The following is a 40610-nucleotide window of genomic DNA, read 5'->3' as shown; positions in this document are numbered from 1 at the left end:
CGCGGCTTCCTCCAGGTCTGTGTCCGCAGATGCCTGAATCACGGTACTCATCAGGTGTATCTCCTTGATCAGGAGTTACACCGAAAACCGTACAGTCCCCCTCTCGGTGAACATCCCGCTCACCGATGAAGAACGCGCCGCAGTCGACGACGGCCAGGCTGCCTTGGACCGGCTACTCGACCGCCTAGCCGAGGTTCCAACTCCTACCGGACCCACACCCCGCCAGCTCAGTATTCCGGCCGGCGCGGCACTACTGCCGATCATCACGATCCAATGAGGATGCAACCAGCAGGCAGTCAGTGCCACAGTTCAGTCCCATGACCCTGCTGGACCTTCTCATCGAGTTCGGCCGCACCGGGCAGGTCGGTCCACTCCACTGCGGCATGCCCCTGGACCAGGCCGAGGAACTCCTCGGCCCCGGCCGCCCCCACCCCGCCATCCAGCTGAAGGGCCCCGACCTCGACGGGTATCCCTACTCCTGGGCCAGCTTGGACCTGGTCGTCACCCAGCGGTCCGTCAGCGGCATCTGGATCCGGCTCCGGCCTGGCGCCTCCACACACCTACCCGCGGCCGTCCTCCCGGACTCCCAAACCCACTCAGCCACCGTCCTCCGAGAAGACTTCATCTCCGCGTTGGACGCGACCGGCTGCCCGCACGAGCTCGACCAGAACCTGACGTTCGGGACCCAATCCAGTATCCGCACCCACCCCGCCGACGTCTGCGCGGTGTTCTTCCCACCACACAAGGACGAGCACGTTTCCAACCGTGAAGGCCTCTATCTCGGCGTGATCCACAAGCACATCGCTTGACAACTTTGATTCCACATAATGATCTTGTTGACGGTGCCCTCGACCGCGCCGCTGCTGTAGGGCAGTGTCAACCCGGCGGTGACCGCGGCATGGTCGCGACGTAGGCCCGTGGCGAAAGCGGCCAGATGGGGTGAGCTTCCTGCCGCGGTCGCGGCGATCCAGTCGTCGAGCAGGTGACCGTCGCGGTTGGTCATCATCGCGGCGAAGCCGCGGACATGTCCTGCGACGGCTTCGAGTTCGGGACAGCGTGCCAGGATCTGTTTCACCTGCACCTGACCCTCTGCGTCCAGACGATCGGGATGGGTCATGATCCAGCCGGTGATGTGGCGGGGGCTGGGCACCGGGCAGGGTTCGGGCTGTACTCGTCGGTGTCCGCGCAGTGGAGTCAGCCAGCCCTGAACCGCGCGCAGGCCGCCTTCCCAGCCCTGGGCTTGGAGTTCTTGGTGAAGCTGGACGGCGTTGGTGCAGCCCTCGTTCCAGCGTCGGGTCAGGTAGGGCTTGAACGCGTCCAGTCTGCTGGAGCGGTTGAGGGTCGGGGCCAGCAACTCCTCCACGCTGGTGGCGTTGGCGAATTTGCGGGCGGTACGGAAGGCCAGGCCGAGCTCACGGCTGATCGCGTTCAGCGATGCTCCGCCGTCCCGAAGCTCCTGCACTTTGGCGTATCGCTCCTGGATTCGCGCCACCAGCGGCCGCTCATTGCCGTGGGCGTCCAGCGTCTTGGGACGCTCGACGGGTTCAGCCCCGTTGTCGGTTTCACCGTCGACCCCGGGGCCTGCTTCGAAGGCTTCCTGCAAGCAGGATCGGTGAGCGCGGATCGTTTTCTCCAGTGCTTGGGCAAGGTTCCGCCACAGGTGGAAGCGATCGGCGACGTGGATGGCCTCGGAAGCCCCTTGCTGGGCGCCGTCGGCGTAGGCGCCAGCCCGGTCCCGGCAGATCACTTCCACTCCGGGATGGTCTGTCAGCCAGGCGGCCAGGTCACCGGCGGTGCGGCTGTCCAGCAGATCGACCGGGCGGTGGGTGCCCATGTCCACCAAGACGGTGCCGTAGGAATTGCCCCGGCATTTGGCGAAGTCGTCGACACCCAGCAGCGCGATCTTTCCGGCGACCGGGTCGGGCAACGCCCGCAGCATCCGCAGCAGCGTGGAACGGCTCGCCCGCATCCCGGCCAAGGCCGCCATACGGGCCCCGGCCAGCGCGACCGCGATCGCGGTGAGCAGAGCGTGCAACGCGCCGGTGCGACGGGCGTGCCGCCGCGTCAATCCGTCGGTCTGCTCAGCGAAGATCTTCCGTTCACAGGACGGCTGGCCGCAGAAGAACCGGCGCACCTCCAGCTCGACCAGAACCGGCCGTCCAGCTGGCCGAATAGACGGTGCCCTGGTGGCACAGAGCCGACCACAGATCGTTCCAGTCGGCGCTCGGGTCCGTCTCAATCTGATCCAGCAGAGCAGGGATGTCCTCTGCAGAGCCATAGGCGTGGCTGAGTTGCGACCAATCCGTCATGCAGGAATCCAACCAGGTCGATGTGACAACCGGCCCTTCCCGCCCCGGAGCGGATGACGTGACATCGTCCCCCTGCATCCGAGCACCGATATCCGGCCGGCGGCAAGCATCCACGTCGCCTACATCTGAACACTATGACGATCACTCAGACAGGACGTCCAGCGCGCTCTGAGCTCACTCTGAGTCACTCATCATCGAAAGTGGGCCAGAGCCGATTGTTGTCAGTGGGCCGCGCGGACTTGATGTTTGAATGAATCATGACCGCGAGATATGACGGCCAAGCCGAGTGGTACGACGACTACATCGGGCTCGGTGCCGCCGCCAACATCGCTGACATAGCCGATCTTCTAGGCCCCGGTGAAGGCCTGTGTCTGGACGTCGGCTGCGGCACCGGCCTCTACCTCGATGCCATCCGATCCACTGGTCGAACCGTCGTGGGCCTCGACCGCTCGGCCGACCAGTTGCGCCTCGCCCGCCGCAGGGACGGCGCCCCGCTCCTTCAGGGCGACGCGACGACGCTCCCGTTTGCCGCGGACACCTTTGGCACCGTCACCGCGCTCTGGGTCTCCACCGATATCGGCGACTTCGCCGGGCTGATCAAGGAGGCGGCCCGAGTGCTGCTTCCGGGCGGGCTACTGCTGTTCTACGGGGTGCATCCCTGTTTCAACGGGCCGCACATCGAGCTCCGTACCGACGGAGCGGTGGTCATCCACCCCACCTACCGGCTCAAGGGCTGGCACAAGCGCTCGCCGTGGTGGCGCGAAGGCGGGGTCCGAGACCGGGTCGGCATGAGCCACGTGCCGCTGCCCGACCTGATCAACGCGTTCATCGACGCGGGGCTGAGCATCGATCGGCTCTCCGAGCCACGCGAGCACCCCGTCCCATCGGTGCTGGCGGTAAGGGCGTTCCACCGAAACTGACGTGATCGCCCTCAGTGGGTGGCCGACCCCCCACCGGCTCACCCGCAAGTCGTGACCTGCGAAAACGCTCTCGTGAGACGCATCCGAACGGAAAGTCACGGTAAGCCGCTCAACTCTGCTCTGCTAACGGGACTTTTCGAGCGTGGCAGGCCCAACCGGGCCGTAGGTCAAGAATCACAGTTCCGATGCTCGTCATGCCCCATTACCGTGGCCGTCGTCTGGCAACGAGCATCCGCCGGCGACTGGATCGCCTACGCCGCAGACCTCATCCGCCGCACCACCAATAGAGAACACCGAAGGGAAGTCATGACCGATATCGCCTGGCTGGGACCCGCCATTGACGTCCGGCCCGTGCTCGCCGAACAGCAGGACGCGTTCATCGACCTGCTGCGCCAACTCGACGCCGAGGAGTGGAACCAGCCAACGATCTGCCCCGGCTGGAACGTCAAAGATGTCGCCACGCGCGTGCTCGGCGACCACATCGGGCGCCTGTCCACCCACCGCGACGGCTTCCATGTCCTGCATCCACGAGACGGCGAAGCCTTCCCCGGCTTCCTTGATCGGATCAACGAGGAGTGGGTGATCGCTACCCGCAACATCAGCCCGCCCATGCTCATCGAACTGCTGTCGACCTTCGGCAACCAGATCGTGCAGTTCTGGCAGACCATCGACCTGGACATCCTCGGCGGCCCGGTGCGCTGGGCAGGCCCCGACCCGCATCCCTACTGGCTGGACGTTGCCCGCGAATACACCGAGTACTGGACCCACCAGCAGCAGATCTGCAATGCCACCGGACGCATAGGACTTACCGCCCCGTACTATCTTGGCCCCGTCATTGACACCTTCTTGCGGGCACTACCTCACACACTGCACGACATCACCGCCGCACCAGGCACCGCTGTCCAGGTGATCGTGACTGGACCCGGCGGTGGCACCTGGACCTGCGTCCGCAGCCCTGAACGCTGGAGGCTGCAACACCAACCACACCCCTCGGCCCGCCGCACGGCTCGAACTCGACACCGACACCACCTGGAGGCTGTGCAGCCGCGGCATCACCCCCGAGCAGGCGGCCGAACACGCCCGCATCGACGGCGACCAACACCTCGCGACAGCAGCCCTCCACATCGTTTCGATCATCTGGTCGCCCCCAAACCGCAAGGCATTCGGAGCGTTCTGATATCCGATGCCGCCAGAGCGCGCCTCAGCCACCGAGGTCGCCGACCTCGTCAACCGGGCCCTCGACTACTGATAGTGAGGCGGAGCCGGTACGGGGAGGTTCCACCAAAGAATCTTGAACTCGGGTCTCACGATGGGGCCTTCTCAGCCACCTAATTCTGTGAAGGGCGGAACAGGAGGGCTAGATGGCGTTGAAGCGATCGGAGGCGCGGTGGATCGAGAACAGGCATCCGGGCACGTCGGACCCGCACCCGGACCAGACCCACGGGCTGACTTCCAGACCTTCATGAAGGACCACTACCGGTACTTCTTCAAAGCACTGATGGCCATCGGCGCGACCGAGGAGCAAGCACACGAAACGATCGGGGAGGTCACCGCGGACATGATGCAGAAGCAGTCGTGGGACAGATTGAAGAACCCCAAGGCGTGGATCCGCAAGGCCGTACGGCACACCTACTACAGCAGCCGACAACGGGAACGAGAGCGGCCCAACCGGGAGATCAAGGGCTGCTTCGTCACACCCGACTCCTACATCGACCACGGCCTGAACGTCTGGGAGGACGAGCAGTGGGTGAAGCAGATGCTCGACGCACTGCCAGAGACACAACGCGCCGTCGCCGCACTCATCTTCGATGACCACAAGCACAGCGAGATCGCCGAACTGCTCGGTAGAAGTCCCGATGCCATCCGCCAGAACCTGGCACATGCCCGCAAGCGGCTGAAAGCGAATCTGGGCAAGGACTACCGGATCGACCCGGCCTCGCGTCCAGCGCCAGCTCCCCAGGAGGAGGACACTCTGTGAACACCGACGACTCTCAGCAGGAGGAAACGGTAGGCCAAGCCTTCGCCGACTACCTCAACCTGGTGGACGAAGTGGTCGCCAAGATCAGCGACGCCGACATCGAGGCCAGGATCAGCCGTGCGATGGGCCACGGTGCACAAAACAGCACGCCAGTCTCCGAGCCCCATACAGGTCCGGCTCAGAGGGACTTCTCGGACACCAGTGGCCCCGGCGCATTCGGTGAGTCGGGGGTGCGGGGGGAACTTGTCGGGCCGTGGACCGACACCGTGCTGGCCGCCGGTACCGCCCTCCCGCGTCGTGCCGGGGTGCTTCTTGCCCGAAGCCGTACCGCGGACAGAGTTGTGGGGGACTCGGGATCGCGGATAGTTCCCAGCGGCGACCTAAGGATGATGAGTGACGGTGGCCGCCAGGAGGTCCGGGCCGTGATCGCGGAGTGGCGAGAGCAACTGAGCGCGTGCCCGGCAGGGGCGTTCGGTGCGGAAGGCACGGCGATGGTCCTGGGGATGGTGGCCACACTGGCGGAGACTTTGATCGCAGATCGGGACGAGCGCGCCGCCTTGGACCTGGTCCGGGCTGCTTCCCCGCATCTGAGGTCCCTGGGCCATCGCCACCCGGCCGCGTTCGAGGTGCGGCGTGTCCGGGCCGAGGCCCTGTCCGAGCTTGGCTGGCGCCGGCAGGCCGAGGCGATGCTGCGTGAGCTGAGCGAGGACGAACAGAGGGTGTTCGGCTCCACCGCCCCTCGGACGGCGCTGCTGTTGCTCTGGGCGCTGGTCGGCCAGGGCCGGTTGCGGGAGGCCGAGGACGGGTTCCGCTCGTTGGAGGATCGTCTGACCCGGTCACCGGGCGCCGACACGCGAATGCTGCTGCATGTGCAGTGCAGAAGCACCTGGCTGCGTGGACGGCTGGGACGGGTGGATGAATCGGTGAGCGACTATGCCCTCATCATCTCCAACCGAATCGATGAGCTGGGCGAAGACCACACCGACACCCTTGACGCGCGGCACTCCCAAGGGAAGATCCTCGTCGTCGCCGGACAAGGGGCACAGGCACTCCCCCTCCTGCGGGACCTGGCGGATGACCGCGCGCGTGTCCAGGGAGACCGTCACCCCGACACGCTGGAGACCCTCAAGTACCACAGCCTGGCCAAGGTACTGGTCGCGCCGGGTGACGACCGCGTCGTCGACCGTGTGATCCGTGACCTTGTCGAGATCGACCGCATCCAGCGAAAACGACATGGCCGGCGCCACCCCATGCGGCAAGACACAGCCGCACCACTCCGCACCCTTCTCCGCGACGAACCGATCTCCGGCCTGTGGCACGTCCCGATCGCGGACGAAGAACAGCGCCGGACCGTCCCGTGGTCGCGCTCCAGTGGTACGTCCCGCAACACCCGGTCGACTCCCGAACAGATAGCGAGGTAAGACAATGAAGCTTGGACTGCTCACGGCCGCGCTCGGCCAGATGTCCCTGGAACAGATTGCTGCCTGGGCGCCGCAGGTCGGATACCAGGCGCTGGAGGTGGCGGCCTGGCCGGTCGGCAGCGAACACGTCCACCAGGCTGCCCACCTAGACGTGGTCGGCCTCACCGCCGACGAGGTCGCCCGCGTAAGCGAGCTGATGGACGGCCACGGCCTGACCATCTCCGCGGTGACCTACTGCGGCAACAACCTGCACTGCGATCGGGCCGAACGTGACCGCGTCCACCGGCACCTGCGGGCCTGCGTCGACGCGGCAGCGGCCCTGGGCGTCCGGCATGTCACCACCTTCATCGGACGCGATGTCACCCTGCCGGTGGCCGACAACCTCAAGCAGGCCGAGCAGTACCTGCCCCCACTGGCTCGGTACGCGGCCGACCGCGGCGTGAGGCTGCTCGCCGAGAACTGCCCGATGGAAGGCTGGCACCCCGACGGATACCCCGCCAACCTCGCCTACTCGCCCGAACTGTGGGACTGGATGGCCGACCTCGGCTTCGGCCTCACTTACGACCCCTCCCACCTGCCCTGGCTCGGCATCGACCCGCTCGACGCACTCGAACACGCCCTGCACGCCGGTATCGTCGGCCACGTCCAGGCCAAGGACATCCAGATTGACGAGCGGGCACGCACTCGCTACGGAGTCTTCGGCAAGACAGCCGGACGTACCTCACCCACCGATGTCGGATGGTGGCGCTACCGCGTTCCCGGCCGCGGACAGCTCGACTGGAACCAGATCATCGACGCACTCTACGCAGCCGGATATGACGGCGACGTCGCCGTCGAACACGAAGACCCCGTATGGGGCGGCACACTCGACAAGACCCTGCAAGGCATGCAGATCGCCGCGCACACCCTGCGACCCTTGATCGTCACCGAGCCGGGCCTGAGGAACCGGCAGACAGCCACTGGCGCTGAAAAGGATCGTGATCTCGGAGGCGATCAGCCTTCGGCTGACGCCGGCTCGGTGATGTCGGCGTCACCGTGATCGCGGAGCACGCACGGGACGCTGGCGGGGATGAGTGCCGGCCTTTCTTCTCGCCGGTGGTGACGAGCCGTGGGGGCGAGAGTCACGCAAGCTCAGTAGTGCCGGTGAGCATTTCCCTGTGTGTGCTGCGGTGGCTAAGCGCCGCGCTGACGCCCTGCGCATCGACCTGCTGCACGAGCCTTTCGTGGTTTCAGAGGGGTTTGTCGGATTTTGCCGATGTTCGGAAAGGAAGGATGAATGACGGCCATGCGGCCCGCCGGCGACGCCGAGCCTCCTGCCCAGGAGCCGCCCGGCGTCTTGGAGTCCTCCCCCTGGATCGGGGAGGTGGCGCGGATGGTCCGGGATGTTGTTGACAGCACTCCCCGGACCATCCGCATGTGCATCCTGATCGCGGTTGCAGCCGCGTCATGGGCCTACTTCAGGTAGCCCCGATGCACCGGTAACACGAGGCCCCAGGCTAAGTCCCTGCCGAAACCCCGATGCCCGATTTAGCAAGATCGCGGGCATTCGATGGTGGAAGACAGAGATTGCCCTGGGGCCTTCGCCGTCCGTATCACCCTCTCGATGGTGGACGTCTCGCGGCGCGATGCGGACGACGGCCCGCAGAGCCTTCTCCCGTGTTCGAAGAGACTCAAAGTGTCGACGCCCAGGAATCGGCAGAGCGGCTCCCAGCCCTCGAACACCAGGAAGCGATCCGCGGGCAGGCTCTTCTGGACAACGGCCACGTGACGGTGGAACGCCGCTACCGTGATCTCTTCGTCGGGCATGCCCCGCTGGAAGTTCCAGGTGTCGCCGAAGGTGGACTCTCCGAGTGGTGGCAAGGACCGAATCCCAGCCTTTTCAGCGCGGCCTTCATCGATCTGGTTCCGGTACGCGGGAATCCCGCGCCGATCACGTGTAACACGTCAGCCTCCTGCTGTTGCGGCCGCGGCGTTCACCTTTCGGCAGACGTGGACCGCGGCCTTGGCGTAGGTGTCGGACCAGCAGGGCAGCCGCACTTGTTGACGTAGAGCTGTCTGCCTGTACAAGATCACGAGAAGTGGCCACCGCGCGATGATCGAGGTGTGCACGGTCATCAGAGCCTCGATCGCGCGCCTGTATTCGCTGCGGTCAGCCGCTCGGCTCGGCGCGACGGGAGCGGGCCAGAGCCAGCCCGCCGAGGACCGCACCGACCAGTCCAAGCACCAGGGCCAAGACCGCCCCGAATACTCCGTTGCCGGTGCCGAGACCACCGTCGGCGACAGCCAGTTTCACCGCGCCGTTGAGCCCGCCGATCAGCCCCACCACCACAGCCACGATGGCTACCCCCCTCCCTCCGTTGCCGATACGACGGACGGAGCGCAGCGCCAGCCAGCCGATGACCACGCCGCCCAGCGCCACTAGTGCGGCCACACTGGCCCAGATGCGGGCAGGGGTCCCGAGGAAAGTGTCGACACCTTGGCCCGTGCATTCTGCCGCCGACGTACAGACTGGCGAGGCCGCCTGTGCGGCAAGCACTAACAGGACGGACATTGAGGACCCTTTCGGTCGGATGACGGGCGCCCGCAGTGTGTGCAGCGCGGTGACTCGGCCTATGCCGGTCGAGGTCCCGGTGACGAGCGCGAGCCCCTGGCAGGGGTTTCACGGAATTGATCATCGCGCCGTCGGGGCGGCCGCGCCTCCGACAGCGGACGGCAGCGTCTACGCAGTTCTGCGTAGACGACTCGTGCCTCGGTACGCTCGACGTCGTAGGCGGTCGCGCGTCCGGGCGGAGTGTTCCTGCGGTCTGCGACCGTAGGATCGCAGCATGGAACACCGCGTGGTGTCGTTGCGCCTGCCTGTGCCGGCGCAGGACGTGTTACTCGCGCTCTTCATCACCGTGATGCAGGTTCAGGGCACGATGGTTCGTAACGTCGGCGAGGTGGTACAGCGTCCCCTTACCGACCTCGGAAACCTGGGATATGTCCTGCTGATCGTGAGTGGCGTGGTCATTGCCGTCCGCCGCCGATGGCCGGTACCGGTGTTCGTCGCCGCCGCGCTCGCCAGCTTGGTGTACTACACCCTTGACTTCCCGGACGGACCCGGCTGGCTCGGGCTCTTCGTCGCCCTGTACACCCTCGCCGCCTACGGTGACGGACGCCGGTCGCTGGTGATCGCCGGCGTGGGTACCACGGTGCTTGCCATCGGCTGGCTGATCGCCGCGGACGACATCGAGCCACGCGCCGCCATCGGCTGGGTGTTCTTCCGGATCGGCGCGTCGGTCATGAGCGCAGCCCTCGGCGAGTCCGTCCGGTCCCGGCAGGTCATCGCGGCCGAAGCGCAGGAGCGCGCCGAGTTGGCTGAACGGACTCGCGAGGAGGAAGCGCGGGCGCGTGTGGACGCCGAACGGCTCCGGATCGCGCGCGAGGTCCACGACACCGTCGCGCACGCCATAGCGATCATCAACGTCCAGTCCGGTGTCACCGCACACGTGCTCGACAAGCGGCCGGAAGTGGCGCGCGAGGCGCTGCGTGCCATCGAGCAGACCAGTTCCCGGGCACTGCGGGAGATGCGGGCCATCCTCGGGGTTCTCCGTGACGACGGCGGTGACGACGACGGGCGGGGGCCTTACCCCGGGCTGGGGCAGATCGACGAACTGGCTGCCAAAGCACGCAAGGCGGGACTGGACATCAAGCTGGAGGAGACCTCGCCCGTGGCCCCGTTGCCCAGCGCGGTGGGAAGTGCCGCTTACCGAATCGTTCAGGAATCGATCACCAACGTGGTCCGCCACGTCGGTCCGACTCGGGTGACGGTAGCGCTGAACCCCGGGATCGAGGCCTTGGAGATCCGCGTGACCGATGAGGGCCGCCGTACCGCCCCAGTTCATGACTCTGCGGACCCGTACCTACCGGCCCCGCATCCGATCAGCGGTGGCAGCTCGGCCAAGCCCGGCTGCGGAATCGTCGGCATGCGCGAGCGCTGTCAACTGCTGGGCGGAGAACTCGACGCCGGGCCGATTTCAGGCGGCGGGTTCGAAGTCAGGGCACGACTGCCCCTCGCGCCGACCGGGTCGCGCCTATGAACACGGCAGCCGCCTCACTGCTGACCAACGCTCCGATCAAGGTGCTGCTCGCCGACGACGAGGGGCTCGTGCGATCCGGGTTCAAGGTCCTGCTCGACCTTGAGGACGACATCACTGTGGTGGGGGAAGCCGCCAACGGCGCCGAAGCCGTCGAACGGGCCCGCGCCACCCGCCCCGACGTCGTCCTCATGGACATCCGCATGCCTAAGGTGGACGGGATTCAAGCCACCGCCCAGATCGCCGAAACGCGCGGGTTGGAGCAGGTCCGCGTCCTCATCCTCACCACCTACGACACCGACGAGTACGTCTTCGACGCATTGCAAGCCGGCGCCAGCGGCTTCCTGCTCAAAGACGCCGGACCGGCCGAGCTCCTGCAGGCCATCCGGGTGATCGCCGCTGGAGACGCGTTGCTCGCGCCGCGCATCACCCGGCGCCTCATCGGCCAGTTCACCGCGCAACGAACAGCTGCCCGGGCTGCGGAAGAGCGGCTCGCGGTGCTGACCCAGCGCGAGCGCGAAGTGCTGGCCCTGGTGGGGCAGGGCCTGAGCAACCACGAGATCGGCGCCGAGTTGTTTCTCAGCCCGGCTACCGCGCGCACCCATGTCAGCCGTGCGATGGCGAAACTGGGTGCGCGTGACCGTGCGCAACTGGTCGTCGTCGCCTACCGAACAGGATTGGTCAGCCCTGCGATGTAAGGCACGGGCCACGCCGGCCGGCGACTGGGACGCCGCCCGCGAAGTCCAGCTGGAACCGCCCGAAACCGGCGTGTGCTCGGCCGATGCAGGTCGAGGTCGATCTGCATCAGCCGCGCTCGGCGGACCTGGCCGCCCTCATGCCCGGGGCCACCAGACGCGGACGCACCGCGTCACGATCCACCGCGCGACCGGTGCGATCCTCGCGCACAGCCTGTACGACGGCGAGACGTACGACGCCCGCCTGGAGCCCCATGGCTGGTCCCTGCCCGGGGCCGGGCAAGCCTGGTCTCCCGTCGAGCTGTTCGACTGGGACCCGCGCACCCTGGTCTCCCGTACGGCGGAGCCCATCCGGCGGATCGAGGAGTTCCAGCCGGTCGAGATCACCACCAGCCCGTCGGGCAAGGCCATCATCGACTTCGGCCAGAACATCGTGGGCTGGGTGCGGCTCACCGCGACCGGCGAGCCTGGTCAGACCGTGACGGTACGGCACGCTGAGATCCTCACCGGTGGCGAGTTGGATGTGCGCTCTCTGCGCACCGCGCAGGCCACCGGCCGCTACATACACGCGGGCGGCACCGCCACCTGGGAGCCGCGTTTCACCTTCCACGGCTTCCGCTACGCCGAGATCGACGGCCCCTTCGACGAGGTCAAGGCGGTCGTCGTGCACAGCGACATGGCCAGGACCGGCTGGTTCGAGTGCTCCGACGAGCTGATCAACCGCCTGCACGCCAACACCATCTGGCCAATGCGCGGCAACTTCGTCGGCCTGCCCACCGACTGCCCGCAGCGTGACGAGCGCATGGGCTGGACCGGCGACATCAACGCTTTCGGCCCGGCCGCCGCCTTCCTCTACGACGTCCGCGGCACACTCGACTCCTCCTCCTTGACGAACAGGAAGCGGGTCATGCCGATGGCGGCGAGCGGCACGATGAACGCGAGCATCACCCACGACCATCGTTTCGGCGACTTGCCGGCGTCCTTGGTCACCCATCTGGCGGAGGTGCCCGGGCGGCCACTCGCCGATGTGTGCGCGGCCGTGGACGCCTCGGTGGTCATCGGCCTCGATCCGTTCGACGACGACACTGTGCAGGCCTTGTACAGGGCGGGCGCGGAGGTCGTGCACCCCGTGTCCACGGAGCCGGGGACGCACTCGCCTATGCGCGATGCCGGTCGCCTGCAAGCCGAGTACCTGATCCACCTCGGGCACACCCGTCTCGGATACGCGATGCCCGGGGACGAGAGGCTGCGCAAGATGGCGCAGGAGCGGGTTCATGGCGTGCGTGAGGCCTGCGCCGAGGCCGGACTGGCCACTCTGGCAGTCCTGACCGCCGGAGTGGAGCCCCAGGGCGCGGTGGCTGCCGTACGGCACTGGATCGAGGAGTCGGTGACCGGTGTCTGCGCCTACAACGACGAGACAGCCTTCACCGTCTTGGCCGGGTTTCGCGACAACGGTCTCAGCGCCCCGGCTGATCTGGCCGTCATCGGCATGGACGATGTCCCTCTGGCTCTCCTGACCGACCCACCCCTCACAACGGTCCGCTTCGACCTGGAAGAGGTGGGACGCAGCCATGCCCAGGCGGTGGCCGCCAGCTTGCTAGTGGTATCTCTCGTGCTCGTACCTATCGCCCATTTCTTGATGCCGGCTGTTGTGCTGATCCCGGGAGTGGGGCCGTACCAGTAAGTGGAGGGCTGTGAGAGATGCCTGTCCTTCACTGACCTACCTGGATACCGTTCCCCCTGGCGACGACCGCTTACAGTGTGGAGTTGCCGGGCTGTATGGCGTGACTGCGGCAGGCGAGCGCGGCTGCTTCTCTTGTGGGAGGCGATGGTGACGTCACTGTTCGAGCGCGTGGCCCAAGCCGAGGCGATCGCAGCATGGACAGCCGGCGCGAGCGTTACCCTGGCGTGCTCGGCCGCGGGCACCGCCCCAGCGCCTGTCGTGGTTCAAGAGGCTGTTCCTGTCGCCCCGGCGCAGGTGTCCGCCTCGCCGCCGGCAGCCGGCCATGACAGGCAGCAGCCAGGCGTCGCGCCGACCGATCCGGCGCACCCGGCATCGCCGATCCCAACCGACCCGCCGCAGCTGCCTCCCGTGCGGCAGCCGCCACCGCCCGCCTACGAGCCTTACTCCACGCCCATCTTCGCCGCCTTCCCCAGAGCAGTCTGGCGTCAGACGTGGAGCAACAACCCTCAGGAGCGCCTGATCAAGGAGATCAGGAGGCAGACCGACGTTGTCGGCATCTTCCCCAACCGCGACTCGATCATCCGGCTCGTCGGCGCGGTGCCGGCCGAGCAGAACGAGGAGTGGACCGAACAGCGCCGCCACATGGGACTGGAGGTCCTCGCCGAGTGTCACAAGAACACCGGTTCGCCCGATTCCAAAAAAAGACAAACAATGATAAAGTGACCATTGAGGCGATTGCTTCCTAATAGTCACCGATTACGGGTGGCCTTTTCAAACACCACTTCCCTGGGCGCGGCCGCGTCCGGAAGCGCCCGCAAGCATCGGGGCCCCCAGGTCCCGCCTCGCGGATGCCCCCACCGCGACGGACGCCCGGCCGACTCGCGACGGAGCCCGCGTGCCCACGATCGACCCCCGACGTCTCCTCGTCCTCCGTGCCTTCGTGCTGTCCGACTCGGTCACCGCGACCGCGGCGGCGCTGCACCTGACGCCGTCCGCGGTGTCGCAGCAGCTCGCGGCGCTCGAGCGCGAGGTCGGCCACGCGCTCGTCGTACGCACGGGGCGCAAGCTGGCGCTCACGCCGGCCGGGCGCATCCTCGCCGGGCACGCCGAGGAGATCAACTCCCGGCTGAAGATCGCCGAGGCCGACCTGGCCGCACACGCGGGCGGTGTCCTCGGGCAACTCCGGATCGGCGCCTTCCCCACAGCGATCAGCTGGTTGGTGGCACCTGCCATCGTCGAGCTGCGCCGCCAGGCGCCGGGCGTCGACGTCACGGTCGTCGACGCGGAGGCGCACATGAGCCACCGGATGCTGATGCGCGGCGATATCGACGTGACCGTCAGCCTGGAGTACGAGTCCGACCCCGAGCGCGACTCCCCCGACATCGTGAAGTTCCCGCTCTACATCGAGCGGTTCAAGGCCGTCCTCCCCCACGCGCACCCGCTGGCCGGCGAGGAGGGCATCGGGCTCACCCAGCTCACCGAGGAGGGCTGGATCATGCCCTCGCCCGGTAACCCGTGCCGCACGATGGTGCTGCAGGCGTGCGCCGAGCTCGGCTTCCACCCGCCGATCAGCCACGTCTCGGACGACTATCGCGCCGCGCTGGCGCTGGTCGCCGCCGAGGCGGGGATCTGCCTGGTGCCGGAGTCCGCGCTCTCCGCCCGCGACGCCGACTGGGTGACGATCCTGCCGACGCGCGGCATCGCGCCGCTGCGTAAGGTGATCATGACGACGCGGCGCGACAACCAGGGCCACCCCGTCGTACGCGCGGGGCTGGAGGCGATGCGGGCCGCTGTCGCCGAGCCGGACTCGGAGGTCTACGGCCCGCTCGCACGGTCCGACACCTTCAGCGTCGAGTGACGGCTCCGGCCGACGGCGCGTTCTCGCGGAGGAAGGCGTCGACGTGCCGGTGGTACTCGTCCGGTTTGTCGCGGCGCACGCAGTGGTGGGCGCCCTCGATCACGACGACGTCGAAGCCGGGCGCGACGGCCGTGAGGCGCTCACGGGAGTGCTTGTCGACGATGACGTCGCCGGTGCCGGTGACGAGCAGCGCCGGTACGCCGGCCGGGCCGACCGTGATCTGCCGCGCGGTCGGCGTCCAGATCCGGCGCTTCTCGTGGACCCGCTGCTCCATGTAGTCGATGTTGACGGCCTTCATCGCCTCGGCGAGCGGGCGCAGTTCCTGCTCCGCCCAGTGGGGCTTGAGCTCGCGCTGCATGTCCATGAGCTCCTCGACCGACGCCGTGTCGGCGTAGTCGAAGGGGTCTTTGGCGGTCTGCTCGACGCTGAGCCACGGGTTGGGACCGGCCTCCGGCACCCACCACGGCGGGTCCTCGAGCACGACGCCGGCCACCAGGTGCGGGGCGTCGGCGGCGACGAAGGCGGCGATACGCGCGCCCATGGAGTGCCCGACGACGAGCGTCTTGCGCTTGGTCTCGTCGAGCATGTCCTTGAGGATGTCGATCGCGTCCTGCACCATCACGTCGGTGGACGGAACGCCCTCGTGCTCGGGCAGGCGGCTGGGCGACTTCCCATGGCCCCGGGCGTCCGGCGCCACGATGTGGTAGTCGCCGCACCAGCGGTCCACGGCGTCGCCGTAGCACGCGCCGGACTCCACGGCGCCGTGCAGGATGAGGATGGCGGGCGCATCTGCTGCGTCCCGCCCGTACTCTCGGACGAACAGGTCGGTTCCCACGTGTCCTCATTCAGTACTCTGTCGCGCCGGCCTCCGGCCGGCTCACGACGGGGTGGTCGTTCGGTGAGTCATGGTCATGATCGTGGCACGCCCGGTCGGCGTCGCGCAACGCTCCCGCAGGTCAGGCCGGGAGCTCCGCCTCCGGTGTCGCTTCGACCAGCGCGCGCGTGCAGGGATGCTGCGGGGAGCGGAAGATCTCGTCGGACGGGCCGGTCTCGACGATGCGGCCGCGCTGCATGACGGCGACGCGGTCGCTGTAGAGCCGGATCACCGCCAGGTCGTGGCTGACATGGAGGAACGAGATCCCCTGGTCGCGCTGCAGGTCGGCCAGCAGGTTGAGGATCTGGGCACGCACCGACACGTCGAGCGCCGAGGTCGGCTCGTCCGCGATGATCAGGTCCGGCTTGAGGGCGAGCGCGCGCGCCACGGCGACGCGCTGGAGCTGCCCGCCGGACGCCTCGTGCGGGTAGCGCCCCAGGTAGTCGGCGCCGAGGCCGACCGACTCCAGCAGCGCGACCAGCTCGGCGGTCGACGTCGTCTCGCCGTGCGCACGGAAGACGTTCTCCAGTGTCTGCCGCACGGTCTGCAGCGGGTTCAGCGACGCCAACGGGTCCTGGAAGACCATGGCGACGTTGCGCCGCAGCCGCCGCAGTCCTCGCCGACTGAGGCCGGCGACGTCCTGCCCGTCCGTACGGACGGTGCCGGACGTCGGCACCACCAGGCCGTTGGCCATCCGCGCCAGCGTGGACTTGCCCGAGCCGGACTCGCCGACCAGGCCGAGCGCCTCGCCCCGCTCGACGTGGAGCGAGACGCCGTCGACGGCGAGGAAGCCCTTGCGCCCGCGGCCGAAGCCACCGGCGGTGCGGTAGCGCTTGCTGACGTCGCTCATCTCCAGGATCGGCTCGCTCACCGGGCGACCTCCTGCAGTGCGGGGAGACGATCGAGGTGGCAGGCCGCAAGGTGCAGGCCGCCGCTCTCGCTGGTCGGGCGGACGGTGGGCAGCGGTGTCTCGACGACACAGCGCTCGCCGACCTGGTCCGCGAGGCCGCAGCGCGGCGCGAAGGCGCAACCCGGTCCGGCGTCGCGCAGCGACGTGGGCGCGCCGGGGATGGCGCGGAGCCGGGTCCGCTCCCCTCCGGTGTCGAGTCGGGCGTCCAGCCGCGGCGTGGCCGCGCGAAGACCGACGGTGTACGGGTGGGCGGGCTGATCGAAGATGTCGCGGAGGCTGCCGTACTCGGCCTGGCGGCCGGCGTACAGCACGAGGACGTCGTCCGCCACGCTCCCCACCACCCCGAAGTCGTGGCTGATCAGGAGCATCGCCATGCCGTACTCCTGCTGGAGCTCGCGGAGCAGGGCCAGGATCTGCGCCTGCACCGTCACGTCGAGCGCGGTGGTCGGCTCGTCGGCGATGAGGAGCGCCGGCCGGTTCACCAGGGCCATCGCGATCACCGCGCGTTGCCGCATGCCGCCGGAGAACTCGTGCGGGAAGCGGCATACGGCGTTCGCGGGCTCGGGGATGCCGACCCGGTCGAGCATCTCGACCGCACGGGCCCGCGCAGCGCGGCGGGTGACCGACGGGTCGTGCAGGCGGACCGCCTGGGCGATGTGCGCGCCGATGTCGAGGTACGGGCTGAGCGCGGACATCGAGTCCTGGAACACCATGGCCACGTCGGAGCCGCGGGCCCGGCGCAGCTCGCGCTCGTCGGCGGAGAGCATCTCCCGGCCGGCGACGACGATCCGGCCCCGGGCGCTCGCCCCGCGCGGCAGCAGCCGCATGATCGCCCGGCCGGTGATCGTCTTGCCCGACCCCGACTCGCCGACCACGGCGAGCGTGCGGCCGCCGTCCAGCCTCACGGAGAGGTCCCGGACGACATCGGCGGTGACGCCGCCGCTGGTGAACGAGACGCACAGGTCCTCGACCTGGAGTACGGGGTCAGGCACGGCGGATCCTCGGATCGAGAAGCGGCATCAGCAGGTCGGCGATCAGGTTGCCGATGATGATGAGGAAGGCGGAGAAGAGCGTCACCCCGACGACGATGCTCAGGTCGGACTCGTTCACGCCGGACAGCAGCAGGTCGCCGAGCCCGTGCAGGCTGAACACCTTCTCCGCGATCACCGACCCGCCCAGGAGCGCGGTGACGTCGAGCGCGAACATCGCCACGACCGGCACCATCACGCCGCGGACGGCGTGCCGGTTCACCTGCCGGGCCGACGCGCCGCGCGCGGTCATCGCGACGAGGTGGTCGGCCGAGAGCTCGTTGAGGAGCTGGGTGCGGGTGACCCGGATGTAGCCGGCGGCGAGGATGAACGACAGCACCATCCACGGGCCGATCAGATGCCAGGCCCAGTCCGTCGGTGACTCCGAGAACGACACGAAGCCGGAGTACGGCAGCGCGTTGAGCATGAAGCCGAAGACCTGGACGACGAGCAGGCCGACGAGGAAGGTCGGCACCGACAGCCCGAACATCGCGAAGCCGGTCGAGAACCGGTCGACGACCCCGCCCTTGCGTATCGCCGACAACGCGCCGAAGCCGATGCCCACGACGAGGCACAGGACGGCCGCGCCGAACGCGAGCGACAACGTGACGGGCAGCCGCTCGGCGATGAGCGTCGTGACGTCGCTGCGGTTGGGGAATGAGTAGCCGAAGCAGGGCGCGTGGCAGTGCACCTGCTGGGCGCCCTCGCCGTACGTACGGCCGACGAAGAGGCCCTTCACGAACTCGGCGTACTGCCACACCGTGCTCTGGTCGGTCTGCATGTATGCGCTGACCTTGGCCCGGGTCTCGGGCGGGCACGGCTTGCCGCACATGGCGCGGGCCGGGTCCTTCGAGGCCCCGAAGAAGAGGGATATCGTCACGAAGGCGATCGCGAGGAGCATGAACACCGCGGTGACCATGCGGCGGGCGATGTAGACGATCATGCAGCATCCTCCATGCGCACGTCGAGGACGTCGCGGAGCGCGTCACCGGCGAGCGTGGCGCCGAATACGATCAGGAACACCACGGCGCCCGGGAAGAGCATGTACCAGACGTCCGCACCGCTGTAGATCCACGGCAGCGAGTCCGAGAGCAGCTTGCCGAGGTCGGGGACGTCGCCACGCAGGCCGACGCCGAGGAACGACAGTCCCGCGACGACGCTGACGTTGCCGGGCAGTGACATCGCGAACAGGACGACGACCAGGCCGAAGAGGTGGGGCAGCATCTCGCGGCGGATGATCTGCCAGGGCGCAGCCCCGGTCGCGCGCGCCGCCTCGACGAAGGTCCGGGCGTTGATGGCGCCGGCCTGAGCGCCGATGATCCGGGCCGGGACGGTCCAGCCGAAGAAGGCCAGTACCAGCACGAGGACCAGACCCCGCGGCATCTCCGGCGGCACGATCGCCATGATCGCGATGACGAACATCAGGCCAGGAAAGCCGAACATGAAGTCGATCACCCGCCCCGCGACGGCGTTGAGCCAGCCGCCGAAGTACCCGATCGCCGTACCGAGGACGGCGGCGAAGGCGATCGACAGGATGCTCGCCCCGAACGCGATGAACAGCGACGAGCGGATGCCGTAGACGATCTGGGCGAACAGGTCGACGCCCGTCACCGGGATGACGCCGAGCCAGTGGTCGGCGCTGACGCCACCGAAGGCGCCCAGCGGACGGCCGCCGTCCGGGTGGAGCAGGTCGGTGTGCAAGGTGTTCGGGTCCTGTCCCTCGATCCGCACGAGCAGCGGGGCGCAGAGCCCCGCGACGAGCGGCACGACCAGCATGACCAGGCCGGCGACGCCGGTCCGCTTGCGGAGGAAGCGGCGGAGGACCGGCGTACCCCGGCCCTCCGCCTGCTGGATCTCAGCGATCGACACCGACGACCAGCTCATTCGCGAACGGCGGGTAGGCGGGGATGAAGTAGTTCAGGATCTTCGAACCGGCCAGGGCCTGCGTGCGCTGCACGAGGATCGGCACGACCGGGGCGTCCTCCATGATCTGCTTGTCGATCGCGGCCCACATCTTGGCGGCCTTGTCGAGGTCCGGCTCCGCCATCGCGGCGTCGATCGCGGCGTCCACCTCGGGGTTGGAGAACTTCGAGGCGTTGCCGCCGCCGTTGTCGATCTCGCTCGACGCGAACAGCGGCTGGATGGTGCTCATACCACTCGGGAGGTCCGCTCCCCAGCCGTTCGTCGTCATGTCGTAGTCACCGTCGGCGGACGAGACGAGTTCGTACCAGGTGTCGCCGTCGAGGCCCTTGAGCTCGACCTTGACGCCGACCCGCGCCAGCGAGTTCTTGATGCTCTGGGCTTCCTTCTCCTCGATCGCACTCACATCGGTCGGGTAGGTCAGCGTGAGCTTCAGGTCGGAGACTCCAGCGTCGGCGAGCAGTTCCTTCGCCTTGTCGACGTTGCCGGTGTCACCGCCGTCGTACAGGTTGTACTCGGTGTAGCCGGGGATGCCGGGCGTCATGATGGTCGAGGTGATCTGGCCGCCGAACTTCGGGCCGCCGTACACGCTCTGCACCTCGGCCTTGTTGATCGCGTAGTTGATCGCCTGCCGCACGCGGACGTCGGAGAGGCCCGGGCGCTTGACGTTCATGGCGAGGTAGCGGAAGTAGCCTGACGGGCTGTTGGCCATGCGGTCGGAGATCGACGGGTCGGACTCGATCCGCTGGAACTGCGACGGCGAGATGAGCGCGTTGCTGATCGCGGTCTCGTCCTCGCCCTTGTCGTCGATGAGGCGCTGCACGATCGTGTCGTTGTTCAGGCCCATGTCGAGGACGATCTTGTCCGGGCCGGCGAACCGTGCCTGGTCGGTTTCGGCCTTCCAGTTCGGGTTGCGGACCAGCACCGCCTGCGAGCCCTTGCGAAAGCTCGTCACCTGGTACGGGCCGCTGGCGACCGGGTGCTCGCCGTACGTCTCCGGCTTGGTGTCGGCCGCAGCCGGCACCGGCGCGAAGGCCGGCATGCTGACGATCCACGGCCAGTTGCCGAACGAACGCGTCAGGTGGAAGACAATCTTGTGGTCGTCGACGACCTCGATGGAGTCGAGCTCCTTGCCGTCGTACGGGCCGTCGTAGTCGGTGCCGCCGACCAGCAGCGTCTTGTGGTAGCCAAGGCCACCCTGGAACATCGGCGCGAACGACCGCTCGATGCCGTACTTCACGTCCTGCGCGGTGATCGGGCTGCCGTCGGAGAATTTCAGGCCCTCCTGCAGCGTGAAGGTCCACGTCTTGCCGCCGTCGTCCGTCGTACCGGTGTCGGTGGCGAGGTCCGGCACGAGGATCGTGTCCTTGTCCGGGAACGTCCGCCACGACGTCAGCCCGCGGTGCACCCACCGCAGCCGGCTGGTCGGCACCATCTGCGCGTTGGCGGTCTCGAAGGACTCGGTCGCGCGCCGCGAGAGGTAGTGCAGCGTCCCGCCCTGGGACACCGACTCGAGCGCCGTCGCGTTCTTGTCCTTCGTCGGCTCGGTGGACTGCGAGTTCGCGTTGCAGCCCGCCACCACGAGGGTCAGGACGAGCGCGAGCCCTGCGGGCACCACTCTCCGGGATCGATTCGCCATAGATCGCGCTTCCTGTGAGGCGGTCCCGATCGGTCGGGTCCGCTGCTTGGATCTCAGGAAGGGAGTCTGTTGGCGGGCGAGAGCGCGCGTCCATCGAGGAGTTCTGCAGGGGATCTTTCAGAAAATCTGAAAGATCGCGGAGATCTGCGCGCGCGGCGTCCATGATAGCCCGGCGGTCCCGGTGGCTGGAAGACCGGCGCACACCCACGGGCGGGACCTGGCGTTCCGCTGCAGCTTCTGCCCTTCCTGGTCCGTGAGCCTGCGCACCTTGACTGGTTGTGTCACCCTGCCTCCCAAGCGCCGATCGAACGTGATCAGCACCCATCCAGTCGGCACGAGCGTCCTGCACGCCAACCCGGTGATCGTTTCCGGTCACAGCGCTGGACCCCTGAGAGCAGCCTCGTTGGTACACGGCAGGGTTATCCGGCCGTCTCGTCCGACCCGCTCCACGCCGCCTCCGCACAGCGGAGGCGGGCCGCTTCGGCCGGTGTGGCGTCGCGGACCTCATAACCGTGCTGCCCGTCGGGCCCCAGGACCGTCACGATACCGGTGACCAGTACCTTTCCGCTCATGACGTCGTGGCAGACGACGCGTCGGTCAACACCGAAGGTTTCGTGAGCAGGCCGATCGGCGTAGTCCCAGCGCCAGCCCCGGTAGGTTCCACCCGGCTGCGGCTCGTACGCCTGGACGTCGGCGGTGAAGGTGACGTCGTCCGGGTTCAGGATCTCGGCGGTGTGTATGCGCGCGGCAAGGTCTCGGGCCCGCTCCTCACGCCGCTCGGGAGCCCACCGTTCGACCGTTTCCGGCAGATGGTGCCAGTAGTCGATGATCTGCGGGTATTTGCTGACGAGCTCGGTCAACCAGTGCTGCCATCCCTCGCGTTCGGCCACGGCGGGCACCTCCCGCTCCGCCATCGCCGCCCGCCAGCGGTCGAAGGGCATGTCCGCCGGCAGACCCTGGGCCGCCAGGAAGTCGGCCATGGTCATCCCCTGGCGGACGAGCTGCTTGTTCAAGGCTTCCTGCCGGCGGCCGATCCGCGCCGCGGGCCAGTGCTCGGCCGTAGAGACCGGTACTTCGACCGGGCGCGCCTGCCGGCCGTTCGCCCTGTCGGGACGCGCGTGCCGGGCCGGGTCGAAGACGTCCCGGATCGGCCAGAACCTGATCAGCCACTGCTCGGGCGTGCGCTCGTCCCACGCCCGCTCGAACTGTTCCTCAGAGATGAACTCCGGCAGCTCCCCGCCCTTCTGGGTGTGCGCGGTGACGCCGTACAGGAAGTGGGGCGGGCCGATGATCAGTTGCCGGCTCGCCTCCTCGGCCAACGATCCCACGGTGACGAACCCGGTGCCGCCCTCGATGGTGGTGTCCTCAACCAGCAACCACGGAGCCCCGGGGTCAGAAGGCCGCTCATCCCACGCCTCCAGCCGGATGTCTGCGGGGTGATCCTCGCCGTCGGGGCTTTCCAACAAGAGATAGCCGTCGCTGCGTTCGAAGAAGACCCCCAGCTCCCCGAGCTGCACCCACACCTCGTCATCGCAACCGCGCAGCAACCACGCCATCGGACCCGCCTTCCTGCCGCCGTCCATTGATCAACGGGATCGGAGCGTAGAGGACGACGGCGACAGGACGCAGACGGCCGGTCCTGGGGCCGGGAGAAGGAACCCCACCAGCCCGGCGGCCAAGCGCCGGCACCGAGACGACCACGGCCGTCACCATGGCCCGCGAGCGGAACAGTGACGAGACCTCCAAAAGCGCGGACATCACCGCCGGCCCGGACTGCACGGCCAGGACCGCCGCTTCAAGTTCTACGAGCTACGGGACAACCTCGCCCCGGGACGGCCTGTCGCACTGCCCGCCGCCGGTCACGCGGGGCGTGACCGGCGGCCGGATGTCAACGTGTCACACGATCTGGATGGCGACGACCTTCGGAGGGTGGTTCGGGAAGGTGATGTCGTGCCAGCGCTCGATCTTCACCGAGTCGCCGTTGGCGTCGTAGTAGATCAGGTCGTTGTTGCCCGTGGAGATGCGATCGACCCACCATCCGCCGAAGTCGGTCCTTCCACCGTTGGCGTAGCAGTCGACGCTCTGGCGGCCGTCGAGGTGCGACCAGATCTTCAGGAAGTTCTCGCCGCCAACGCATTGGACGTGGTCGATGGCGAAGGCGGTGCCGCCCGGGATGGCGACGGTGAAGGCGGCGGCTGCGGCGAGTGCCACGGCCATGGAACGGGCGTTCTTCTTGCTCTTCGAGATCACAGACTCTCCTCCTGCGGAGACCGGCGCGCACGGCTCCGGCCCTGTTGGTGACGTCGAGTTCCGATGGAACGGTGCTTCGTCGGGCTGGCAGACAGCCGACTGCGCACCGGAGCGGCCCCTCGCGGCTGCGCCTTTCCGTGACACAATCGGACGGTCCGGTAACTCAAAGTAACATCGCTCTTTGGGGGGCGACCGAAGTACGCCAGAAGGACACCGTGAGCCGGGGCGATGTACCAGATAAGGGACCGTTATCCGGTACATGGCCGTCGCCAGGTGCGGCGACCTACGGGAGCACCGGAACGGCCGCCGCGCGACTCGGTTGCGTGATCCGCTACATCGACGGTCCAGCAAGATTCAATGTGGGTTCTGGGACCGTCCAGGCGAGATTGAACGCTAAGCGTTGTCCCCGCAGGTCAGACGATGGATGCTCGCCGGGGCCACTGATCAGGCGTGTCCAGGTGAGGTGACACCGGAGCCACAGCTGAACTCGCCTGTTCGACTGTCGCGAGTTCTCGGCGACGTGGACCTCGATGGTGACTGTCCGTGCTCTCTCAGCCGGCGTGCAGGATGCGAAAGCGATCGGGTTCCGCCGGATCTCGATCAACGACTTGGACGGGGGGCCAAGCCCATTGCCAAACGCCGATGCCTGGCGTGCGGGAGAACCGGATCTGCCCGCGGGTGCCTTCGACTGCGACACGCGGCCAGGTTTCGGCAGTGCAGGCCCGGTCCGCGCCGTGAGAACGCAGCACCTCGGCGAGGACGGCGACTGTGTCGTAGCCCTCGAAGGCGACGAAGGAGGGCGCTGCGCCCAGCCGCTCACGGAGGGCCGTCTCGACTCGTGCGCCGAGTGGGGTGAGGCGCTCGGGCAGGTAGCGCAGGAACGGGATCGCGGCGCCGTCTTCGCCCAGCAACGTCGCCCATTCGGCGAACTCCGGTTGCCCAGCCGGAGCACCGATCATGATCTCGGCGAGGCGCTGGTCGCGGCGGACAGACGTGACGATCGATACTGCCGGCTCCGGGTGGCCCACCAGAAGAAGGAGGGCACTCGCGCGATTGTCGACGAGCTCGTCGCACACGGCCGCGGGGCCGAGCGCGCGCATGTCGAGTTCGATGACGGTGCCGCCACGTGGAGCGAGGTGGTCCCGCAGAATGCGGGCCCCAGCTGCCCAGTAGACACTCGGCTGGGTTGCTAGGGCGATTCGACTGTGGCCCGCGCTGAGGAGGAAGTCCGCGTAGATCTGCCAGCCGTGGGACTGCGCCGGGGCCAGGCGCGCGACCCATTCCGTTGGCTGTTCGGTGAGCGCGTCGAGAACCGCGGACGAGCAGAGAAATGGCAGGCCGAGGGCGTCGGCCCTGGCGGCAGCGGCGCGAGCGACGACGCTGTGATACTCCCCCGCCAAGGCGGCCACGCCCAGGCGAGCCAATTCGTCTACGGCCGCCGCGGCCCTCTGTGGATCAGCCGCGGTGTCTCGGACCACCAGCTCGAGTGGTCTTCCGGCGATTCCGCCGGCCTCATTGACTTCGCGAACGGCCAGCTCGAGTCCAGCGAGCAAGTGTTGGCCTGCCTGGACCCAGCCGGGCCGAGTTAGCGGAACGAGAGCGCCGATCTGGACGGATGATCCGTCAGTCCGCTCCGCTACAAGTGGCGTTGGTGGCGTATTCATGCGTTGGCGTCTCCTGTGTGATGATCAGATTGCAGTATGCCCGGATCACAGAGATCACAGAGATCACAGACTGGCAACGGAGATCGCCTGGTCAACTGTCATGAGTGTCGACAACGTCAAGCTCGGGCTCGAAGTTGAGCAGCATGCCCACCACGTCGGCGTCGTTCTCGGCCTCGTCGGTGGCCAGGTCGTCGAGCACCGCGCCCTCACCGGAGAAGCCGCGCCGGCGCTCGGGCGAGAGGGTGAGCGTGTAGCGCATGCCCGGCAGCTCCAGCTCCCAGGCGCTGAAGGCGGCGCCGGCCGGACCGTACACCCGGACACGGAGTGTATCGGCGAGCCAGCCGAACGTGATCAATCTCGGCGGCTATCGTTCCGAGGGCATCATCGGTGTCAGGGAAGTGGTCATCGGGGCGAGGCCGAGGTCGGCGAGCACGGCCGCGCCGCGCTCGGCGTGGTCGCCGCCGGCGAGCACCATGGTCCGTGCGGACTGATAGAGGGAGCCGGCGGCGTCGAACGCATGCGCCGTGGCGAGCAGCGCCCTCTGGTCGCCGTCGAGCAGGGCTTCGGCCCGCTCCACGATGGCAGCGGCGACCGGGTTGCCGGCCACGACGCTCCGGGCCTCGGCCAGGCTGTCGCGAGCGTCGGGGCTCCCTGCGAGCACGGCGGCCTCGGCCCGCAGCGCGACATACCAGTGGAGCCAGATCCAGGTGACCCACTTCCACACCTGCCTGGGCTCGGGGGCCATCCGCTCCAGCGCCTCCGGTGCCTGCCCGTGGTGCAGGAAGAGCATCGCGTCGAAGATCGCTCCGTAGCCGTACGTACGCTCCGGTGGGGTGCCTAGCTGATCCAGGACCTCCTGCCATTCTCGCCGGGTGTCCTGGTCGTCGCGGAGGCCGTGGATCATCGCCACCCCGGCCGCCGCCGGGCCGAGGTACGACCGGGCGGGGCTGCCCGCGCGCCGCCACGCGTCGAGGAACCGGACGCTGCCGGTGAGCACCTCGTCGACGTCGCCCGCCAGCGCGCCGACCACCAGCAGCCGGCACGTGGCCTGGTGCCCGACCTCCGCCATCGACGGATGGTCGGCCAGTTGCCGTGCCCATCGGCGGGCACCCGGCACATCCCCCGCGCCGAGGCCGGCCTCGGTGACCATGCCGAGCGCGTCGATCAACTCCCGGGTGCCGACCGGCGAGACGGGCACGGACGACAGGAGTGTGACCCGGCGCCGGGCCAGGGCCGCGGTGGCGAACGTGTCGCCGGCCCAGCTGTGAGCGCAGGTGAGCGCGTCGAGCGCGGCCGACTCCGCGAGCGGGTCGCCGGTCCGGCGGGCGAGCTCGACCGCCCGCTCGGCGCGCGCGATCGTCTCCGGCACGGTGTTGCCGGGCGGGCCCTGGGCGGCGCCGAACGTGTCGGCGAGCACCGCGACCTCGGCCAGCGCCACCGCCGCCTGCGCGGCCGGATCGTCGCCTGCCAGCTCCCGCGCCTCGATGATCAGCGCTTGTGCCTCCTCCAGGGAGGTGAGCCGCAGGAACATGGCCGAGAACCGGAACGCGTCAGTGGCGGCGGTCGCCAGGTCGGCGGCGGCACCCGCGGTGTCGCCGGACCTGCGGGCGGCGTCCGCGGCCGCGCGGCGGAGGCGGTACATGTCATCACCGACCGTCCGGCAGCCGGCCACGGCCGCGGCCTGCCGGAGCATCGCCGCGGTGGCGGCGGGATCGCTCGCGAGCGCGGCCGCCTGCTCATAGCGCCACTGGGACTCCCCGGTCAGGTTACGGGTGAAGGTCAGCTCCGCCAGGTGCCGGGCGAGATCGTACGCGTCCGTACGTTGCTCCGGCCGGTCCGCCGCCCATGCCAGGGCCGCGCGGAGGTCGTCCGCCACCAGGTCGAACCGGGCCCGCCAGTCCTGCCGGACCACCGCCAGGCAGGCGGCCTTGGCCAGGCACCAGCGAAGGTGCCGGGACCGAGCGTCGACCAGCTCACCGGCCTCGGCGAGCCGCTCCGTCGCGTACTGGCGGATGGTCTCCAGCGCCCGGTACTCCGTCCCGCCAGGGGACACCGTCACCACCAGCAGGCTCTGCTCGGCGAGCCGGGCCAGCCCGTCGGCGACCAGGCCTTCCTCGGACCCGGCCACCTCCGCCGCCGCCGCGGCGGTGAACGGCGCCACGAACACCGACACCCGCCGCAACAGCGCCCGGTCGGCCGGCTCCAGCAGGGCATGGCTCCAGTCCAGCGCCGCCCGCACCGAACGGTGCCGCTCATCGGCACGGGAGCCGCCGGTGAGCATCCGGAGCGGGTGGGACAGGGCGGCGGTGATGCCGTCCAGCCCGAGTGTGGGATAGCGGGCGGCGGCCAGTTCGATCGCCAGCGCCATTCCCTCCAGCCGCTCACAGATCGAGGCGATCTGGTCGCGTAGCGGAGGATCCAGCGGCCAGCCGACCGCCGCCGCCCGCTCCATGAACAACGCGACCGCGTCCGACTCACCATCGACGGCCAACGACAGCGGTGGGACCGGATACACCCGTTCGAACGGCACCATCAGCCGTGCCCGGCTGGTCGCCAGCACCGTCACCCGAGGGCACGTCGCCAGCAGCCGCTCAAGAAACAGCGCCACCCCGTCCACGACGTGCTCGCAGTTGTCCAGGACCAGCAGCGCATGACGGTCGGTCAGCGCGGCGACCACGGATCCGGTCATGTCGCGGCCGGGCTGCTCGCCGAGGCCGAGCGCCCCGGCGACCGCGGTCGCGACCATGCCCGGATCGGTGACCGGGACCAGATCGACGAACCACACCCCGTCGGAGTACTCGCCGGCTGTCTCCGCGGCCACCGCCAGCGCGAGCCGGGTCTTGCCCACCCCGCCGGGACCGACCGCGGTGACCTGATGGTGTGCCTTGAGCATGCCGGTCAGCTCGGCCCGCTCGCTAACGCGGCCGACGAACGAGGTCAGCGGGGCCGGCAGAACCGATGCCGGGCGGGACGGCCCGGCGTCGGCCGGCTCGGGCGCCCGCCGGGCGAGTGCCCGCCGATCCGGCACCTTCAGCTTGCGCAGCAGTGAGGAGACGTGGCTCTCCACCGTACGTACCGAGATGAACAGCCGTGCCGCGATCTCGGCGTTGCTGAGATGGGCCCCGACCAGTTCCAGCACCTCGGCTTCCCGAGGTGAGATCTCCACTCCTGTCACCACTGTCCCAGCTTGGCGTATCCCGTTCGCACCCCCATCCATGATGGCCGCCATGCGTGATCCGTGCCGTCGATCCGTGGACGTTCCGTGGTCACCACGGATGTGACCCGGCCGGGCCGGAAGCCAAGCTGTGAACACGCGAACAGCGGGTCGATATGATCCACGACCACAGGAGTGACCATGACCGGCTCTTCCACCCAGGGCATCAAGACCGTGCTGCACCCCGTGTCCGACCTGGCGAAGGCCAAGGCGGTGTACGCGGCCCTGCTCGGTGTCGCGCCACAGAGCGACTCGTCCTACTACGTCGGCTTCGAGGCCGAGGGCCAGCACATCGGACTGGTACCCAGCGGTGGACCGCAGGGCATGACCTCCCCGGTGGCCTACTGGCACGTACCGGACATCGAGGCGAAGCTGGCCGAGGTGACCGCCGCAGGGGCCACCGTGAAGGAGGCCGCGCACGACGTCGGTGGCGGCCGCCTTGTGGCCACCGTCACCGACCCCGACGGCAACGTCCTCGGACTGCTTCAAGACCGATGAACGCCGGCCCCGCGCCCAGCACCGCCGCGACACCGAGCACCGGCTCATCCCCGGCGAAGGGCCGCCGGCTCGTCTGGCGCCCTGGCCGGGCGCCCTACCTGGGCCGAGGCCCACAGGCGGTTGGCGCCGCCCCGAGTCGAGGGCCATAAGCGCCCTTCTCAAGATCGAGCACACCAAGATCCTTAAGGGGGAATCTGCCATGAGCAGCACGTACGAGGGATTCACGGCCGAGGAACGGGCCGCGATGAAGGACCACGCCCAAGAGCGGAAGACGGCAGCGCGCCGCAGCTCGCGCGCGGACAAGGCGGCGGAGGCGGCGCGGGACGTGCTCGCCAAGATCGCCGAGATGCAGGATTCAGACCGGATCATGGCTGAGCGCGTCCACGCCGTCATCATGGCCAACGCCCCGGTCCTCGCGCCGAAGCTCTGGTACGGGATGCCCGCGTACACACTGGACGGCAAGGTCATCTGCTTCTTCCAGAGCGCGGAGAAGTTCAAAGCGCGCTACGCCACGCTCGGGTTCGGCGACCAGGCGAAACTGGACGAGGGCACGATGTGGCCGGCCGGATTCGCCCTGACCGAAGTGACGGCCAAGGTTGAGGCACAGATCGCCGCGCTCGTGAAGCACGCGGTGAGCTGACCCGCGCTCGGTCCCAGACGGCAGGAGCCGACAGAAACGGGCCGCACCATGAAGTTCCGGGGGTACGAGGTGACCAGGCGAAAGCCGGGCTGCCCGGCCCCCGGTGCCCCGGTCGCGGGGGTTTCGACGCAGTGGCCGCTCTCAACCTCCACCGCCTGATCAACCGGAGAAGTGGCCTCTGGCGTTGGATCTGATCGATGAGGTGATCGGCTGGGGCCTTGTTCCGCGGGTGATCGTCGCCGACGCCGGCTACGGCCAGATCACCGCCTTCCGCCACGGCCTGGCCGAGCGTGGCCTGGACTTCGTCGTCGCGGTCCGCTCTGATGAGTCCGCGCACCCGCACGATGCGGTGCCCACCACGCCTACCTGGAGTGGCAACGGCCGCAAGCCCGCCGCCCGCTATCGGGCCAAGGCGTCCTCGCTGAGGGACCTGGCCGCCGCGGCGGGGCGTGCAAGCTACCGGCGGGTGACCTGGCGAACGGGCTCCAAAGGCCCGATGCGCTCCCGGTTTCGGGTCCAGAGTGTGCGCCCGGCCGGGGTCGCGACGCGCAGGCACGCCAGATCGCAGGCAGCGGGGCCGACCGGCTGGGACGGGGTCTTGCCCACGGTGACGTTGCTGACCGAGTGGCCAACCGGCGCTCAGGCGCCCACCGAGTACTGGCTGAGCAGCCTGGGCGAGGAGGTGGCGCTGCGGCGCCTGGTCCGCCTGGCCAAGATGCGCTGGCGCATCGAGCACGACTACCGGGAGATGAAACACGGTCTGGGCCTGGACCACTTCGAGGGCCGCACCTGGCGAGGCTGGCACCATCACGCCACCTTGGTCACCGCCGCTCACGCCTTCCTGACGCTTCGGCGTCTGGACCCAAAAGCCCCAGCGCCGGCCTGACCTTCTACCAGGTCCTGGCCACGCTCCAGGACCTCATCCGCGCGTGGACCGGCGCGTGTCCTACCTGTCACCTCGACCTACCCGCCGCAATACGGCCAGAACACCACCCACCCGAACCAACCTAACGAAGTACTACTAGGGGTTCCGATCTCTTCGGGCTGGATGGGAGATCGTGATTGCCTGGCCCACAACGATGCCCGCCCGCGGCCTTATACGCGCAGCTTTGTCAGCCGGTCGGTGGCCTCGTGCGGTGTCATGCCGGCGCCCCGTTGGTAGGCGGTGTCGTAGTCGGTACGGCCGAGCCGTTCCGCGATCACCTCCGCAAGGGAGCGCAGTTCGATGTCGCCGTGGTCGAAGGTGCCGCGGATGGCCTGACTCAGGCCGAGCGCGGTGGCCGCGCCGACCGGATCGTCCTCCAGGACCAGCAGCCGGGCCAGGAGCTGGGCGGCCCGAGGGGTGTCCATGTGCGCCTGCGCCGCCTGCACGGTACGGGGCAGCAGCTCGCGTGCGGGTGCGGCGTCCCCGGCGGTGAGGAGGTTCGCCATCCTGGCGGGCACCAGTAGGTTCTCGACCGTCTCCGCCGTAAGGAGCAGCCGGCGGGCGAGTGTCTCCATCCGGTCGAGTTCCTGGTCGGCCCGTTCGATCTCGCCGGAGCGGCGGTACAGCTCGGCCAGGCTGCCCAGGACCTCGATCTCCAGCACGGGCTGACCGCGCTCCCAGACCGCTCGTTCGGCGGTTTCGATGTCGTGCCGGGCGCCGGTCAGGTCGCCGGCGCGCATGCGTTCGGTGGCGAGCCCGAGCCGGGTTGAAACCTCGTCCTGCGAGCCGAGGCCGATGGCGATCGCGATGCTGTGCTCGTAGGCGGCGATCGCCTCGTCGTGTTCGCCGCCGATGGAGTGGATCTGCGCCAGGCCGTACAGCGTCTTCGCCGTCCACCATCGATCGCCCACCTCCTCGAACGCGTGCAGCGCCGCTGCCATCGCGGTCGCGGAGCTTTCCCGGTCGCCCCGTTCGCGATACCGCATGGCTTCGATCATGAAGGTGCAGGCGATCGCCCAGCGGTCCGAGCCGCTGCGCACCCGGGCGATCTCCTGGTCGGCCAGCTCGTCCAGCCCGAGTGGCGCCGCCATCACCAGCGCTATCGTCAGCAGCATCGGATAACGCCGCAGCGCGCCCGTGTGCGCGCAGTCGTCGATGAGCGCGCGCAGCCGCTCGGGGTCGGTGATCGGCCCGCCCCCGCCGGCTACCAGGTGGATCGCGGTGAACGCGGCCCGGGCGTCCGCGGGCAACGCGTCGCCGAACTCGGCGACCTTGGCGACGTAGGCATCGGCCCGAGCGTCGTAGCGGAGCATGACCCAGTACCAGTACATCGGGCCGAGGAGGCGGGCCGCCGCATGGGCGTCGCCGGTGTCGATGGCCGTTTGCAGGGCGAACATCAGGTTGTCGTACTCGGCCTGGAACAGCCGCAGCGACTCCACCTGCTTGTCCGAGCGCAGCAGCGGCTCGTGTTCCTCGGCCAGGTCGGCGAAGTGCCCCGCGAGCCTGTGCAGGACGGCCTCGGCTTCCCCCGCCAGGCGAAGCTTGTCCGCCGAATGGGCTCGGATGGTCTCCAGCATCCGGTAGCCGTCGCCGGCCCGCTCCACGATGGACTTGTCGATCAGGGAGTCCAGCAGATAGATGACCTCGCCCGCGGGGAGCGTCTCATCCGAACAGACCGCCTCGATCGCGGCGATCCCGGTTCTCGCCAGAAAGATCGAAATTCGGCGGGCCAGCGTCCGTTCTTGATCGGTGAGGAGGTCCCAGCTCCATTCGATGACCGCATGAAGTGTCTGCTGCCGCGGCTGGGCGGCCCGGTTACCTGTGCTGAGCAGCCGGAAGCGGTCATCCAGCCGCCGGGCGATCTGGTCGGCGCTCATGGTCCGCAGCCGCGCCGCTGCCAACTCCAGGGCCAGCGGCAGCCCGTCCAGCCGGCGCACGATGTCCGCGACCGAGGCCGCGGTTGACGCGTCCAGCGTGAAGCCGGGCTGTACGGCTGCCGCGCGATCGAGGAACAGCTGCACCGCGGCCGACTCGCCGGCCCGAGCGGAATCCGCGTGCGCGGGCGGCAGTTCGAGCGGGCCCAGACGGCACAGCGTCTCACCCATGACTTCCAGCGGTTCCCGGCTCGTGGCCAGGATGGTCAAGTACGGCTGGCGCTCCAGCAGCTGCCCGGCGAACTCCGCGACGGGTCCGGAGATCTGTTCGCAGTTGTCGAGAACCAGCACGCCTTCACCACCGGCGAGCAGATTGACCACCCGCTCCAGCGGTGTACCGGACGGCCGGGCATCGGCGACGCTGAGCGTGCCCAGCACCGCGCCGGGCAGCCCGTCCGCCGTGGTCACCCCGGCCAGGGGAACGAGCCAGACCCGGCCGCGCCGATGGGCCCGATGTCGGCTCACCGCCTCCACGGCCAGGCGGGTCTTGCCTACTCCCCCGGGTCCTGCGACGGTGATCAGCCGCGAGGTCTCCAGCAACCCGGCGAGCAGTCTCAGCTCCTCCGCCCGGCCGACGAAACTGGTCAACTGGGCCGGCAGGCGTCCCGGCACCGCCTCCGGCCGAACCTGTTCCGCCTCGGGGATCTCCAGCTCTCCCCGCAACACGGCCAGATGTGTTCTGCGCAGTTCCTCGGACGGGTCGACGCCCAGTTCCTCGGCGAGCGTGCCGCGGACCTGTTCGAACACGGCCAGCGCATCGGACTGGCGGCCTGCCGCGTGCAAGGCTCGCATGCGCAATCCGGCCAGCCGTTCGCGCAACGGGTGGCCGGCGGCCACCGCCGCCATATCGGCCAGGATCGCGTCGTGGCGGCCCAGTCTCAGCTCCGCCTCGAACCGGTCTTCAATGGCCGCGACGCGCAGCTCCTCCAGGCGCGCGCCGGCCGTACCGGCGAAGGGGGCATCGCGCACGTCGGCCAGCGCGTCTCCCCGCCACAGCGCCAGCGCCTCGTCCAGCAGCGCGTCCGCTCGCTGCGCGGTGCCTGCGGCCAGTTCGCGACCGCCCCGCCTCGCCTTCTCCTCGAACCGATAGGCGTCGACGCCCTCGGCGCGGATGTGCAGGCGGTATCCGCCGGCCGCCCTCTCCACGACCCCGGCCCCGCCCAGCGCCTTGCGCAGCCGATGCACCAGCCCATGCAGCGCATTGACGGTGCCCCCGCGCGGACGCTCCCCCCACAGGCCGTCAACGAGTGCATCGACCGACACCAGCTCGCCCTCGGCCAGTGCCAGCCGGGCCAGCAGCGCACGAACCCTCGTCCCGCCGACATCGATCGGCGCACCATCGTCGGCATAGGCCCGGACCGGTCCCAACACCTCAATACGCATGCACAAAGGCTATGAGCGCGAAGACGCACATGCCGCTGAAAGTGGCGCCATGCCGGCTGAAAGAGCGTTCTAAGAGGCATGTAAGCGCCGGTGGACACCGTGGAGGACGTACGGAAGAAACGTCAGAAAGGCAGTGCAATGGCAGCGCACGAAAAAGTGCAGCAGGTGCTCGACTGGGCGGTGGCCGAGGCCGGCATCCCCGGCATCGTCGCCGACATCAAGGACGGGGACCGGACCTGGTTCGGCACCGCCGGCGTCGCCGACCTCACGACCGGTGCCCTGCGCCAGCCGGGCGAATACCTGCACACCGGCAGCAGCGGCAAGGCCTTCACCGCCGCAGTGGTCCTGTCCCTGGAGGCCGAGGGCAGGCTGAGCATCGACGACCCGGTGGACAAGTGGCTGCCGGGCGTGCTGAACGTCAACGGCTACGACGGCAACAAGATCACCATCAGGCACCTGCTCAGCAACACCAGTGGTCTGTTCGTGACCGGCCTGGCGCCGGAGATCAGCCACCGCTACGCCACCCGTTCCGGGTTCGCCGAGCATCGTTTCGACGAATTCAGCACCGAAGAGCTGTTGAGGGTGGCGGTGTCCCAGCCGCCGGTCGGTGCGCCCGGCGAACGCTTCGAGTACGCCAACGGCGGCTTCTACCTCGCCGGGGCGATCATCGAGAAGGTCACCGGCAACAGCTACGCCGAGGAGGTCGAGCTCAGGGTCGTTCAACCGCTCGGCCTGACCGACACCCGCGTGCGCCCCTCCACGGACACGGGATACCCCGATCCGCACCCGCGAGGGTATTCGAACCTCTTCTTCAAGGACGGCACCGACCCGGCAGCCGTCACCCCGGAGAACTGGGAATCTCTGATCGAGGAGCCCGGACTCGAACCCCTCGACGTCACCGAGTTCAACACCTCGCTCGGCTGGTCGGCCGGCAATGTCGTCTCCACCACCGGCGACATGATCCGGTTCGTCAACGCGCTGGCGAGCGGCAGTCTGCTGCCGCCGGCCCAGCACCGGCAGATGTGGACCACGGTCTCAGTCGAGGGCGGTCACTGGATGCCGCACGCCCGATATGGCCTCGGCCTGTTCGAGTTCGACAAGGACGCCACGGGTGGCCGGACGCTGCGCGGTGTGGGTGGCAGCCTCTGGGGGTCCTACACCTGCGCGGTGGGTACCCCCGACGGCCGGCACACCATCGCCGTCCACACCAACACCGAATGGAAGACCTGGGACCTCATGTTCAAGGTCATCGAAGCGGAGTTCGGCGTCTCCGTCGGTGCGTAAGCACGCTGCCCGCCACCGGCTCGCGATGTCCACTTCGGCCTCCCACTCGTTGCCGGACTCGCTCCGGTAGGAGACCACCACGCGCCGCCGGTCCGCGATGGCGGCCACGAGCGCGCTGGTGATGGCGGGATCCGGACGGGCCGCGAACCGGTCGGGCGCCGCCGACGCATGCTCGCGCAGCGCCGCCGCCTGCCGTCCGACGTTCTCAGGCAGGGCCCGGATGACCTTGCCCAGGGCGGCGCCGACGAGGTCGCCGACGTCGGCGGCCGTCGGCTGGCCGTCGAGCACCACCATGACCAGGCCAAGCGCCTCGGGCTCGGTGAAGGCGACCGAGGCAGCTTCGTCCCGCGTCCGAGCCGGTACCCGCCGTAGGGGCCGCGGGCCGACTCGACGGGGATGCCCGCCTCGCGGAGGATCCCGACGTACCGGCGCGCGGCGCGCTCCGTGACGCCCAGACAGGCGGGAGCTCGCCGGCCGTCACGCCGGGGCGGGTCCGAAGGATCTCCATGGCGCGCAGAGCCCGTGCGGTGGGGCTGAGATCGGTCGGCACACGAGCACATTAGGAGGTCACGGGGTGAATAGGAAGTAGAACGTCCGGAATCGGTCCTAGCCTGACGTCCTGACCGAGTTCCGCGGGCACGACCTCGCCGGAACCGCGCTGAAGAAAGAGAACTGATCATGGATATCCTGCTCATCGCCAGCCTGTGGCTCGACGGATCCGCATGGGACGACGTCGTGCCCACGCTCGAGGCGCTCGGCCACCGCCCCGTACCGATCACCCTGCCCGGGCAGGGCGACGGATCCGCCTCCGCCACTCTCGACGACCAGGCGGCAGCCGTGCTCGCCGCCGTAGACTCGGCATCAGGAAAGCCCATGGTGGTGGGACATTCCGCCGCCTGCACCCTGGCCTGGCTGGCCGCCGACGCGCGCCCGGAGCGGGTCGCCAAGGTCGCGCTCATCGGCGGCTTCCCGTCCGCCGACGGGCAGCCCTACGCCGACTTTTTCGAGCTGAAGGACGGCGTCATGCCCTTCCCGGGCTGGGGTCCGTTCGAGGGGCCGGACTCCGCCGACCTCGGCGAGGAGGCCAGGCGGGACTTCACGTCCGCGGCGATCCCCGTCCCCGCGGGGGTGACGAAGAGCGTGGTGCACCTGACGGACGTGCGACGGTTCGACGTCCCCGTCCTCGTCGTGTGCCCCGAGTTCACCCCCGCCCAGGCTCAGGAGTGGATCGCCGCGGGGGACGTGCCCGAGCTGGCCAAGGCCAAACACCTTGACCTTGTGGACATCGACTCGGGCCACTGGCCCATGATCACCAAGCCGGCCGAGCTCGCCCGGCTTCTGGCCGCGGCAGCCCCCGAGGCTTGACGCAGTTGCCGGCCTTGCTGACCCCGCGGATGCGGGACCTGACCCGGGCCGCAGATCCTTAAGGAAGCTCCGACCTGCATATCCGTTGAAAATCTCGCCGATACCGCCGGGACCCCGTGAGGTGTCAGGACAAGACGGTGCAGATGAATCGGGTGAGGCCGTCGTGCACGTTGATGTATGCGTAGGTCTGGGCGCTGGAGTAGATGGCGTGGTCACCGGAGCGCAGTATGGTCGGGCCTTGCTCGCGCTCGATGCACAGCGTGCCCTGGGTGACAACGACCATCTCTGCCTCCACGGGGCTGACGCTGAGCTTCGGTGAGGTGGTAACGCTGGTCAGCGCAGTGGCGATCGCAGCGGAGATCCTCCTCATCGGCCTGTTCGCCGGCACGGTCGACCTGGGCCGCGTCACGGTCGTGCAGTTGCTCGTCGCCGGCAGCCTGTCGCTGATGACGATGCCCATCGCCGGCGAGAGCGTTCCGTCGTTCTCGTGGATCTGGCTCGTCGCCGCGATCGGGCTCGGGGCCGCGAGCTGTCTGATCCAGTTGACCATGAACTGGGCACAGCGCTCCGTGTCACCCACCAGGGCGACGGTGATCTATGCCGGCGAGCCGGTATGGGGCGGTGTGGTCGGCCGTCTCGCCGGTGACCGGCTTCCCGGACTCGCGATCGCCGGAGCTCTGCTGATCGTCGTCGGCGTGCTCGTCAGCGAACTCACGCCACGCCCGCGGCGAGGCCTTCGGGGAAGCTGAGTGCGGAAATCAGCGTCATCAGCGTTTGAGGTAGGTCAGCAGGCAGCGCCAGCCGATCAGCCGCGCGACCACGATCAGCGCGAACGGCCTGCTCAGCGTCTCCGGCCCACTGAACCGGGCATCGCCGGTGAGCAGGCCGTAGCCGCCGGCGCAGAGCGCGACGATCAGCGGAGCCGGGGCGAGCAGCAGCCCGTAAACGTCCAACGTCCCGGTCCGGCCCCCGACACCGGCCAGGACCGGCCGGGCGAGCCTCGGCCACAACAGGGCGACCGCCCACTGGGTCAGCTGGATGACCTCGCCAGGGGTCGGCGTGACGGCCTGTGCCGCGCCCAGCACGCCGGAGGCCACGAAGGCGAACACCCCCGCAGGCGCCACCGAGATCGCTCACGCGGTCACCCTCGCTACCGCCCAGCTCAACGCCCACGCCCATCTCTGGATCTGGGCACGACCGCCCCCGCAGCCCCGAGCCCTGCGCCGCACGTTCGTCTACTTGCCATGAGGAACGGAGCCCTAGGGCCTGTGTGATGTTGTGATCAGCCTCTGGGTTCCGTTCCCGTGTCGGGGCCGGGCCCGGTAGAACGCCGGACATGACGCGCAGGCAGCTCACCGACGAGCAGTGGAAGTTCATCGCCCCCTACCTGCCGATCGGCGCTTTCGGCCCTTACCCAGAGCGGCTGCGCGAGCGGTTCGAGGGGATGATCTGGCGGTTTCGCACCGGTGCCCAGTGGCGGGAGATGCCCGAGCGGTTCGGGGCGTGGCCGACCGTCTACCGGCGCTTCCGCGGCTGGCGGGACGCCGGGGTCCTCACCGCCCTGCTCGAAGGACCGATCGCCCGGGCGGCCCGCCAGAACAAGACGGATGTGTCGCCGGTCAGCGTTGACTCCACCACCGCCCGCGCCCATCACGACGCGGCCGGGACGCGTATCGACGCCGAGGTCCTGGACGCTATCGACAGGGCCGCCGCCGAGCAGGAGCGGGCCCGTCAAAAAGGGGCGGCGCGCACGAACAGGCCGGGCAGGACGATCCTGAACGAGACGAGCGACGGCGCCTGCGGCGACGGCGCGAGCTCCGCCTGAAGCAGGCCCTGCTGGGGCGCTCCAGAGGCGGGCCGGCCAGCAAAATCCATCTGGCCGCCGACCGCGGGTGCCGCCCTTTGGCGTTCGTCCTGACCGCCGGACAGACGGCCGACGGCCCCCGGTTCGTCGGCGTGCTCAAGAAAGTACGCATCCGCCTGCCCGTCGGCCGCCCCCGCACCCGGCCCGCGGCGGTCGCCGCCGACAAGGCCCACTCCTCCCGCGCCAACCGCTCCTACCCGCGCAAACGACACATCAAGGCGGTCATCCCGGAGAAGAGGGATCAGGCGGCCAACCGCAAGAACAAGGGCAGCCGGGGAGGACGGCCCGTCTCACACGGCGCAGGCCTCTACCGGGAGCGCAACACCGTCGAGCGCCTGATCAACAAGCTGAAGGCCTGGCGGGGCATCGCCACCCGCTATGACAAGTCACCCGAGAGCCACCTCGCCGGCCTTCACCTTCGTGATGAACCCGGCCGCCGAGCTGGAAACCCTCAGCTAAACGACCGGGTCAATGGCTACTTCGCCCCTCGGAGTTCAGGGCCGTATATACGGATGACCGCTGTTCAGGCGAAATCAGTTGGCGGGCATGCCGAACCAGCGGGAGAGGTGGTCGTCCAGGTCCTGCTGATCGTCGCCGATCCAGGCGACGTGACCGTCGGGGCGTAACAGGACGCACGGGACATCCAGTTCCGCAGTGGGATCCGCGAGGTAATCGACCCGGTCCGACCAGCCCCCGACGGTCAGGCGTTCGGTGCGGTCCAGCAGCAGGCCGCGGCCGCGATGCAGCAGACCGTAGAGGTGGCCCCGTTCCAGGTCGATGTCGCGCAGGCGGCGGCCGAGCAGGCCGGGGCCCTCGCCGAAGTCGTAGCGGATACCGATCGCGGTGATCTTCTCGATCAGATAGCGGTTCACCTCGTCGAAGTCCATCAGTTCGGTGAGCAGCCTGCGCACGGCCTGCGGGCCCGGTTCGGTGGACAGCAGTTCCATCTGGGCGCGGGTGTTGTCCAGCACGTCCTCGGCGACCGGATGACGTTCGGCCTGGTAGGTGTCCAGCAGTGTTTCCGGCGCCCAGCCGCGGATCTGTGCGGCCAGTTTCCAGCCGAGGTTGAACGCGTCCTGAACGCCCAGGTTGAGGCCCTGCCCGCCGATGGGTGGATGGATGTGTGCCGCATCGCCGGCCAGCAGCACCCGCCCGACCCGATAGCGTTCGGCCAGCCGGGTGGCATCCCCGAAGCGGGACATCCAGCGCGGGGAGTGCACGCCGAAATCGGTTCCGGCGGTGGTGCGCAACTGTTGTTTGAAATCCTCAAGGGTGGGCGGTTCCGCGCGGTCGCTGACTCCCGCGGCGGGAACTACGACGCTGTAGACCCCTTCGCCGAAGGGTCGGAGCCAGAATCGCTGATGGGTCTCGCGGATCTCGGTCACCTTGGCGGCGATCTCCTCCTGCGGCACGCCTACTTCCATCTCGCCCATCAGCGTCTCGGTCCGTGAGGGCTCGCCGGGGAAGCCGACACCGAGCAGTTTACGCACCGTACTGCGCCCGCCGTCACAGCCGACGAGGTAGCGCGAACGCAGCTGTTCCCCGTCGGCCAGCTCGACGGTCACCCCCTCGTCATCCTGCTCGAAACCGGCGACCGCGCAACCGCGCCGGACCTGCGCACCCAGTTCGATCGCATGTTCTCTGAGCAGATGTTCGATGACCGGCTGCGGGATACCCAGCAGATAGGCGTACGCGGAATCCAGGCTCTTGGGTGCGGGTTTGGGGATGGCTGCGAAGAAACCGCCGGCCGGGCGCTGTCTTCCATGCTGGAGAGTGCGATTCAGCAGTCCGCGCATCGCCATCAACTCGAGACTGCGAATATGCAGACTGACTATGCGGACGAACGACGCGGGCTCGGTTTCCTTCTCCAGAACGAGTACCCGCACATCGTGCAACCGCAGTTCGGCGGCCAGCATCGCACCGGTCGGCCCGCATCCGGCAATGATCACATCGAAGATGAGGGGCGCGCGATCGGCGCCGGAGGCCGGCGACCAGAGTTCGGGGACGTCGCCCACGGTGGAGTCGCGCTCGACCGTACCGTTCGACGATGGCTCGGCGGTGAACCGCTGAGAGTGCATAGGTGTTGCCTTTCGGGAGTGCCTTGTTGGCGAGGCGCTCCCGGCGACACCTACGTCAATCGCCCGGCCGTGACGGGAAGGGGAGCACCCACATCGATACAGCGTTCATGGGTCTCACCTCCTCGGGCGGTGTCACGGTCGGCTACAAGCTACAAGCCCGAGCATCACCCCGTCCAATTCTTTCCCAGCCATGTGATCA

General features: G+C 68.7%; 37 protein-coding genes and 4 pseudogenes. 22 read left to right on the top strand and 19 right to left on the bottom strand.

Annotated elements, in window-relative coordinates; genetic code table 11:
- Nucleotides 1–106 precede the first annotated feature (106 nt).
- Both IG98_RS49290 and IG98_RS0132015 read left to right on the top strand, forming a co-directional pair.
- A complete protein-coding gene (locus IG98_RS49290) occupies nucleotides 107–277 on the top strand; it encodes a hypothetical protein (protein ID WP_211264195.1) in 171 nt (56 codons plus the stop codon).
- A 40-nt stretch (nucleotides 278–317) separates the two neighbouring features.
- The gene (locus IG98_RS0132015; RefSeq protein WP_030920742.1) at nucleotides 318–809 is read left to right on the top strand and encodes a hypothetical protein; all 492 of its coding nucleotides are present in this window, start codon (nucleotides 318–320) and stop codon (nucleotides 807–809) included.
- On the opposite strand, the gene IG98_RS0132010 is transcribed toward IG98_RS0132015, so the two are convergent.
- Entirely contained in the window at nucleotides 776–2278 is a 1503-nt protein-coding gene (locus IG98_RS0132010; RefSeq protein WP_157594628.1) for an ISL3 family transposase, read from the bottom strand. The genes IG98_RS0132015 and IG98_RS0132010 overlap by 34 nt on opposite strands.
- 288 nt (nucleotides 2279–2566) lie before the next feature.
- On the opposite strand from IG98_RS0132010, the gene IG98_RS0132005 reads away from it, so the two are divergent.
- The 6 genes from IG98_RS0132005 (at nucleotide 2567) to IG98_RS0131980 (ending at nucleotide 8093) form a co-directional block, all read left to right on the top strand.
- Nucleotides 2567–3229, top strand: coding sequence for a class I SAM-dependent methyltransferase (locus IG98_RS0132005; protein WP_030920736.1), 663 nt, complete (start codon nucleotides 2567–2569; stop codon nucleotides 3227–3229).
- Between the two features lie 207 nt (nucleotides 3230–3436).
- Nucleotides 3437–4561 (top strand): maleylpyruvate isomerase family mycothiol-dependent enzyme, encoded by a 1125-nt coding sequence (locus tag IG98_RS49285; RefSeq protein WP_157594627.1) that lies wholly within the window; start codon nucleotides 3437–3439, stop codon nucleotides 4559–4561.
- Between the two features lie 130 nt (nucleotides 4562–4691).
- Nucleotides 4692–5207: an RNA polymerase sigma factor gene (locus IG98_RS0131995; RefSeq protein ID WP_030920728.1), complete on the top strand. Its 516-nt coding sequence runs from the start codon at nucleotides 4692–4694 to the stop codon at nucleotides 5205–5207.
- A complete protein-coding gene (locus IG98_RS0131990) occupies nucleotides 5204–6628 on the top strand; it encodes a hypothetical protein (RefSeq protein WP_030920725.1) in 1425 nt (474 codons plus the stop codon). Before IG98_RS0131995 ends, IG98_RS0131990 begins: the two co-directional genes overlap by 4 nt.
- A 4-nt stretch (nucleotides 6629–6632) precedes the next feature.
- Entirely contained in the window at nucleotides 6633–7667 is a 1035-nt protein-coding gene (locus IG98_RS0131985) for a sugar phosphate isomerase/epimerase family protein (RefSeq protein ID WP_084195797.1), read from the top strand.
- A gap of 237 nt (nucleotides 7668–7904) precedes the next feature.
- On the top strand, nucleotides 7905–8093 hold the full coding sequence (locus IG98_RS0131980; RefSeq protein ID WP_030920719.1) for a hypothetical protein: 189 nt from the start codon (nucleotides 7905–7907) through the stop codon (nucleotides 8091–8093).
- Between the two features lie 62 nt (nucleotides 8094–8155).
- On the opposite strand, the gene IG98_RS52065 is transcribed toward IG98_RS0131980, so the two are convergent.
- Nucleotides 8156–8392 carry a sulfotransferase gene (locus IG98_RS52065; RefSeq protein WP_425428132.1) on the bottom strand — a complete coding sequence of 79 codons (237 nt, stop codon included), beginning with the start codon at nucleotides 8390–8392 and terminating at the stop codon, nucleotides 8156–8158.
- On the opposite strand from IG98_RS52065, the gene IG98_RS54945 reads away from it, so the two are divergent.
- Nucleotides 8285–8677: a hypothetical protein gene (locus IG98_RS54945; protein ID WP_425428133.1), complete on the top strand. Its 393-nt coding sequence runs from the start codon at nucleotides 8285–8287 to the stop codon at nucleotides 8675–8677. The two genes, IG98_RS52065 and IG98_RS54945, sit on opposite strands and share 108 nt — an antisense overlap.
- A gap of 100 nt (nucleotides 8678–8777) precedes the next feature.
- Here IG98_RS54945 and IG98_RS0131970 read toward each other — a convergent pair whose 3' ends face one another.
- Nucleotides 8778–9179 carry a DUF6223 family protein gene (locus IG98_RS0131970; RefSeq protein ID WP_030920713.1) on the bottom strand — a complete coding sequence of 134 codons (402 nt, stop codon included), beginning with the start codon at nucleotides 9177–9179 and terminating at the stop codon, nucleotides 8778–8780.
- Nucleotides 9180–9453: 274 nt separating this feature from the next.
- Between IG98_RS0131970 and IG98_RS0131965 the strand changes: the two genes are divergently transcribed.
- The 5 genes and pseudogenes from IG98_RS0131965 to IG98_RS0131945 all read left to right on the top strand — a co-directional run bounded on the left by IG98_RS0131965 (nucleotide 9454) and on the right by IG98_RS0131945 (nucleotide 14941).
- Entirely contained in the window at nucleotides 9454–10707 is a 1254-nt protein-coding gene (locus IG98_RS0131965; protein WP_030920710.1) for a sensor histidine kinase, read from the top strand.
- The gene (locus IG98_RS0131960) at nucleotides 10704–11402 is read left to right on the top strand and encodes a response regulator transcription factor (RefSeq protein ID WP_030920708.1); all 699 of its coding nucleotides are present in this window, start codon (nucleotides 10704–10706) and stop codon (nucleotides 11400–11402) included. The genes IG98_RS0131965 and IG98_RS0131960 overlap by 4 nt, the downstream gene beginning before the upstream one ends.
- Nucleotides 11341–13083, top strand: a complete 1743-nt coding sequence (locus tag IG98_RS0131955) for a family 78 glycoside hydrolase catalytic domain (protein WP_169750219.1) — start codon at nucleotides 11341–11343, stop codon at nucleotides 13081–13083. The genes IG98_RS0131960 and IG98_RS0131955 overlap by 62 nt, the downstream gene beginning before the upstream one ends.
- A 456-nt stretch (nucleotides 13084–13539) precedes the next feature.
- Nucleotides 13540–13806 (top strand): annotated as a pseudogene (locus tag IG98_RS49280) (transposase); the annotation flags it as partial.
- 172 nt (nucleotides 13807–13978) lie between these two features.
- Nucleotides 13979–14941 (top strand): LysR family transcriptional regulator, encoded by a 963-nt coding sequence (locus tag IG98_RS0131945; protein WP_051753233.1) that lies wholly within the window; start codon nucleotides 13979–13981, stop codon nucleotides 14939–14941.
- On the opposite strand, the gene IG98_RS0131940 is transcribed toward IG98_RS0131945, so the two are convergent.
- From IG98_RS0131940 to IG98_RS0131885, 11 genes are all read right to left on the bottom strand, one after another.
- Nucleotides 14928–15776, bottom strand: coding sequence for an alpha/beta fold hydrolase (locus IG98_RS0131940; RefSeq protein WP_030920695.1), 849 nt, complete (start codon nucleotides 15774–15776; stop codon nucleotides 14928–14930). The genes IG98_RS0131945 and IG98_RS0131940 overlap by 14 nt on opposite strands.
- Before the next feature lie 121 nt (nucleotides 15777–15897).
- On the bottom strand, nucleotides 15898–16686 hold the full coding sequence (locus IG98_RS0131935) for an ATP-binding cassette domain-containing protein (protein WP_051753232.1): 789 nt from the start codon (nucleotides 16684–16686) through the stop codon (nucleotides 15898–15900).
- Nucleotides 16683–17717, bottom strand: coding sequence for an ABC transporter ATP-binding protein (locus tag IG98_RS0131930; RefSeq protein WP_211264193.1), 1035 nt, complete (start codon nucleotides 17715–17717; stop codon nucleotides 16683–16685). The genes IG98_RS0131935 and IG98_RS0131930 overlap by 4 nt, the downstream gene beginning before the upstream one ends.
- Nucleotides 17710–18696 (bottom strand): ABC transporter permease, encoded by a 987-nt coding sequence (locus IG98_RS0131925; protein ID WP_030920686.1) that lies wholly within the window; start codon nucleotides 18694–18696, stop codon nucleotides 17710–17712. Before IG98_RS0131925 ends, IG98_RS0131930 begins: the two co-directional genes overlap by 8 nt.
- Nucleotides 18693–19622 (bottom strand): ABC transporter permease, encoded by a 930-nt coding sequence (locus IG98_RS0131920; RefSeq protein ID WP_051753231.1) that lies wholly within the window; start codon nucleotides 19620–19622, stop codon nucleotides 18693–18695. Before IG98_RS0131920 ends, IG98_RS0131925 begins: the two co-directional genes overlap by 4 nt.
- On the bottom strand, nucleotides 19609–21312 hold the full coding sequence (locus IG98_RS0131915; protein ID WP_030920680.1) for an ABC transporter substrate-binding protein: 1704 nt from the start codon (nucleotides 21310–21312) through the stop codon (nucleotides 19609–19611). The genes IG98_RS0131920 and IG98_RS0131915 overlap by 14 nt, the downstream gene beginning before the upstream one ends.
- A 419-nt stretch (nucleotides 21313–21731) precedes the next feature.
- A complete protein-coding gene (locus tag IG98_RS0131905; RefSeq protein ID WP_157594625.1) occupies nucleotides 21732–22868 on the bottom strand; it encodes a hypothetical protein in 1137 nt (378 codons plus the stop codon).
- 340 nt (nucleotides 22869–23208) lie between these two features.
- Nucleotides 23209–23562, bottom strand: a complete 354-nt coding sequence (locus tag IG98_RS0131900) for a beta/gamma crystallin domain-containing protein (protein ID WP_030920672.1) — start codon at nucleotides 23560–23562, stop codon at nucleotides 23209–23211.
- Nucleotides 23563–24113: 551 nt separating this feature from the next.
- The gene (locus IG98_RS0131895; RefSeq protein ID WP_030920669.1) at nucleotides 24114–25226 is read right to left on the bottom strand and encodes an ABC transporter substrate-binding protein; all 1113 of its coding nucleotides are present in this window, start codon (nucleotides 25224–25226) and stop codon (nucleotides 24114–24116) included.
- Between the two features lie 91 nt (nucleotides 25227–25317).
- Nucleotides 25318–25539, bottom strand: a complete 222-nt coding sequence (locus IG98_RS0131890; protein ID WP_245651803.1) for a hypothetical protein — start codon at nucleotides 25537–25539, stop codon at nucleotides 25318–25320.
- 51 nt (nucleotides 25540–25590) lie between these two features.
- Nucleotides 25591–28404: an ATP-binding protein gene (locus IG98_RS0131885; protein ID WP_245651802.1), complete on the bottom strand. Its 2814-nt coding sequence runs from the start codon at nucleotides 28402–28404 to the stop codon at nucleotides 25591–25593.
- A 177-nt stretch (nucleotides 28405–28581) separates the two neighbouring features.
- Between IG98_RS0131885 and IG98_RS0131880 the strand changes: the two genes are divergently transcribed.
- The 3 genes and pseudogenes from IG98_RS0131880 to IG98_RS0131870 all read left to right on the top strand — a co-directional run.
- Nucleotides 28582–28938, top strand: a complete 357-nt coding sequence (locus IG98_RS0131880; RefSeq protein ID WP_030920659.1) for a VOC family protein — start codon at nucleotides 28582–28584, stop codon at nucleotides 28936–28938.
- 199 nt (nucleotides 28939–29137) lie between these two features.
- Entirely contained in the window at nucleotides 29138–29578 is a 441-nt protein-coding gene (locus tag IG98_RS0131875; protein ID WP_030920656.1) for an iron chaperone, read from the top strand.
- 124 nt (nucleotides 29579–29702) lie between these two features.
- Nucleotides 29703–30464 (top strand): annotated as a pseudogene (locus tag IG98_RS0131870) (IS701 family transposase); the annotation flags it as partial.
- 209 nt (nucleotides 30465–30673) lie between these two features.
- Here the strand turns inward: IG98_RS0131870 and IG98_RS0131865 are convergent.
- Complete coding sequence (locus tag IG98_RS0131865) at nucleotides 30674–33820, bottom strand: AfsR/SARP family transcriptional regulator (RefSeq protein WP_030920650.1); 3147 nt, start codon at nucleotides 33818–33820, stop codon at nucleotides 30674–30676.
- A gap of 138 nt (nucleotides 33821–33958) precedes the next feature.
- Between IG98_RS0131865 and IG98_RS0131860 the strand changes: the two genes are divergently transcribed.
- Both IG98_RS0131860 and IG98_RS52760 read left to right on the top strand, forming a co-directional pair.
- Nucleotides 33959–35104, top strand: a complete 1146-nt coding sequence (locus IG98_RS0131860) for a serine hydrolase domain-containing protein (protein ID WP_037971755.1) — start codon at nucleotides 33959–33961, stop codon at nucleotides 35102–35104.
- A 168-nt stretch (nucleotides 35105–35272) separates the two neighbouring features.
- Nucleotides 35273–35476: a hypothetical protein gene (locus tag IG98_RS52760; protein WP_030920635.1), complete on the top strand. Its 204-nt coding sequence runs from the start codon at nucleotides 35273–35275 to the stop codon at nucleotides 35474–35476.
- Between the two features lie 26 nt (nucleotides 35477–35502).
- Here IG98_RS52760 and IG98_RS54940 read toward each other — a convergent pair.
- Nucleotides 35503–35664, bottom strand: a pseudogene (locus tag IG98_RS54940) (hypothetical protein); the annotation flags it as partial.
- Between the two features lie 118 nt (nucleotides 35665–35782).
- Here IG98_RS54940 and IG98_RS0131850 point away from each other — a divergent pair.
- The gene (locus tag IG98_RS0131850; protein ID WP_030920631.1) at nucleotides 35783–36469 is read left to right on the top strand and encodes an alpha/beta fold hydrolase; all 687 of its coding nucleotides are present in this window, start codon (nucleotides 35783–35785) and stop codon (nucleotides 36467–36469) included.
- Nucleotides 36470–36593: 124 nt separating this feature from the next.
- Here IG98_RS0131850 and IG98_RS52755 read toward each other — a convergent pair whose 3' ends face one another.
- Nucleotides 36594–36752 (bottom strand): cupin domain-containing protein, encoded by a 159-nt coding sequence (locus tag IG98_RS52755; protein ID WP_211264192.1) that lies wholly within the window; start codon nucleotides 36750–36752, stop codon nucleotides 36594–36596.
- Between IG98_RS52755 and IG98_RS0131840 the strand changes: the two genes are divergently transcribed.
- Nucleotides 36739–37218 (top strand): DMT family transporter, encoded by a 480-nt coding sequence (locus tag IG98_RS0131840; RefSeq protein ID WP_211264191.1) that lies wholly within the window; start codon nucleotides 36739–36741, stop codon nucleotides 37216–37218. The genes IG98_RS52755 and IG98_RS0131840 overlap by 14 nt on opposite strands.
- Nucleotides 37219–37236: 18 nt before the next feature.
- On the opposite strand, the gene IG98_RS0131835 is transcribed toward IG98_RS0131840, so the two are convergent.
- Nucleotides 37237–37578, bottom strand: a complete 342-nt coding sequence (locus tag IG98_RS0131835) for a hypothetical protein (protein WP_051753229.1) — start codon at nucleotides 37576–37578, stop codon at nucleotides 37237–37239.
- A gap of 227 nt (nucleotides 37579–37805) precedes the next feature.
- Here IG98_RS0131835 and IG98_RS49270 point away from each other — a divergent pair.
- A pseudogene (locus IG98_RS49270) lies at nucleotides 37806–38755 on the top strand (IS5 family transposase); the annotation flags it as partial.
- 111 nt (nucleotides 38756–38866) lie between these two features.
- Here the strand turns inward: IG98_RS49270 and rox are convergent.
- Complete coding sequence (gene rox, locus IG98_RS0131820; RefSeq protein WP_211264199.1) at nucleotides 38867–40291, bottom strand: rifampin monooxygenase; 1425 nt, start codon at nucleotides 40289–40291, stop codon at nucleotides 38867–38869.
- Nucleotides 40292–40610 lie beyond the last annotated feature (319 nt).

The sequence above is a fragment of the Streptosporangium amethystogenes genome (genome assembly GCF_000721075.1).
Classification (GTDB): Bacteria; Actinomycetota; Actinomycetes; order Streptosporangiales; family Streptosporangiaceae; genus Streptosporangium; species Streptosporangium amethystogenes.
This window is presented reverse-complemented; position numbering and strand designations above follow the sequence as displayed.

Coding starts and splice junctions, on each gene's coding strand:
- IG98_RS0132015 (WP_030920742.1), top strand. CDS start 318: ATGACCCTGCTGGACCTTCTCATCGAGTTCGGCCGCACCGGGCAGGTC.
- IG98_RS0132010 (WP_157594628.1), bottom strand. CDS start 2,278: ATGGCTCTGCAGAGGACATCCCTGCTCTGCTGGATCAGATTGAGACGG.
- IG98_RS0132005 (WP_030920736.1), top strand. CDS start 2,567: ATGACCGCGAGATATGACGGCCAAGCCGAGTGGTACGACGACTACATC.
- IG98_RS0131995 (WP_030920728.1), top strand. CDS start 4,692: ATGAAGGACCACTACCGGTACTTCTTCAAAGCACTGATGGCCATCGGC.
- IG98_RS0131985 (WP_084195797.1), top strand. CDS start 6,633: ATGAAGCTTGGACTGCTCACGGCCGCGCTCGGCCAGATGTCCCTGGAA.
- IG98_RS0131980 (WP_030920719.1), top strand. CDS start 7,905: ATGACGGCCATGCGGCCCGCCGGCGACGCCGAGCCTCCTGCCCAGGAG.
- IG98_RS0131970 (WP_030920713.1), bottom strand. CDS start 9,179: ATGTCCGTCCTGTTAGTGCTTGCCGCACAGGCGGCCTCGCCAGTCTGT.
- IG98_RS0131965 (WP_030920710.1), top strand. CDS start 9,454: ATGGAACACCGCGTGGTGTCGTTGCGCCTGCCTGTGCCGGCGCAGGAC.
- IG98_RS0131960 (WP_030920708.1), top strand. CDS start 10,704: ATGAACACGGCAGCCGCCTCACTGCTGACCAACGCTCCGATCAAGGTG.
- IG98_RS0131925 (WP_030920686.1), bottom strand. CDS start 18,696: ATGATCGTCTACATCGCCCGCCGCATGGTCACCGCGGTGTTCATGCTC.
- IG98_RS0131915 (WP_030920680.1), bottom strand. CDS start 21,312: ATGGCGAATCGATCCCGGAGAGTGGTGCCCGCAGGGCTCGCGCTCGTC.
- IG98_RS0131905 (WP_157594625.1), bottom strand. CDS start 22,868: ATGGCGTGGTTGCTGCGCGGTTGCGATGACGAGGTGTGGGTGCAGCTC.
- IG98_RS0131895 (WP_030920669.1), bottom strand. CDS start 25,226: ATGAATACGCCACCAACGCCACTTGTAGCGGAGCGGACTGACGGATCA.
- IG98_RS0131880 (WP_030920659.1), top strand. CDS start 28,582: ATGACCGGCTCTTCCACCCAGGGCATCAAGACCGTGCTGCACCCCGTG.
- IG98_RS0131875 (WP_030920656.1), top strand. CDS start 29,138: ATGAGCAGCACGTACGAGGGATTCACGGCCGAGGAACGGGCCGCGATG.
- IG98_RS0131865 (WP_030920650.1), bottom strand. CDS start 33,820: ATGCGTATTGAGGTGTTGGGACCGGTCCGGGCCTATGCCGACGATGGT.
- IG98_RS0131860 (WP_037971755.1), top strand. CDS start 33,959: ATGGCAGCGCACGAAAAAGTGCAGCAGGTGCTCGACTGGGCGGTGGCC.
- IG98_RS52760 (WP_030920635.1), top strand. CDS start 35,273: ATGCTCGCGCAGCGCCGCCGCCTGCCGTCCGACGTTCTCAGGCAGGGC.
- IG98_RS0131850 (WP_030920631.1), top strand. CDS start 35,783: ATGGATATCCTGCTCATCGCCAGCCTGTGGCTCGACGGATCCGCATGG.
- IG98_RS52755 (WP_211264192.1), bottom strand. CDS start 36,752: ATGGTCGTTGTCACCCAGGGCACGCTGTGCATCGAGCGCGAGCAAGGC.